A 54,883-nucleotide genomic window follows, 5' to 3' on the forward strand; every position below is an offset into this window, starting at 1 on the left:
ACCCGGGTCGGGCCGCGAGGTCCAGATGCCCAAACGCCAACGCACCCGCGCCGCGGACAGGGCTGCCCGCATCAAGGCCGAGCGTGAACACAACGCCGCCCAACGACTCATCGAGCAACAACCCCAACAGCCGCACCCGCCACCCGATTACGGCAACGACCCCCCACCCTTCTGAGACGGCGTGCTGGTTTTCAAGAGGCAGGGTGCAGCGGCGGCCCACGAGATAGGCCGCAGGACTTAGCCTTCCGAGGCGGCTTCCAGTTCGGTGAGGGCCTCGCCGGTGAACACGGCCAGCCGTTGCAACCGCGGCAGGCGGTCGCGGCAGCCGACGAACCCGAGGTTCACCGTGTCGGCGTAGCTCTGCAGCGTGATGTTCAACGCCATTCCGTGAATCGGAATCGACACCGGGTAGGTGGCTTCCAGCCGGGAACCGTTGTAGTACAAGCGCTCCCGCGGTCCGGGGACATTGGACACGCAAAGATTGAACGTGTACGGCCACGGCGGTCTCACCCCGGTCAGCGCACCGGCGATCTGTCCGCCGGCCGGGGCCAGCAGCGCTGCGCTGTAGGCGATGATCGCGGCCGGCGACATCGACTGCAGCTGCGTCTTGGCCGCCCGCGTGGCCGTCGTGATCGTCGACAGCCGCTCGACCGGGTCCTCGATGTCGGTGCCCATGGGGGCGAGCATCGCGCCCACCGCGTTGCCGCCGCCTTCATCGCCCTTGGGCCGCACGTTCACGGGTAGAAACGCGATCAGCGACCTGTCCGGCAGCTCGTCGAGCTCGGACAGGAACTTGCGCAGCCCGCCGCCGATGATGGTGAGAGCGACGTCGTTGATCGTCGCCCCGTAAAGAGCGCTCAGTTTCTTGAGCCGGTCGAAGTCGTACTGCTGGGTGGCGAACCTCCGGTTGCGGCTGATCCTCGCGTTGAGGATGCTGTGCGGCGCCGACGCCGACCCCGAGATGTGCCGGTAGTCGCCGTCACGCCGCAACTGCGTGTTCACCAGCGCCGACGCCAGATCGACCGCCGAGCTCACTCCGTTCGTCACCGTCGAACCGACCCCGGAGAGCGTTCGCAGCGCGGCCGTCAACGGATTCGGGGAACCGGCTCCGTCGCCGCCCTGCCTGCTCCTCGACGGGGTGGGCACATTGAAGAACATCCGGGCGTCCCGCGTCTGCGGGTCGGTGGACAGGCTGCGTTCCAGCATCCGCATCGCGGTGTAACCGTCGACGAGCGCGTGGTGGATCTTCATGTACAGCGCGAACCGGCCACCTTCCAGGCCCTCGATGACATGCAGCTCCCACGGCGGTCTGGTCAGGTCGAGATGGTTGCTGTGCAGCCGGGACACCAGGATGCCGAGCTCGCGTTCGTCACCCGGGCTGGCCAGCGCCGAGCGCCGCACGTGGTAGTCGAAGTCGAAGTCCTCGTCGACGACCCAGCTGTGCAGCGGGCTGAACTGAAGTCGCGGATTGGCCAGCTTGCGGTTCCACGGCGGCATTACGTCCAGCCGGCGGGCGTCGTGGATCACCTGGCGCAGGTAGTCGCGCGGCGCATCGGCGGGTGGAGTAAACGGCAGGAGACCGCCGACGTGCATCTTCGAACTCGAGGTTTCGCCGTAGATGAACAGCAAGTCCTCTAGTCCGAGGCGGACCCTCTTGGCGCTCATGGCAGGCACGCTACGCGGGGCATTCACGTTCCACAGAAAGTTCGGAACGAGGAGCTGAACTCCTTTTCGCCGGGCTCGGCGTAGCGCTGCAAGCCGGGACGCTCGTCGAACGGTGCGCTGATGGCCAAGAGCAGCCCGTGCAACGGTTGCAGGTCGCCGCCGGTGGCCGCCGTCAAGGCCTCCTCGACCAGATGGTTGCGAGGGATGTACACCGGATTGACTCGGTCCATCGCCTCGGGATCCGGCCCCAACGCCCGCCAGCGCGCCAGCCATTCGTCGAACGCGGCGAGATCGACGAACTCCCCGCGCACCGGCTCGGCGTCTCCGCGGGCCGCCGTCGCCAACCGGCGGTAGAACGATGTGTGGTCCACCTGGCTCTGCTGCATCTGAGTCAGCAGATCCCGCGCCAGCGCCGGTACCGCTTCGGCTGAGGCCTCGGGCAGCCCGAGCTTGGCCCGCATGCCGTCGGTCCACGCTGTCTCGTAAAGCTCCTGGAATCCGCCCAGCGACGCCTCGGCCTTCGCGATCGCCGTGCCGGTGTCGTCGTCGAGCAGCGGCAGCAGCGCCTCGGCGAACCGCGCGAGGTTCCACAGAGCGATCGACGGCTGGTTGCCGTACGCGTAGCGACCCCAGCTGTCGATGGAGCTGTGCACCGTCGCCGGGTCGAACGCCTCCATGAACGCGCACGGTCCGTAATCGATGGTCTCGCCCGAGATCGTCATGTTGTCGGTGTTCATCACGCCGTGAATGAATCCGACCAGCATCCACTGCGCCACCAGCCGCGCCTGCACCGCGCTGACCGCTTCCAGCAGGGCGAGGTAGGGCTGTTGCGCGTCGGCCGCCGCGGGGTGGTGCCGCGCGATGGCGTGGTCGGCGACACGGCGCAGCAGATCCGCATGGTCCGGCTGCGTGGAGACCGCCGCCGCGTACTGGAACGTGCCGACCCTCAGGTGGCTCGCGGCGACCCGTGCCAGGACCGCGCCCGGCAGCGCGGTCTCGCGGTACACCGGCCGGCCGGTCGCGACCACCGCCAGCGCGCGTGTCGTCGGGATGCCCAGCGCGTGCATCGCCTCGCTGACGATGTACTCGCGCAGCATCGGCCCGACCGCGGCCAACCCGTCACCGCCCCGCGCGAACGGTGTCCGGCCCGAACCCTTCAGGTGCAGGTCGCGCAGCTGCCCGGCGGTGTCGACGAGCTCGCCGACCAGCAGCGCGCGCCCGTCACCCAGCCGCGGTTGGTATCCGCCGAACTGGTGACCGGCGTAGGCCTGGGCGGCCGGTGTCGCGTCCTCCGGGACGCGGGTGCCCACCAACAGGCCGAGTCCGTCGGGTCCGCGCAGCCACTCCGGATCGAGGCCGAGGTCGACGGCCAGGGGCTCGTTGAACGCCAGTAGCTGCGGTTGGGGGGCTTCCTCGGCCTTCCACTGCACCGCCAGCTCCGGAAGCTCGCCGACGAATCGGTTCTGCAGCGCGATACTCACCTCATCCAGCCTACGGAGAGGGCTCGATCACGGCGATCGCGTCGACGCCGTCCTTGATCGAGAACCGGCGGGAGCTGTCCTCCAAGGCCAGCGTGCCGACCGGATTGGCCGGCACGCCGCTGGGCGGCAGGATCAGCGCGCGTTGGCCGGGGGCGACCTCGGCGGACTGCAGCGCCGAGGTCGGCGGCGTGGTCTGCGCGATATGGTCCCCGGTCACCTGCCACACCAGCGGCGGCGTGGTCTGCGGCTGACCGCACTGCCAGGTGGTCAGGCTGAGTTTCGGTTCCCCCTTCGCCGGCCACCACAGCTTGTTGACCCGGGAGCCGGCGTCGGCGGCGGGACCGGCCACGTCTAACGTCACCTGCTCGCCGTCGGCGTCGGACGTGACGATCGCCGCGGTGCCGCAGGTGCTGTCGGTGGTGCGGTACAGCGCATACGCCAGCGTCGCCCCGTCCGGGCTCAGACGGGCCACCGTGACCGGGCTGTTCGCGTCGGCCTGCCCCAGCGGCGCAGGCGCACCCGGACCGCGGACTGCGTACAACGTGTCCGGACCTCCGAAGCGGGACGGCGGCGACTCCACCCGCGCGACGATCGCGGTGCCGCCCCGGGCCACCAGCAGCCGCGGCTCACCCGGCCGTACCCTGGCCACCGGGGGCAGATCGACAATCTGTTGCAGTTCCGGCTGGGACGCCGGGTCGGCGAGATCCAGCCGCATCAACCTGTTCGGCTGCTCCCACCACACGATCACGCTCGCACCCGCGGTGCCCAGCGACGGACCGACCGTGACGTCGCGCGTGGTCGCCTTGCCCGTCGCCACCTCCAGCGTGACCACCTGTCCGTCGGTGGTGCGGGAGAACACGAACCTGTCGTCCTCGGTGGCGATCAGGTCGTTGGACGGGGCGAACGCGCCGGGCGCCGTCGCCGCCACCGTCGTGCCGTCGACGATCCCGAGCTCGTCGCCGGCCCGGTAGGCCAGCAGCGGACCCGTCCGATCCGGCGCCGGACTGGTCGTCGTCGGCTCGAACGGGGAGCGGGAGCTGGTGGGGGTCGTCGCCGTCGTGGTGCCCGGTGCGGGCTCCATGCCGGTGCATGCGGTCAGCACCGCCAGGAGGGTCAGCGCTGCGACGAGGATGGATGGGGTGCGGGGGTTTCTCTGCAGCATGTTCATAAGCGGTCTACACCCATGAAAGCTCACTGGGGCCGCCGGTGCCGCCCCAGGTATGGTGATTTTTTCCGGTCGGCCGGGGGAACGCGAGGCCACGACGATGACGTCGGTGGGCCGCCGGGGGAAGAAACAGTCGTAGATGTGGAGCAACGCTGTGAGCTTGAACACCATCGCTTTAGAGCTCGTGCCGCCCAATGTGGACCGGGGTCGCGAGCAGGCCATGGAGGACGCCGAAAAGGTGTTGCGCTGCTCGGCCGAAGCCGGACTGGCCGGCCGGATCCGGCACGTCATGATCCCCGGGATGATCGAGGAGGACGGCGACCGTCCCATCGAGATGAAGCCGAAGCTCGACGTCCTCGACTTCTGGAACATGATCCGACCCGAGCTGCCCGGCATCAAGGGGCTGTGCACCCAGGTCACCGCGTTCATGGACGAGTCCGCGCTGCAGAAGCGGCTGAGGTTGCTCGGGGAGAGCGGTTTCGAAGGCATCGCGTTCGTGGGAGTGCCCCGCACCCTCAACGACGGTGAGGGCACCGGCGTGGCCCCGACCGACGCGCTGTCGATCTTCGACGAGGTGGTCGACAACCGCGGGGTCATCCTTATCCCGACACGCGAGGGTGAGCACGGCCGGTTCAACTTCAAGTGCGACCGGGGCGCCACCTACGGCATGACCCAGCTGCTCTACTCGGATGCGATCGTCGGATTCCTCAAGGAGTTCGCCGAATCCACCGACCACCGGCCCGAGATCCTGCTGTCGTTCGGTTTCGTACCGAAAGTGGAGAGCCGGGTCGGCCTGATCAACTGGTTGATCCAGGACCCGGGCAACGCGGCCGTGGAGAAGGAGCAGGAGTTCGTCCGGACGCTGTCCGAGACCGACCCCGACGGACGGCGCAAGATGATGGTCGAGTTGTACAAGCGCGTCATCGACGGTGTGGCCGAGCTCGGGTTCCCGCTCAGCGTGCATTACGAGGCGACCTACGGGGTGAACACCGCCGCGTTCGAGACGTTGGCCGAGATGCTGGCCTACTGGGCGCCGGACACCGCTTCGCGCTGAGTTTTCCGCGCTGGTCGCGCGCACCCGCGCGCCGGGATGACGACCGCACGCCTATCGTTGCCGGAGTGCCCGATCCGTCCCCACTCGACGTGCGTGCGCTGCGTGCCCGCCTCGACGGTCTGACGATCAGCGACGCCGCGCGGCTGGAGCGGCGGCTGCGGCAGCTGCGCGAGCCCTCGGCCGAACAACTGCAGCGCCTCGCCGAGAAATTCACCGCCGGGGAGGCCCTGGTCGCCTCGCGGCTCGCCGCGGTACCGCAGATCACCTACCCGGATCTGCCCGTCAGCGAGCGTCGCGACGAGATCGCCGCGGCGATCGCGGCCAACCAGGTGGTGATCGTCGCCGGCGAGACCGGCTCCGGCAAGACCACCCAGCTGCCCAAGATCTGCCTCGAGCTCGGCCGCGGGATCCGCGGCACCATCGGCCACACCCAGCCGCGCCGGCTCGCCGCGCGCACGGTCGCGGCCCGCATCGCCGAGGAACTCGACACCCCGCTCGGGGACGCGGTCGGCTACACGGTGCGGTTCACCGACCAAGCCTCGGACCGGACCCTGGTCAAACTGATGACCGACGGGATCCTGCTCGCCGAGGTGCAACGGGACCGCAGGCTGCTGCGCTACGACACGCTGATCATCGACGAAGCACACGAGCGCAGCCTCAACATCGACTTCCTGCTCGGCTACCTTCGACAGTTGCTGCCCCGGCGGCCGGACCTGAAGGTGATCGTGACCTCTGCGACGATCGAGCCGCAGCGCTTCGCGCAGTTCTTCGGCAATGCGCCGATCGTGGAGGTCTCGGGACGCACCTATCCCGTCGAGATCCGTTACCGGCCACTGGAAGTCCCGGTCACTGCGGACGATTCCGAGGATCCCGACGATCCCGACCACGAGGTGGTGCGCACCGAGCTGCGCGACCCGACCGAGGCGATCATCGACGCCGTCGCCGAGCTGGAGGCCGAGCCGCCCGGTGACGTGCTGGTGTTCCTGTCCGGTGAACGTGAGATCCGAGACACCGCAGAGGCTCTGCCGGCCGTGACCGACCCGGGCCACACGGAGGTGCTGCCGCTGTACGCAAGGCTACCAACGGCCGAGCAGCAGAAGGTGTTTGCACCCGGCCGGACCGCGCGGCGAATCGTGTTGGCCACCAATGTCGCCGAGACATCGTTGACGGTGCCAGGCATCCGCTACGTGGTCGATCCCGGAACCGCGCGGATCTCGCGGTACAGCCGTCGGACCAAGGTGCAGCGGCTGCCCATCGAGCCGATCTCGCAGGCGTCGGCGGCCCAGCGCGCCGGGCGCTCCGGTCGCACCGCGCCGGGGGTCTGCATCCGGCTGTACAGCGAGGAGGACTTCGAATCCCGGCCCCGCTACACCGATCCGGAGATCCTGCGCACCAATCTGGCCGCGGTGATCCTGCAGATGGCGGCGCTCGGCTTCGGCGACGTCGAGGGCTTCGGGTTTCTCGACCCGCCCGACGCGCGCAGTATCCGCGACGGCGTCGCACTGCTGCAGGAACTCGGCGCGTTCGATCAGCAGGCCCACCTCACCGACATCGGACGCCGGCTGGCCCAGATCCCGGTCGACCCGCGTCTGGGCCGGATGATCCTGCAGGCCGACGCCGAGGGCTGTGTGCGCGAGATGCTGGTGCTGGCCGCGGCGCTGTCGATCCCGGACCCGCGGGAGCGGCCCGTCGACAAGGAGGAGGCGGCCCGGCAGAAACATGCCCGTTTCGCCGATCAGCATTCGGATTTCATCTCGTACCTGAATCTGTGGCGCTACCTGAGCGATCAGCGAAAAGAACGCTCCGGCAGCTCCTTTCGCCGGATGTGCCGCGACGAGTTCCTGCACTACCTGCGGATCCGGGAATGGCAGGACCTGGTCGGTCAGCTGCGCGGGATCTGCCGTGACATCGGCATCCGGGAGGGTGACGCCAGCGACGAGCCTGCCGACCCCGCGCGGGTGCACGCCGCGCTGACCGCAGGCCTGCTCTCGCACATCGGGATGCGTGACACCGACGGGCGCACCTACCAGGGTGCCCGCAACGCCCGGTTCGTGCTCGCCCCCGGTTCGGTGCTCAGCAAGCGCCCGCCGCGCTGGGTCGTGGTCGCCGACCTGGTCGAGACGAGCAGGTTGTTCGGCAGGACCGCGGCGCGTATCGAGCCGGAAGCGGTCGAGCGGGTGGCCGGACATCTGGTGCAGCGCAGCTACAGTGAGCCGCACTGGGACGCCGAGCGGGGTGCGGTGATGGCCTACGAGCGGGTCACCCTCTACGGCCTGCCGCTGGTGGCGCGCCGCCGGGTCGGCTATGCGCAGGTCGATCCCGAGGTTGCGCGCGAACTGTTCATCCGGCACGCGCTGGTCGAGGGTGACTGGCAGACCAAGCACCACTTCTTCCGCGACAACGCCAGGCTGCGTGAGGAGCTCGCCGCGCTGGAGGACCGTGCCCGCCGCCGCGACCTGCTGGCCGGCGACGACGAGATCTTCGCGTTCTACGACGCCCGCGTGCCCGCCGACGTGGTGTCGGCGCGGCACTTCGACGGGTGGTGGCGCAAGCAGCGGCACCGCACGCCGGATCTGCTCACCATGACCCGGGATGACCTGCTGCGCAACGAGGCCGGCGCCGAGCAGCCCGACGCCTGGCAGGCCGGGGACCTGTCGCTTCCGTTGACCTACCGGTACGAGCCGGGTGCAGCCGACGACGGCGTCACCGTGCATGTCCCGGTCGACGTGCTCGCGCGGCTCGGCGGCGATGACTTCGCCTGGCAGGTACCCGCGCTGCGCGAGGAATTGCTCACAGCTCTGATCAAATCGCTGCCCAAGGACCTGCGCCGCAACTTCGTCCCCGCGCCGGACACCGCCAAGGCGCTGCTCGCGTCGATCGGTCCCGACAGCGGGCCGCTGCTCGATGCGGTGCAGCGCGAATTGCGGCGCCGCACCGGCATTCTCGTGCCGATCGACGCGTTCGACCTGGAAAAGGTGCCGCCGCATCTGCGGGTCACGTTCGCCGTCGAGGACGCCCAGGGCGCCGTGGTGTCCCGCGGCAAGGACCTCGCGGAACTGCGCCGCGAGCTCGCCGCCCCCACCCGCCAGGCCGTCGCGGCCACCGTCGCCGCCGGGCTGGAGCGCACCGGGCTGCGGGACTGGCCGCAGGATCTCGCCGAACTGCCGCGGGTCGTCGAGAACCTAGGTGCTTCAGGGCATCTGGTGCGTGGTTACCCCGCGCTGGTGGATACCGGCGCCGCGGTGGACATCCGGGTCTTCGCCACGAAGGCCGAACAGGATGCCGCGATGCCGCACGGCAGCCGGCGGCTCTTGCTGCTCGCCGGCCCGTCGGTGGCCAAGAACGTCGAGCGCGGCCTGGACACCCGCACCCGGCTGATGCTGGGCGCCAACCCGGACGGCTCCCTGTCGGCGCTGATCGACGACTGTGCCGCAGCGGCCGCGCAGATCATCGTGCCCGTACCGGTGTGGACCAGAGAAGAATTCGCCGCTGCACGAAAACGGCTGACCGCCAACCTCGCGCAAACCACCGCCGATGTGGTGCGGCGGGTGGAGCGGGTGCTCTCGGCGCTGCGCGAGGTCGAGGTCGTGCTGCCGTCGAAGCCGACGCCGATGCAGGCCGACGCCGTCGCCGACATCCGCGCGCAGCTGGCCGCTCTGGTGCCACCGGGATTCGTCGCGGCGACCGGCGCCGCGCGACTCGGGGACCTGGCCCGCTACCTGACCGCCATCGGTCGCCGGCTGGAGCGCCTGCCATCCGCTCCCGCCGCGGACCGGGAGCGGATGGGTCGCGTCGCTGCGGTGCAGGCTGAGTACGACGCACTGCGGCAGGCGTTGTCGCCCGCGCGCGCGGCGGCGGCCGATGTGCGCGACATCGCCCGCATGATCGAGGAGCTGCGGGTGAGCCTGTGGGCGCAGCAGCTCGGCACCGCCCGGCCGGTCAGTGAACAGCGCATCTACCGGGCCATCGATGCGGCCAGCGTTGCCGGTTCCAGCTAGCCCAGCGAGGCGATCCGGGCGACCGTGAGGGCAGCGGTGAGCTGCAGCAGATCGGCGGGCCGGGCCAGACTCAGCCCGGTCAGTTCCTCCAGCCTGCGGACTCGCTGGGCGACGGTGTTCGGGTGCAGATGCAGCGCCTGCGCTGCCGCACGTCTGTCCAGGCCGTGTGTGAGAAGCACGCGGGCGGTGCGCAACAACTCCGTGGACCGGGCGCGGTCGTAGTCCGCCGCGCGACCGAGCACCGCGGTCGCGAACTCGCGCAGCCGGCCTGGGTCGTCGAGTTGCAGCAACAGGTGGTCGATGGTCGGTTCGTCGAGGTCGATCACCGCCGGGGCGCCGCGCTCCCCGGCAAGATCGAGGGCGCCGCGGACGGTGCGGAAGCAGCCGGGCAGTTCCCGCGCGGCGACCTGACGTGACACCGCGGCGGTCGGAGTCTCGGGAATCCGTGCCGAGCGCAGGAATTCGAGCAGCCTGCCGGCGGTCTGGACCGGAACCTCCGCGCCGGCGGGCCAGACCAAGACGAGGTCGCCGCGATGCAGAGCCACCAACGGGCGCGGTGTCACACCGGTGACGAAACGGTCTGCCGCCGCCAGAGTGCGTTCATCGGCCGGGCGCAGTGCGATCAGGCTCTGGGCACCGGACAGATCCCAGCCCAGGCGCCGGGCGCGGTCGAGCAACGCCGGTATGCCGGCCTCGTCGGCGCCGAGCAGGTCGGCGACCAACGACCCTCGGATCCGCTGCTCGACCTCGGCTGCGGTGCGTGCCCGCAACAGCTCGAGCGCGGTGACGACCGTGGCGTGCTCGACGGCGCGCATGTCGAGCCCGGACAGCTCAAAATCAGCCGCGGCCACGTGGATTCGCGCCACCGTGTCGCCGTCGAGGTTCACCTCGGCGACGACGTGGTCATCACCGCGTGGATCGAGCGCCGACCCGTTCACGTCGGCGAGTGGCTCGTCGTAGAGGTCCTCGATCAGCACGCCGCGGTCGAGGAGCTCCGACAACGCGGTGGCCACGCCGGACACGCCTTCGCCGCGCAGAGCGGTGGCTGTCAGCAGCGTGTGGATCTCCTCGGCGCGACGGAGTTCACGAATCGTCGCCTGTTCCTTCGCGCGCAGCTGTGCCGTGCCCAGCGCGATCGCGACCTGCGTGGCGAGTGTGGTCACCAGGGTGACTTCGGCGCGGTCGAAGCGATGGGGTGCGGCGCGGTAGCCGTTGAGGGCACCGACCACGGTCCCGGACCGCCGCAGCGGTACCGAGATCAGCGCGCGGTAGCCCTGCTCCTGGGCGACGCCACCCCAGGTGAAATCCGGCACCAGCTCGATGTCCTCGAGAGTGACCACCTCTCCGCTGCGGTAGGCGAGGCTGGTCGGCGCCTCGTGGTCGCCCCGGGCATCCACCAGAATCGGACGATTCGCGTTGACCTGGGCGATGTAGTCGGCGGAGAGGCCATACGAGCCTTCGATCGTGAGCGCCCGACCGCCGTCATCAGGGAGGAAGACCGCGCAGAAGTCGTAACCGAGCAGCGTGCACGCGGTGCGGGCCACGCGGCCGAGCACCTCGGCGACGGGCTCGTCGCCACCCACGGCTTCGCCGATCTCCGCGAGCGCGCTCAGCCAGTGCTCGAAGGGATCCGACCCATCTTGTGTGCGCGTGGACATGTTCATGAGCATAAGTGTGTGCTCTCAGACATTGCTGGGTGTAATCCCGAACCCGCATCGTAGGGGTCGTGATCGCCATCACAGAACCAGGAGGTCGACGGATGGATCTTTCGCTTCGCATCGGTGCGAGACGGGGCCGACGAATGGGCGGAGTCGCCCTCGGCATCCTCCTCGCTGCCCTGCTCACCGTCACCACGGCCTGCTCGGCGGGCCTGGGCGGGCCCGCGTCGTCCCGGTCCGCCCGCGACGGAGTCATCCGGTTCACCTTCGCGCCCGATCCGATCTGGGACTACATGCACGACACCGGCATCGTCGACGAGTGGCAGCGCGACACCGGCTACACGATCGAGACGAGCGCCACCTGGGACGAATTCGGCCTCTTCGCCGGTGGCCACGCCGACATCATCTCCACCGCGTCCTTCGAGGTGCCCGGCCTGGAGGAGCAGACGCAGCGCGAGACCGTGATCATCGGCAAGTACAACGCCGAGCGCAGCCGCATCCTGGTCCGTGCCGACGATCCGGCACAGTCCCTCGCCGACCTGAAGGGCAGACGCCTCGGGGTGTTCACCACCGTGTCCGGCACGCTGGTGTGGAGTGCCTTGGTCAAGCGTATGCACGACCTGACCGTCGTCGACGGCGACTTCGACGTGGTGGTCGCCGACATCCAGAACCTGTCGAACCTGCTGGCGCGTGGTGAGATCGACGCCTGCATCTGCTATCCGGACCTCTCGGCGCGCGAACTGCGGGACGGGTCGGTGCGGCCGCTGTATGACGGCAAGTCCTCAGCCGACCTGTTCGCCGAACTCGTCGCTCCGGGCCACGACGGCCCGATGGGGAACGTCTTCGTCGCCCGCAAGGACTGGGTCGACGACCACCCCGCAGAGGTGTCGGCCTTCCTCGACCTGTGGGACCGCGGCCTGTCCGAATGGCAACAACACCGCGACGAGATGATCGAGCGCTATCCCCAGCATTTCGCAGTCGCCACTGCTGAGGACGTCGAATTCATGAAAGCTTATGTGGCCGAGCATGACTGGGTCACCGAAGAGGTGCGATTCGATCCGCAGTGGGCGCAGGACGAGAGCTCCATCTTCGACCTGATGCGCGCCACCGATGTCATCGGAGACGAGGTCACCGACCCGCAGTTCCTGCCGACCGAAGGAGTCCAGAAGTGACCCAGACCGTCGCCCCGCCGGACACCCGGCCCGAACCGGCGCCGCCTGGCCGGCCCCGACCGCCGCGTCCTGCCCTTGCCCACCGGCGCTGGCTCGTCTCCGGTCTGGCGCTCCTGCTGGCCCTTGGCACATGGGCGGCGCTGGCCGCCTGGGTCGACGACCCGATCCTGCCGCGCCCGTCCGTGGTCGGCGAACAAGTCGTCGCGATCGTCGTCTCGGGCGAGGCGGTCACCAACTTCGCGACCAGCATCGCCAAGATCGCCGCCGGATTCGCGATCGCGATGGCCGGTGGGCTCGTCATCGGATTCCTCATGGGCCGTTCACGATTCATGACCTCGTACTTCTCGCTTCCGCTCTTCGTGCTCGGCAACATGCCCGGGCTGACATACGCGGTATTCGGGCTGCTGATCTTCGGGGTCGGCGCCGGCGGCCCGATCGTGGTGTCGGCGCTGGTGGCGCTTCCGTTCATCGCGATGAACGTCGCAGAGGGGGTGCGCTCGGTGGACGGCAACCTGCTCTCGATGTGCCGGGCCTTCGAGCGCAGCCGGTCCGACGTGCTGCGACACCTGTATCTGCCCGCGCTGACGACGTTCGTGTTCGCCGGTGTGCGGTACGGCTTCGCGATGGCGTGGAAGGTCGAGGCGCTCACCGAGGTGTTCGGCGCCAGCTCCGGCGTCGGGTTCATGATCCGCAAGGCCTACCAGGAGTTCCAGGTCGCCGACATGCTCGCCTGGACCGGGCTGTTCATCGTCGCGATGGTGCTGATCGAACGGGGCCTGGCCCACCTGGAAAACCGGTTCTTCGCCTGGCGGAAGGAAATCGCATGACCACCCAGACCCAGACCTGGCAGCGTCAGCTGCGCGGGCAGGCCGGCTCTGTCACGGCCGTCGTCGCCGCGGTGCTCAGCATCCTGGCGGCCTGGCAGCTCGCCGTCGCCGTCGGCAACCGGGTGCCGTCGATCGGCGACAGCGTTGCCCGGCTCGGCAGCGAAGCGGCAGCCGGTGAGCTGTGGCACAACCTGGCGCTGAGCATGAACCGGTTCGCACTGGGCCTCGCGCTCGCACTCGTCGTGGGCGCCGCCCTCGGCGTGATGATGGGGCTGTCTCGCGTGGCCGATCTGGCGCTGTCCGACCTGACCGCCGCGGCACTGGCGATCCCCGCCGTCATCTGGGCGTTGCTGACCACGATGTGGTTCGGTTTCGGCTGGCTGACCCCGGTGGTCACGGTGTTCCTGTCCGGGCTGCCGTTCGTCGTCGTCAACATCGCCAAGGCCACCCGGGCGGTGCCCGCCGACCTGGTGCTGATGGCCCGCTCGTTCGGGGTGCCGCATCGCCGCGTCCTGCGCGAGATCGTCGTTCCCGCCGTCGCCGGATCAACCATCGCCGCAGTGCGATTCGCGATCATGAGCGCCTGGAACGGGCTCCTGCTGGCCGAGTGGTTCGGTGCCACCTCGGGCGTCGGCTGGCGGGCCCGCTACTGGTACGACGCCAACCAGCTCGACGGCTTCCTCGCCTGGGTGCTGGTGTTCATCCTGCTGCTGGTCGTCGCCGACCTGCTGATCCTGGGCCCCATCGAGCGCTTCGCCACCCGCTGGCGCACCGTCTAGAAAGCGAGAAATCATGGCTTCCATCGAAATTCAGGGTCTCGTCAAGGAGTTCACGGACCGCCGCGGTGCGGTCACGCGCGTCATCGACGGCGTCGACCTCACCATCTCGGGCGAGACCTTCGTCTCTGTCGTCGGCCCCTCCGGCAGCGGCAAGACCACGCTGCTCAACATCGTGTCCGGCATCGAGACCCACACTGCCGGACAGGTCCGGCTCCGTGCCGGATCCCGAGATGCCCGGGTGGGCTACGTGTTCCAGGATCCGCGCCTGCTGCCGTGGCGCACGGTGATGGCCAACCTGGCCTTCGTCCAGCATGAGCGGGCCGGCTGGCAGGAGCGAGCCCGCCACTACCTCGACCTCGTCGGGCTCGGACACTGCGCCGACCGCTTCCCGGCCCAGCTGTCCGGTGGGCAGCAGCAGCGCATCGGTATCGCCCGCGCGTTCGCCGTCGAACCCGACGTGCTGCTGATGGACGAACCGTTCAGCCACCTCGACGCGATGACCTCGCGCACGCTGCGCGAGCACCTGGAGCGCATCTGGCTGGAGTCGCGGCGCACCGTCATGTTCGTCACCCACGACGTGACCGAGGCCGTGCAGCTGTCCGACCGCATCGTCGTGCTCGAACCCGGTGGCCGCATCCACGAGATCATCGATGTCGATCTGCCGCGGCCGCGTCGCGCGTCCGATCCGGCCGTGGCCGTGCTGCAGGCCGAGATCCTGGCTCGCTTCGAAGCTCTCGAGTCCAAGGTCGCCGCGGTATGAGCGTCCGGTCCGGCCCTATCGACGTCCACGCCCACTGGCTGCCGCGGGACCTGTTCGGCCTTGCTCCCGGCTCTCCGGTGCCCCCGCTCGGAGACCGCGGCGGGCAGCTGCACCTGGGCGAGCTGCCGCTGTCGATCGAAACCGACGCGATGAGCGACATCGGGCGCGTCCTCGCCGACACGGACGCCGCGGGTCTGGGTGCTCGTGTGTTGTCCGCGCCGCCGTTCGCGTTTCCGGTCGTCGACCACGCCGAGGTCGACGCGTTCGTCGGCGCCTACAACCAGGAGCTGGAGAGGGTGTGCCGCGACAGCGGCGGACGCCTGCTCGGCCTCGGCCTGGTGTCACTGCACCAGCCCGAGTCGGCGCGTAAACAGATTGCGGCGCTGGCTTCCTCGGGCATCACACCGGGCATCGCGGTGCCTCCACTGCTGGGCGCCACCTCGTTCGACGCGGCCCCGATGCGGGACATCCTCGTGGCGGCCGCCGAGTACGGGCTGGCCGTGCTGGTACACCCGATGCAGCTCGCGCGGCAGGAATGGTCCTCCTACTACCTGGCCAACCTCGTCGGAAACCCGGTCGAGACCGCCACCGCCGCTGCGGCCCTGACCCTCGGCGGAGTGCTCGACGAGATCGACGGTCTGCGCGTCTGCCTGGTGCACGGCGGCGGCTGTGCACCTGCCCTGGTCGGACGCTGGCAGCACGGGTGGCAGCAGCGGGCCGACGTCCGGTCGGCAGGCTCACGGGCTCCCCGCGACGCGTTCACCGACCTGTGGTTCGACACGCTGACCCACGACGTGCCCTCCCTCGGACTGCTTGCTGCACAAGCTGATCCGTCACACCTGATGTGCGGCAGCGACTATCCGTTCGACATGGGCACCGACAGGCCCCTGGCGCTACCGCACGCGGCGGGCATCGACGACGCCGCGTTGGAATCCAACGCCCGGGCCTTCCTCGGGCTGACCACAGGAGAACGACATGATTGATTGGAGCGGCCACCGGGCGATCGTCGTCGGTGGTTCCATCGGCGGTCTGACCACCGCGCTGCTGCTGCGGCGCCTCGGCTTCGACGTCGCGGTCTTCGAACGCACCCCCAGCAACCTCGACGGCCGCGGCGGTGGGATCGTGCTGCAACCGGACACGCTGCGCTGGTTCGTCGAGTGCAGCCAGCAGCATCCCGAGACCGTGAGTACATCAACGCATTTCGTGCAGTATCTGGGTGCAGACAACTCGGTGATCCATCGCGAGGCGGCACCGTGGAGCTATACCTCCTGGGGCACCTTCTACCGCGCGCTGCTGGCGGACTTCGGCCCCGACGCCTACAACCTGGGCGAGTACGCCGCCGGCTTCGACCAGGACGCCGACGGCGTGGACGTGAGATTCACCTCCGGACGGCGGGAGCGCGCCGAACTCGTGGTGTTCGCCGACGGCATCACCTCGCCGAGCCGGCGCCGCATCTCGCCGGAGTCCCGGCTGGAGTACTCGGGCTACGTGGGCTGGCGCGGCACCGTGCCCGAAGGTCAGGTGTCCCCCGAAACGTTCGAGTTGCTCAAGGATTCGATCAGCTACAGCCTGGGGCCCCAGACCCACATCAATGTCTATCCGATACCGTCTCCCAACGGCGGGCTCCGCCCAGGCGAGCGGCTGTTGAACTACGTGTGGTACCGCAACGTCGCGCAAGGGTACGAGCTCGACGAGTTGATGACCGACAAGCGTGGCTTCATCGCGGGTGTCTCGCTGCACCCGGGACAGGTGCAAGACCGCTTCGTCGACGAGATGCGCTCGGTGGCAGCCGAAGTGCTGGCTCCGGCGGCAGCCGAGGTGGTGGTACGCACCGAGCAGCCCTACCTGCAGGCGGTGTACGACGTCGGCGCCCGTCAGATGGCGTTGGGGCGAGTCGCACTCGTCGGCGACGCCGCCAGCGCGGCCCGGCCGCATGCCGCGGCCGGCACCGCGAAGGCGGCCGCGAACGCATGGGCGTTGCACGACGCCCTGGCCGACAGTGCCGATATCGCCGAGGCTCTCGCCAAGTGGGAACCCGGCCAACTCGAGCTCGCGCAGCGGTTGCTGCGCCGGGTCAAGGAAATGGGCACGCGGTCCCAGGTCACCGGCACCTGGGTACCCGGCCACCCCGACAACCGGTTCGGCCTGTACGGGCCGGGCCACTAGACCGAAAGGCACACGATGACAAGCACACACGACCATCTGACCGACGCCCCGCTGGCGGGCACCCTGATCGGCACCGATTTCGAGGGCTGGACCGAGGAACTGCGCGCCGAGTTCGAGACCCACTCGCACGACGGGCATGTCGGCTCCCGGCTGCTCAGCGAGAACGAGCGGGTACGGGTGTGGGAGATCCGGCTGGCTCCGGGGCAGCGCTGGCACGCCCACCGCCACGTGCTGGACTACTTCTGGACCGCGGTCAACGCCGGCCGCAGCAGGCAACACACGTCGGACGGCACGACGCGCGACGTGTCCTACAACGCCGGCGAGACACGGCATTTCATGTTCGCCGAAGGCGAGTACCTGCTGCACGACATCGAGAACGTCGGGGATGACGAGCTGGTGTTCACGACCGTGGAGCACCTCGACTCGGCGAACGCGCCGCTGGATCTCTAGGGACTGATCGCCGGACTGCTCGGATCGATCAGGATCTTCGCGTGCGCCTCCGGGTCGGCCAGCGCGTTGAACGCCGCGGCCACGCCGCCGAGTCCGACCGTCCCGGTCACCAGCGGCGTCGCATCGAGCTTGCCGTCGGCGAGCATGTGCAGGGTGTCCCGGAATTCGATGGGCGTGTAACCGAACACGAACCGCAGGTCGATCTCCTTGCCGATCGCCATCGCGGGGCGCAGCTTGTCGTCACCCATGCAGACGCCGACCACCACCACCCGCGAGGCCAGCGGCGCGGCGCCGATCACCCCGTCGATCATGCCGGGCACCCCGACGCACTCGAAGATCACCGGCCGCTTCGGCGCTGTCCCGCCCAGCCGGTCGGCGACGCGGTACACGTGCGCCCAGCCGGGGATCCTGCGCAGCTTCTCCATCGAGCCGACACCGAGTTCGTAGAGCGCGGGCAGTTCGGTCAGGCCGCGCTGTTTGGCCGGCACCGCGTCGTACGGGGACTCCTCGGCCGGGTCGACGACGACGTCGGCGCCGCACCGGGTAGCCAGCGCGCGTCGGCCCGGGGAGAAGTCACTGGCGACGATGGTGTGCACGCCGCGCGCCTTCAGGTGGCAGATCACCGCCAGCCCCACCGGTCCGCAGCCCAGCACGATCGCGACGTCCTTGGCGGTGACGTCACTGCGGCGCACCGCGTGGTAGGCCACCGCCATCGGCTCGGTAAGGGCGGCGACCGCGGAGTCGAGGCCGTTGGGCACCACGAACGTCAGCGCCGCCTCGGCGAGCACCTGCTCCGCGTAGCCGCCGGGAGCCTTCGGCGACAGACCGGTCAGATGCACGCCGCCGTCGGCGCGCACCAGCGGAAACGACACCACCGTCGTACCCGGGGAGAATTCCTTGCCCGCCTTGCGGCCCCGCTCGGCGACCACCCCGCAGAACTCGTGGCCCATCACCACCGGGGTGTCGCTGCGCGCGAAGTCGCGATAGCCGCCCTCGGCCATCACCTCGGTGAGTTCGTCGGCGTGATCCTTGGCGTGCAGGTCCGATCCGCAGATCCCGCACCGCAGCACGTCGAGCACCAGCTGGCCCTCGGCGGGCTGTGGGGAGGGCAGGTCGACGACCTCCAAAGTCCCGTGCACACAGCTGACCGCTTTCATTCCGCCATCGTCGCACGGTAGAACGGCGATATGACTCCCTCTTCGCAAAGGACCGCGTCGCAGTTGTGGGCCGGGATGATCCTGGTCGTGGTGGCCGGCACCGTCTCGCCCGTCGCGCACGCCGAGCCGGCCGTGCCGGTGGTCGAGCCGGTCGTGCTGGAGGAGATGCCGCACGACGCGCAGGCTTTCACCCAGGGATTCGAGATCAGCGGGCCGGTCCTCTACGAGGGCACCGGGCTGGCCGGGGAGTCGCAGCTGCGCACCCTCGACCCCGACACCGGTGAGGTGACCCGCGCGGTCGACATCCCGGGCGACTACTTCGGGGAGGGCATCACCGTGGTCGGGGACCGGATCTGGCAGCTGACCTACCGCGACGGCGTGGCCGTCGAATGGGACAAGGCCGACCTGACCCCGGTGCGGGAGGTCCCGTTGTCCGGGGAGGGATGGGGGCTCTGTTACGACGGCGAGCGGTTGATCCGCAGCGACGGAAGCAACCGGCTGACGTTCCACGATGCCGCCGGCTTCGCCGAGACCGGCGGTGTCGACGTCACCCGCGACGGCCGTGCCCTCAACGGGCTCAACGAGCTGGAGTGCGTCGACGGCCGGGTGTGGGCCAACCTGTGGCCGTCGGACAACATCGTGCGGATCGACCCGGAGAGCGGCGCGGTGGACCTCGTCGTCAACGCCGCCGGGCTGCGCGCCCGCGGCATCCCGCCCAGCGCCCAGGTACTCAACGGCATCGCCCACGTCGCCGGTGACGAATTCCTGCTGACCGGCAAAGACTGGCCGACGACGTTCCGGGTCCGGTTAGGGTGACCGCTGTGGGCAAGGCGCGCTCGTTGACGATCGTCGCGGTGGCCTATGTCCTGGCTGTCGGTGTCGGGGCGGCGTGGCTGGTGTGGGGCCCGGCCACCGGCCGTCTGTGGCTCGACACGCTGATCGCCGACGTCCTGGCCACCCTGGTGGTGTTCGGATTCAGCCGCGCCTACCGCAATTCCAGCTTCTACGACGCCTACTGGAGCGTCATCCCGCCGCTGCTGCTGGTCTACTGGTGGAGCCAGGGCGACGGCGACGCCCTGCGGTGCTGGCTGGTCGCGGTGCTCGTGCTGGTGTGGGCGGTGCGCTTGACCGGCAACTGGATATACGCGTTTCCCGGGCTGCACCACGAGGATTGGCGCTACCCGATGTTCCGGTCGCGGGCCGGCCGGTGGGAGTTTCTCGCCGACCTCGGCGCGATTCACCTGATCCCGACGCTTCAGGTGTTCCTCGGGATGGTGCCGGTCTACGTCGCGGTCACCACACCCGGTCGCGGGCTGGTGTGGCTCAGCGTGGTCGCATTCGTCGTCGGGATGGCGGCGGTGGCAGTCGAGTTCGTCGCCGACGTGCAGATGCACCGATTCGTCCGCGACCGGCGCCCGGGTGAGGTGATGGACCGCGGGTTGTGGGGCTGGTCGCGGCATCCCAACTACTTCGGCGAGTTCGGATTCTGGTTCGCTCTGGCGCTTTTCGGGCTCGCTGCGGCGCCGGGGGCCTGGTGGCTGTTCGTGGGTGCGGCGGCGATGCTGGCCATGTTCCTCGGCGCCAGCATCCCGATGATGGAGACCCGAAGCCTCGAGCGTAGGCCCGGTTACCAGGCCGTCATCGACCGGGTGTCGCGGTTCGTGCCCCGCCCGCCGGCGAAGGTGAGTGCGTGAAGCGGGTCGTCATCGCCGGGCTGGGCGACACCGGCGTCCTCACCGCGATCAAGCTGGCCCGCCACGCCCAGGTGGTCGGTATCTCCGCCAAACCGGGGCTGGTGAGCGGCCAGGAGCTGGGCTGGCGGCTGGCCCGGCCCGACGACTGGGCCCGGTACAACTGGATCCCGTTCGGCCGCTTCCGCGGCCTCGACGGCGTGCGCACGGCGCACGGCACCCTGACCGGTGTGGATCTCGAATCCCGCTGTGTGCTGGTCGAACTCGCCGACGGATCGGCGACCCAGGTGCCCTACGACGCGCTCGTCATCGCCACCGGCGTGACCAACGGGTTCTGGCGCAGGCCGACCCTGCAGGACGCGGCGCAGGTCGGCGCCGACCTGCGCGACCCGCACGACCGCCTCGCCGCCGCAGGGTCGGTGATCGTCGTCGGCGGCGGCGCCGCGGCCGTCAGCAGCGCCGCCCAGATCGCCACCGCGTGGCCGGGCAAGCCCGTCGACCTGTACTACCCGGGCGAGCGGGCACTCGTCGGTCATCACCCCCGTACGTGGAACTCGGTGCGGCGCAGGCTGATCGACGCCGGAGTGCGGCTGCACCCTGGCCATCGTGCGGTGCTGGACCCCACGTTCGCCGCCGCTGAACTGACCAGCGGGACCGTGCGGTGGAGCACCGGCCAGCCACCCGCGTCCGCCGATGCCGTGCTGTGGGCGATCGGCCGCGTCACGCCCAACACCGGGTGGCTGCCCGCTGAGCTGCTCGACGAGCGCGGGTTCGTGCGCGTGACCCCGACGCTCCAGGTGCCCGGCCACCCCGAGGTGTTCGCCATCGGTGACGTGGCCGCGACTGATCCGCTGCGCAGCTCGGCCCGCAACCGCGCCGACGGACTGCTCGCCCGCAATGTGCGCGCCTCGTTCACCGGCAGGGCGTTGCGGGACTACCGCGCGCCCACCCGGCGATGGGGTTCGGTGTTGGGCATCCAGCCCGACGGTCTCGAGGTGTTCACGCCCAACGGCAGGGCGTTCCGGTTTCCGGCGTGGTCGTTCGAGCGGGTGCTGATGCCCTGGATCGTGCGGTGGGGGATCTACCGCGGAATCAGATCCGCGGCATCTCGGCGTTGATCCGGTCCAGCAGCTGGGGATAGCGTTTGGCCTCGCGGTGAGGCCCTGGCTTGCCGCTGCTGACCACCGCCACCGACAGCGCCCGCTGCGGGTCGGCCCACACCGCGATGTCGGTGAGCCCGGTGTGTCCGAACGCGCCTGCGGCGTCCCGGCCGAATGGACCGAATCGCTTGGAGCCCAACATGTAGCCAGTGCCCCACCGCATCGGCGCCAGGCCGGTGGCCAGATCCGGCCGTAACCGGCGCGCCTCTCGGGTGGCCGCATACAGCGTCTCCGGCGAGAGGATCCGTACTCCGTCGAGTTCTGCACCGCGGCAGAGGATTTCGGCAAATCGGGACAGTTCGTTGGCGTTGGACACGGTGTTCGACGACGGGATGACGCCGGTCAGGAACTCACGCGTGTTGGAGAACGGGATGATCTGCTGCGGGGTGCCGCCCACCGCCGCCTTGAACGCCTTGGCGATCGGGGCAGGCAGCGGCCTGCCGGTCACGTGGCTGGGTGCGACCAGCGGAACGTCTTGTGGGGCAACGCCGTAGTTGGTCCATCTGAAGCCCAGCGGGTCGAGGATCTGCTCGGCCAGGATGTCGCGGATACTGCGGCCGGTGGCCGCGGAGATGATCTCGCGCATCAGCGGTCCCCACGTCACGCCGTGGTAGATGTGGACCAGCCCCGGCCGATACACCGGCTTCATCCGGCTCAGCATCTCCCGCGCGTACTCGCTGTCGTCCATGCGCTTGAGGTCGGGCTTCGGCCCCGTCGCGAACGGGATGCCGGCGCTGTGGGTGAGCACGTGCCGGATCGTGGTGCGGTCCTTGCCGTGGCTCGTGTACGTCGGCAGATAGTCACACACCCGGTCCTCCAGCGAGAACGCCCCGCGCTCGACGAGCATGTGCGTCACCGTCGTGGTGATCGCCTTGGCCGCCGAGTAGACACAGAACGGGGTGTCGGTGCGGACCGGGACGTCCTCCCAGGCGTAGCCGATGGCACGGTCGAGGATCACCCGGCCCTCGCGGCGCAGGCACACCTGGATTGCCGGCTGCATCCCGGCGCGGTACCAGTGCACCGCCGCCTGCCAGATCCGCTCGACGGCGTCCTCCAGGCCGGCGTTGTCCTCGGCTCCGATCGAGGTGACCGCGCGATCGCTCAGCGCGGGCCTCCGGAGAACATGCCGCTGCCGATCGCCTGCGTGAGCTGACCCAGCAGCTCGCCGGGGCCGGGCTGCGGAGGCATCGGGGCGTTGGTGAGCTGCCAGGCCTGGCAGTCGCTGGTGGTGAAGGTCGTGTCGGTCGGCAGGATCTGCACGAACGACGGCTTCTTGGTCAGCCGGTTGTCGAGCATCTCCTCGCCGGCAGCACGCTTCCAGTAACAGGCGCCACCGTCGACCGGTCCGGCCGACTGATACACGCCCGGCACGATCTCGGTGCCGACGGTGTACGTGCCGTCAGCGTCGATCGTTGTCTTCGGTGCCTCGGCGGGTTGGGTGTCGGCGGGTTGTGCACCGGCCGTCGGTGCGGCCGCGCCCCAGCCGGCGATCACCGCCGCGGCCATCACGGCTACCTTCGTCAGCCTCATAGGAAGTCAGTCTAAGCGTTGCGGCGGCGGGGGAGAACCCGCCGCCGCAACGTCCGCAACGTTGTGGTGTAGATCAGCCGGCCATGAACGTGTCGTAGGCCGACTGCAGATCCGCCGGCAGCACGCCCACGTTGCAGTTGCGCTGCGTGTCGCCGATCGGGGCGAGGATGCCGCGCAGGTCGTAGTACTCCGCCGGGTTGGCGGTGAAATAGCCCCGCAGGTTGGCCTCGGCCTCGGGCCGCGGCTGGTTCATCGCCGCGGTCACGGCCTGGTTCGCGCCCGGGTGGGTGTCGAGGTACTGCCGCGCCTGCGCGGTGACCGAGCTGACGGTCCCGGTGAGCGAGCTCGCGGTGCACTGGGCCGGCTGCGCCCCCGCCATCGGTGCCGCCACGGTTGCTGCGGCCACGCCGCCGAGCAGACATGCGGCCGAGACGCCGGCCACGGCGCGCCGACGGGCGCGCACGGTAAAACCATTGAGATTCATGATTGGTTGGTCCTTCGCATTGTGAATCGGTTGCTGCTTCCCCCGGCTGAGATCCAAGGTAGCCGAATCCTGAAGTGGTCAAACGTAACTCGTCGGCGCCGACGACCGCCTGGGCCGAGCGTTACAGGGTGCGGGCGTGACGTTGACCTCAATTCCGGGGTGTAACCGGCCCGACGATCCCCGCTGCGGTTTCCAAACCATGAAACTTCTCAGAATTCGCCGGGTTTGCTTAAGTGATCGTGATCTGGGTCGTCACCGAATCGTTACCGAGCAAAAGCCGCGGGCAGGCGAGATAAGTTGGTGATCGTGAAACTGGACCTGCTGACACCCGGCATCGAGGTCGGGCTCGTCACCACCGACCCGGGCCCGATGGTCGCCTTCTACGAGGGATTCCTCGAACTTGAGCCCCAAGGCGACATCGAGTTCGACGGGGGCTCACAGCGGCGCTACTCACTCGGGGGCAGCGTGCTCAAACTCGTCACCTACACGACGGCGCCCGCTGCTCCCGCCGCACCCGGCGGCGGCCGCGCGCAGGCGGGTCTGCGGTACTTCACGATCGGGGTGAACGGTCTACGCGCCGTCGCCGACGCGTTCGCCGCATCCGAATACGAAGTGGTGGAGCCGCTCACCGAGTATGCGCCGGTGCCCGGCATGGGCTGGATGTTCGTCGCCGACCCCGACGGCAACCACATCGAGTTGTTCGGGACGCTCTGACATGGGTTACCCCTACCCGTCCGGCACCCCCGCGCAGGCCCCGACGTGCTACCGGCATCCCGACCGTCAGACCTACGTCCGCTGCACCCGCTGCAACCGATTCATCTGCCCGGAATGCATGCACAGCGCCGCTGTCGGCCATCAGTGCGCCGACTGCGTCGGCGAGGGCGCCCGGTCCGTCCGACCGGTCACCAACGCCGTCGGTGCCCGCGCGCCGCGGTCGACGACGCCGCTGGTCACCTACGTGCTGATCGGCGTCAACCTGCTGATGTTCGCACTGCAGATGGCGTCTCCGGAGCTCGAACGCGCCCTCGGGCTGTGGCCGCCCGCCGCCGCCGACGGTGAGCTGTACCGGCTGCTGACCTCGGCGTTCCTGCACTTCAGCCTCACCCACATCGCGTTCAACATGCTGGCGCTGTATTTCGTCGGCCCGCCGCTGGAGTTCGCGCTCGGGCGGCTGCGGTTCGTCGCGCTCTATCTGCTCAGCGCGCTGGGCGGCTCGGTGCTGGTGTACCTGCTCACGTTCAACGCGCTCACCGCCGGCGCGTCCGGGGCGGTTTTCGGATTGTTCGGTGCGACGTTCGTGGTGGGCCGCAAGCTGAACATGGACGTGCGGTCGGTCGTCGCGATCATCGTGCTGAACCTCGCGTTCACGTTTCTGATCCCGCTGTTCACCTCGCAGAACATCAGCTGGCAGGGCCATGTCGGCGGGCTGGTGACCGGTGCGGTGGTGGCCGCGGCCTTCGTCTACGCCCCGCGCGGGCAGCGCAACCTGGTGCAGGGCGCTGCGGCCGCCGGGTTGCTGGTGCTGTTCGTCGCGCTGGTCGTGTGGCGCACTGCCGAGTTGCAGAGCATGCTCGGACTGAGCTGAATGGGTATGGGGGGGAGATGCTCGGCCTACCGGACCGCATCCGCGCATGTCTGTTCGATCTCGACGGCGTGCTCACCGACACCGCCAGCGTGCACCGCCGCGCCTGGAAGGCGATGTTCGACGAGTACCTGCGCAGCCGTGCCGAACACGGCGTGCCCTACGTGCCCTTCGATGCGGGTGCGGACTACGAGCGCTACGTCGACGGCAAACCGCGCCTGGACGGGGTCCGCTCGTTCTTGGAAAGCCGCGGCATCGTCTCCGACGCCCAGACCGTGTCGCACTTGGGCGACCGAAAGAACCGGATGTTCAACCAGAGCCTGCACAGCGACGGGGTCACCGTGTTCGACGGGTCGCGGCGGTATCTGCAGGCGGCCACCGACGCCGGGTTGCGGCGCGCGGTGGTGTCGTCGAGCGCCAACACTCGCGACGTACTCGAGCTCACCGGACTGGACGTCTACATCGAGGAGCGTGTCGACGGCGTGACGCTGCGTGAGGAGAACCTGCCCGGCAAACCGGCCCCTGACTCGTTCCTGCGAGCCGCGGAACTGCTCGGCGTGTCCCCGGCGGACGCGGCCGTCTTCGAGGATGCGCTGTCCGGGGTGGCCGCCGGGCGCGCCGGTGATTTCGGCCTGGTGGTCGGCGTCGACCGGACCGGACAGGCCGAGGCCCTGCGGCGCAACGGCGCCGACATCGTCGTCACCGACCTCGGGGAGCTGCTCTGAGCATGATGATCACCGACGACGCGTTTCCGGTGGAACCCTGGCAGGTCCGGGAGACCCAGCTGAGGGTGGATCTGCTTGCGCAGACCGAATCGCTGTTCGCGTTGTCCAACGGGCACATCGGGCTGCGCGGCAATCTCGACGAGGGGGAGCCTCACGCGCTGCCCGGCACCTACCTGAACGGGTTCTACGAGACCAGGCCGCTGCCGTACGCGGAGGCGGGGTTCGGCTATCCGGAGGACGGCCAGTCCATCGTCGACGTCACCAACGGCAAGCTGATCCGGCTGCTGGTCGACGACGAACCGTTCGACGTCCGGTACGGCGACGTGCACGCCCACGAACGGACTTTGGATCTTCGGGCCGGCACCCTGACCCGCACGGCGGACTGGACCACACCGTCCGGCAAGCGGGTCAAGGTGCACTCGACCCGGCTGGTCTCGCTGTCCCAGCGCAGCCTGGCCGCTATCGAGTACATCGTCGAAGCCGTCGACGATGTGTTGCTGACCGTGCAGTCGGAGCTGGTCGCCAACGAGGACCTGCCTTCGCCGTCGGGCGATCCCAGGGTCGCCGCGGTGCTGACGAAGCCGCTGGAGGCGGTGCAGCACGAGATCAGCGAGCGCGGGGCACTGCTGATCCACCGGACCCGCTCGAGCGGGTTGACGATGGCCGCGGCGATGGACCACGTCATCGAGGGCGAAGGCCGGGTGGACGTCAGCGGTGACTCCGGCGACGACTGGGCGCGCACCACGGTGGTGACCGAACTGCGCGCCGGTCAGCGTTTGCGCCTGGTGAAGTACCTGGCCTACGGATGGTCCAGCCTGCGCTCGTGCCCGGCGCTGCGCGACCAGGTCGCCGCGGCGATCGCGGGCGCCCGGTACACCGGCTGGTCGGGTCTTCTGCAGTCACAGCGCGAATACCTGGCCGAGTTCTGGGACAGCGCGGACGTCGAGGTCGACGGTGACGCCGACAGCCAGCAGGCCGTGCGCTTCGGGCTGTTCCACGTGCTGCAGGCCAGCGCCCGCGCCGAGCGGCGCGCGATCGCGGGCAAGGGACTGACCGGAACCGGCTACGACGGCCACGCCTTCTGGGACACCGAGGGGTTCGTGCTGCCGGTGCTGACCTACACCGCCCCGCGCGCCGCCGCCGACGCGCTGCGGTGGCGGGCGTCGACGCTGGAGCTGGCGCGGGAGCGCGCCAAGGAACTGGACCTGAGCGGCGCGAGTTTCCCGTGGCGCACCATCCACGGCGAGGAATGCTCGGCGTACTGGCCGGCGGGTACCGCCGGTTTCCACGTCAACGCCGACATCGCGATGGCTTTCGACCGCTACCGGGTGGTGACCGGCGACGAGTCGCTCGAATCCGATTGCGGCCTGGTCGTTCTCGTCGAAACCGCCCGGCTGTGGGCCTCGCTCGGCCACCACGACCGATACGGTCGGTGGCGCATCGACGGGGTCACCGGGCCCGACGAATACACCGCGGTGGTGCGGGACAATGTGTTCACCAACCTGATGGCCGCCGCGAACCTGCGCGTCGCGGCCGACGCCTGCACCCGGCACCCCGACGGTGCGCGCGACCTCGGTGTCGACAACGAGGAGACGGCCGCCTGGCGTGACGCCGCCGACGCGGTGCACATCCCCTACGACGAGGAGCTCGGCGTGCACCCGCAGTGCGAGGGGTTCACCACGCTGCGGGAGTGGGACTTCCAGTCCAACACGAAATACCCGCTCCTGTTGCATGAACCGTACGTCCGGCTCTATCCGGCCCAGGTGATCAAGCAGGCCGATCTGGTGCTGGCCATGCAGTGGCAGAGCCATGCGTTCACCCCCGAGCAGAAGGCCCGCAACGTCGACTATTACGAGCGGCGCACCACCAGGGACTCGTCGCTGTCGGCATGCACTCAGGCGGTGATGTGCGCCGAGGTCGGGCATCTGGAACTGGCCCACGACTATGCGTACGAGGCGGCACTGATCGATCTGCGTGACCTGCACAACAACACCGGCGACGGGCTGCACCTGGCGTCGCTGGCCGGCAGCTGGACCGCGCTCGTCGTCGGGTTCGGCGGGCTGCGCGACGACGAGGGCGTACTGGCACTCGACCCGCACCTGCCCGGCGGCATCTCCCGGCTGTGTTTCCGGTTGCGCTGGCGCGGTTTTCGCGTGACCGTGGCAGCCGACCACGAGTCGGTCACCTACACGCTGCGGGACGGTCCGCGGGGGGCGCTGACCATCCGGCATGCCGGTGAGCCGTTGGAACTGACCACCCGGGAACCGACCAGGGTGGCGGTGCGGCCGCTGGTCCCGTTGCTGCCGCCGCCGTCGCAGCCGCCCGGGCGGGAGCCGCTGCACCGGCGGGCACGGATCGCCGATCGATAGGCCCCATCATGGGTTTCGCGGTGGAGGAGGCGCTCGACGAGCTGTACTGCGCTGCGCCCGGCGAGTTCACCCGAGTACGCACCCGGCTCGCCGCCGCGGCGAAGAAGAGCGGTGACGCCGATGCGGCACGGCGCATCGGCGACAGCCGGAAGCCGACGACGGCCGCGTGGGTGGTCAACACGCTGGTGATCGGCGGGACGGCCAGATCCGCTCTGACGCGGCCGCCGCGGTGCGGGCCGCGAAGCGCTAAGTTGCCAACAGCGCCGCGTCGAACGTGATGCGGTAAGCGAAATGCTGAGCGCCACGCTTAAATTCGGGAGTTCGACATGGAGACCGACATCCGCCGGGTGGTGACCGGCGCGTCCATCGGTAATGCCGTCGAGTGGTTCGACTTCGCCATCTACGGCTTCCTGGCGACGTTCATCGCCGCGCACTTCTTCCCCGCCGGCAACGACACCGCCGCGCTGCTCAACACCTTCGCGATCTTCGCCGCGGCGTTCTTCATGCGTCCGCTCGGCGGATTCTTCTTCGGGCCGCTCGGCGACCGCATCGGCCGCCAGAAGGTGCTGGCGGTGGTGATCCTGCTGATGTCGGCGGCCACGCTGTGCATCGGTGTGCTGCCGACCTACGACACCATCGGGGTGGCGGCACCGCTGCTGCTCCTGTTCTTCCGCTGCCTACAGGGCTTCTCGGCGGGCGGCGAGTACGGCGGCGGCGCGGTGTACCTGGCGGAGTTCGCCGGCGACGCCCGCCGCGGCCTGACCGTCACGTTCATGGCCTGGTCCGGGGTCCTCGGCTTCCTGATGGGCTCGGTCACCGTGACCGCACTGCAGGCGCTCCTGTCCGCCGAGGCCATGGAGAGCTACGGCTGGCGCATCCCGTTCCTGATCGCCGGGCCGCTGGGACTGGTCGGTCTCTACATCCGGCTGCGCCTGGGCGACACACCGCAGTTCGCCGAACTGAACAAGGCGGACAACACCGCCGAGTCGCCGCTGCGGGAAGCCGTCACCACGTCGTGGCGGCAGATCCTGCAGGTGATCGGCCTGTTCATCGTCTTCAACATCGGCTACTACATCGTGTTCACGTTCCTGCCAACGTATTTCATCAAGACGCTGGGGTTCTCCAAGACCGCGTCGTTCGTGTCGATCACGCTGGCCTGCGTGGTGGCGCTGGTGCTGATCCTCCCGCTGGCGGCGCTGTCAGACCGGGTCGGGCGGCGGCCGCTGCTCATCGGCGGCGCGGTCGCCTTCCTGGTGCTCGGCTACCCGCTGTTCCTGCTGCTCACGTCGGGCTCGCTGGTCGCGGCGATCTCGGCGCACTGTCTGCTGGCCGCGATCGAGTCGGTCTACATCTCCTGCGCGGTGTCGGCCGGGGTGGAGCTGTTCGCCACCCGGATCCGGTTCAGCGGGTTCTCGGTGGGCTACAACGTGTGCGTCGCCGTGTTCGGCGGCACCACCCCGTACGTCGTGACGTGGCTGACCGCGGCCACGGGAAACCCGATCGCGCCGGCGTTCTACCTGATGATCGCGGCCGCGCTGTCGCTGCTCACGGTGCTCACGCTGCGGGAATCGGCGGGCCGAGCATTGGCGCAGGTGCAGGACGACCCCGCTAGGGTGGGCTCAGGCATCCACGAAGGGGAGACGCGCAGATGAAGCTTCAGGTGTTGCCCTACGTCACCGTCGAGATCGACGACCGGCTACGGCGCCGCGTGCGCACCGCCGGCGAGAGATTCCGGGTCACCGTCCGGGCTTACCTGCGCAGCGCTGCCGACGACGTGGACGCCGCCGGGGACCGGGTCAGCGGACTCTGCGACCGTGCCGTGCACCGGGTGGACTCGGTGGTCGCCCGCGTCAACGACCGGATCGCGCCGACGCAGTCGGAGCCGGCCGGGTCTGGCCGGCCGGCCCCACACCTGCGGGTGGTCGACGGGCGGGCGTCCTAGGTTCGCACCCGGCCGGACCGGCCGCCGACGAAGAATGAGCCGACCAGCACCACCAGGCCGACGACCGCGACCGGGATCGCCCACGAGCGCCGCGACGACAGCGCCGACTCACACGAGGCGGCGTAGTCGGTATGCGGGACGATCTCGTTGAGCACCGGCAGGTTGGCCAGATTGCCGCTGTCGGCGTCGCGGGCCTCCGACAGATCGGCGGCGATGCCGTTGCCGCATCCGATGCTGCCCTCGGGTCCGGGGATCGACACCGGCACCAGGAGCGCGATGACACCTGCCAGCAGCACCGCCACTCCAGCGATCATGATCAACCGTCGCACATTCATGCCCGCACTGATGCCCCAGTTCCCCGGCGCCGAAACAAGATCGATCATTTGTCGAGAGGGGACCGGGCTGGGCGGGGGACCGGTAAAGGTGCTTTCCTTGTCGGGTGATCGGGCATGGCCTTACCGTGCTGCTGGCCTTTCTGGCCGCGGTGTTCCTTGCTGTCGGCATCGTGGTGCGCCAGCGGGCGACCCTGGACGTGCCCGCCGAGGACGGGGTCAGTGCCGTGATGTTCCGGACTTTGCTGCGCCGGCCGCTGTGGTGGGCGGGCACCGCGGCCGCCGTCGCCGGCTTCGTCTTCCAGGCGCTGGCGCTGGCCAACGGGTCGCTGCTGCTGGTCCAGCCCATCCTGGTCTCGGCGCTGCTGTTCGCGCTTCCGCTCAGCGCCCGGCTGGCGCACCGGCGGGTCACCCGGGCCGAGTGGGCCTGGGCGGTGCTGCTCACCGCGGCGCTCGCGGTGTTCGTGGTGCTCGCCAAGGCCAGCCCCGGCGACTATGAGGCGTCGCTGTCGACTTCGGCGCTGGTGGCGGTGGTGTGCACGATCGCGGTGCTGGCGTGTGTGATCGTCGCGACCCGCGTCATCGGATGGATCCGCGCGGTGCTGCTCGCCGTTGCGGTCGGGGTGCTGTTCGGGGTGGTCGCGGTGCTGACGAAATTGGTCATGCACGTGCTGACACACGAGGGTCTGACGGCGGTGCTGACCACCCCGGTGCTCTATCTGCTGGGCCTGCTCGGTGTGGTGGCGACATTGCTGCAGCAGTCCTCCTTCCACGCGGGCTCGCTGCAGACCTCGGTGCCGACCATGCTGGTGCTCGAACCGATGGTCGCGGTGATCCTCGGGGCGGTGGTCCTCGGCGAGCAATTGAACGCCGACCGTTGGGACGCGATCGCGATCGCGGTGGCGACGGTGGCGATGGTGGCGGGCACGATCGCGCTGGGCCGCGACGAGGGCGCCTACGAGGAGATGCTGGAAGCGGACAAGGCGGAAAACGCTCAGGCGGCTTCGGGCAGCGGATAGCCGCGGTCCCGGGCGACGTCGGCCAGCGCGGCGCGCAGCCTGGCGCGCCCGCGGTGCAGCCGGGACATCACGGTGCCGAGCGGGGCGTGGGTCAACTCGGCGATCTCCCGAAACTTGCGGCCCTCCACGTCGGCGTAATACACCGCGGTGCGGTACTTCTCCGGCAGCGCGCGCATGGCCGCGGCGATCACAGGGTCGGGCGTGTGGGCCAGCACGACCTCCTCGGTGGATTCCGGGGCGTTGCCGCGCCTGCCGTGCCGCAGCAGCTGACCGTCGGTGAACTCGTCGGTGAACTGGAGCCCTGGCCTGCGCTGTTGTCTGCGGTAGGCGCTGATGTGGGTGTTGAGCAGAATCCGGTACAGCCAGCCGGCGAGATTGGCTCCGTCGCCGAGGGGGTCGAGGGTGTCGAGGGTGCGGAAACTGCCGAACGCCGCATAGGCCTTGGCCGCCGTTTCCTGGAGCAGGTCTTCGGCGTCGGCGTGGTCTCGAGTCAGGGTGAACGCGTGCCGGTACAGACCGGCGATCAGCGGTATCGCCTCACGTTCGAAACGGTCGGTGAGCGGGTCGTCCTCTGGGGTGTCGGGCATGCTTCGACTCTCCCGATGCGGCGCCCCCGCGTCTGCCCGGCTGGCCTCCAAAACGGGTGCGGAGAACCGCACCGCACGCTACCGGTTAACCCCCATACCAGGACGCCCAGCGTCGGATCTCGACGCTGATCACCGGTCCGTCGAGCTCGACGCGCCGGTATTGGGGGTACTTGGCGCGCAGCAGCGCGTAGCCGGTGGCCATCTCCACGCCGCTGTGGTGAATGGTCGCGACGCCGTCCGCGCGCACCCACCACAGCCGGGACCAGTCTTCGTCGTAGTGCTGGACCAGCAGGCTGACCGCCGGGTTGTTCTCGATGTTGACCAGCCGGCGCAGCCGCTGCGTCGACTTCGGCTTCGCGTCGATCGCGGTGTACAGGATGTCCTGGCGGTGCTCGGGCATCGCGAACACCACCGGCACCAGGTGGGGCACCGCGTCGAGGCCCGCGGTCGCCAGCATCGCCACCGGCGCGCCGGCAAATGCGGCAGTAACGTCACGGTCGTCGGATTCCGCCATCGTCCCAGGGTAGGGTGCGCAGAGCTGGTCCGATTCGTTCACTGCGGAGTCGCGGGGCGGTAACCGCTGAGCCACTGCGCAGCCTCCTGCTCATCGGAAGGTTCGGCAATGAACACCGCACGCAACACCTCCCGGCCGTTGGCCCGGTTCCTCGCCGTCGCCGCGTCGGTGCTGCTGGCCGGCGGCGCTGTGGCCTGTGCGCCACCGGAGAAGGACAGCTCGAACGCCCAGACCGAGTCGGGGGTGAACGCCGCCGAGGCCACCTCGGCAGCGGATTTCGGCGGCATGGAGGGCCTCGTCGAGGCCGCCAAGGCCGAGGGCGAGCTCAATGTGATTGCGCTGCCTCCGGATTGGGCCAACTACGGCGCGATCATCACGGCGTTCTCCGACAAGTACGGCATCAAGGTGAACTCGGCGCAGCCCGACGCGTCCAGTCAGGACGAGATCAACGCCGCCAATCAGCAGAAGGGCCGCAGCACCGCGCCCGACGTCTTCGACCTCGGCCAGTCGGTGGCTCTGGCCAACACCGCGATGTTCGCGCCGTACAAGGTCGAGAAGTTCGACGACATCCCCGCGGCGTTCAAGGACGCCGACGGCACCTGGGTCAACGACTACGGCGGCTATATGTCGATCGGTTTCGACTCCTCCACGGTGCCGCCGGTGACCAGCGTCAACGACCTGCTCAAGCCCGAGTACCGGGGCAAGGTGGCGCTCAACGGCGACCCGACGCAGGCCGGCGCGGCGTTCTCCGGTGTGCTGATGGTGGCGCTGTCGCAGGGCGGTTCGGCCGACGACATCGCTCCCGGGGTCGAGTTCTTCCGCAAGCTCAAGCAGGCCGGTAATTTCCTGCCCGTCGACCCGACACCGGCCACCATCGAATCCGGCCAAACCCCGGTGGTGATCGACTGGAACTACACCAACTCCGCCGAGACCAAGAAGCTGCCGTCGTGGACGGTGCTGGTGCCGCCGGACAACGTTGTGGCCGGGTACTACTACCAGGCGATCAACAAGGACGCGCCGCACCCGGCGGCCGCGCGCCTGTGGCAGGAGTTCCTGTACAGCGACGAGGGACAGAACCTGTTCGCCCAGGGTGGCGTTCGCCCGGTGCGGGCCGACAACATGCTCGCCGACGGCACGCTGGACGCGGCGGTGGCCGCGGCGCTGCCGGTGGTGAGCGGACCGGTGACCGTGCCGACGCCCGAGCAGACCGAGGCGGCCTCGAAGTACCTGGCGGAGAACTGGGCCGCCGCGGTCGGCTGAGCGTACGCCCGTGGGTCTTGCACGCCGACTGCGTGATTCGCTGCCGCTGCTGCCGTTCCTGACCGTGGTGGTGATCTTCCTGATCATCCCGACGGTCACGGTGGTGGTGGGGGCGGTGTACGCCGATGGGGTGTTCAGCCTGGACCGCATCGCCGCGCTGTTCACCGGCACCGCGCTGTCGGCGCTGCGGGACAGCGTGCTGCTGTCGGGCGCCACCGCACTGCTCGGCGCGTTCGGGGGCGCGGCGCTGGCGTGGCTGATCGTCAGCAGTCCGCCGACCTCGATGGTGCGTCGGACCGTGCTGTCCCTGTGCAGCGTGCTGGCCCAGTTCGGCGGTGTGGCACTGGCGTTCGCGTTCCTGGCCACCGTGGGGCTGAACGGGGTGCTCACGCTGTGGGTGCAGCAGGTGTTCGGGTTCAACCTGGCCGGCTCGGGCTGGCTCTACAGTCTGAGCGGATTGATCCTGGTGTACACCTACTTCCAGATCCCGCTGATGGTCATCGTGTTCGTCCCGGCGCTGGAGGGGCTGCGGGAGCAGTGGCGCGAAGCCGCTGTCAGCCTCGGCGCGTCGACGTGGGCGTACTGGCGTGAGGTGGCGCTACCGCTGCTGACGCCGGCCTTCCTGGGCTCGGCTCTGTTGTTGTTCGCCAACGCTTTTGCCGCCTACGCCACCGCCGCGGCGCTGGTCAGCCAGGGCAGTCCGATCCTGCCACTGCTGATCCGTGCGTCGCTGGTCAGCGAGGTGGTGCTCGGGCAGGCCGGGTTCGCCTACGCCCTGGCGCTGGAGATGATCGTCGTGGTTGCCGTGGTGATGGCCGCCTACAACCTGTTGGTGCGCCGTAGTTCCCGGTGGTTGTCATGAGGACCCGGTCTTGAAAGCCGCTGTGCGTGGGGCACTGTGGGTGATGTTCGGGTTGTTCTTTCTGTTTCCGCTGTACGCGATGGCCGATTTCTCCACCCGCAACCTGCTTTCCGACGGGCGGACCTGGCAGGCGTGGGCCAATCTGATCGCCGACGAGACGCTGTACCAGGCGATCGTGGTGTCGCTGCTGCTGGCGGTGCTCACTGTGGCCGCGATGCTGATGCTGCTGGTGCCGACGATGATCTGGGTTCGGCTGCGTGCGCCATGGGCCAGGGGCCTGGTCGAGTTTCTGTGCCTGCTGCCGTTGACGATTCCGGCGCTGGTGATCGTCGTCGGCCTGCGCAACGTGTATCTGTGGGTGACGTACTTCCTCGGCGAGTCCGCGCTGACGCTGACGTTCGTCTACGTGATCATCGTGCTTCCGTTCGCGTACCGGGCCATCGACGCGGCGCTGTCGGCGATCGATCTCCGCACGCTCTCGGAGGCCGCCAGATCGCTGGGGGCGGGCTGGTTGTCGACCATAGTGCGCGTGGTGGTGCCCAACATCTGGTCGGGAATCCTGTCGGCCGCCTTCATCTCGATCGCGGTGGTGCTGGGCGAGTACACAATCGCGTCGTTGTCGGGCTACCAGACACTGCAGGTGCAGATCGTGCTGATCGGCAAGAGCGACGGCCCCACCTCGGTGGCGGCGTCGCTGGCGACGTTGCTGTTCGGTTTCGCGCTGCTGCTGATCCTGTCGCTGGTGACCAGAGGCCGACGCAACGTGGGAGTGACCGTATGAGTGGAGTCGCCGTCCAGCTCGACGAGCTGACCCGGGTGTACGGGCAGACCCGTGCGCTCGACGGCCTGACGTTGCACATCGAGCCCGGCGAGCTGGTCGCACTGCTGGGCCCGTCCGGGTGCGGGAAGACCACCGCGTTGCGGATTCTCGCCGGACTCGACGAGGCGACGTCGGGCACCGTGTCGGTCGGCGGCGTCGATGTCAGCCGGGTGCCGGCGAACAAGCGCGATATGGGCATGGTGTTCCAGGCTTACAGCCTGTTCCCTCACCTGACGGTGCTCGACAATGTCGCGTTCGGACTGAAGATGCGTGGAAAAGGTAAGCGGGACAGGTTGTCCCGTGCGGCCGACATGCTTGACCTGGTGGGTCTGGGGGAGCTGGGAGGGCGTTACGCCAAGGAACTGTCGGGCGGGCAGCAGCAGCGCGTCGCGTTGGCCCGGGCGCTGGCGATCCAGCCGCGGGTGCTGCTGCTTGACGAACCGCTGTCGGCGCTGGACGCCAAGGTCCGCACCCAGTTGCGGGACGAGATCCGCAGGGTTCAGCTCGAAGTCCGCACGACGACGTTGTTCGTGACCCACGACCAGGAGGAGGCGCTCGCGGTCGCCGACCGGGTCGGCGTGATGAACCAGGGCCGGCTCGAGCAGCTGGCCGCCCCCGCCGAGCTGTACGCGAACCCGGCCACACCGTTCGTCGCCGATTTCGTCGGGCTGAACAACAAGGTGCCCGCCACGGTGTCCGGTGGCACCGCCCAGGTGTTCGGGGTGTCGGTGGCCGCGCTGCCCGGTTCCGTCGACGGCGAGGGGGTGGCGATGGTGCGTCCCGAGTCGGTGACCGTCACCGTCGACCCCGCCGGCGCGGCGACCGTCACCTCGGTGTCGTTCCTCGGCGCGATCTCGCGGGTGCATCTTGCGCTGCCGGGCGGGGCCACGGTCAGCGCTCAGATGGCCAGCTCGGCGGCGCGGGCGTTCGCCCCGGGCGACCCGGTGGCCGTGGGCCTGGAGGAGAGCTCGGAACGCGGCGGCGTGCTGGTCACCCGTCCTTGACGGGTTCGGGTCGGCGCCGAAGTCTCACCCGCACCAGGTATCCACGTTTGGCAGCGAAAGTTCGAGTGCAGGCCTGCACAACGTGGATTTCTGTGGCGGATGGTGCCTGCGTTCACCCTTGAGCGGGTCAGACGTCCTTGACGGGATCGATGCCGAGATCGCGGTAGGTGACCAGCGCGTGGAACGGCACGTTGCGCCTGGCGAAGCGCGCCGCCGCGACGTCGCCGCGGTCGACCATCGGGATCACCCCGGTGACCACCACGCCGAGCGGGGCGATGCGTTCCAGCGCGAGCTCGGTCGAGCCGCCGGTGCTGATCACATCGTCGACGAGCAGCACCCGCATGCCTGGCTGCAGCCGGGTGCCCTCGACCCACTGCTCCCTGCCGCGTGTCTTCTGTTCCTTGCGCACCGAGAACCACGCCTTGCCGGTGACCATCGCGACGCCGTGCGCCAGCGGGTCCGCGCCCATGGTCAGGCCGCCGACGGCGTCGAACTCGATGCCGTTGGCCGCGGCGAGGTCGGCGACCGCCCGGGACACGATCGCCAGTCGCTCACCGGTGTCGACGGCGTACTTACCGTCGATGTAGTCGTGGCTGAGCTGACCGCTGGCGAGCTTGAACGGTTCCTCGCGCCGTTCGTGGCCGCGGGTGCGGATCAGCTCGAACGCGGCCTGCCAGCTCTGCGGGCGGTCGTCTCCGGTCGGCATGTGTCAGTCTCCTCGGGCCCGTCGTGTCAACTCGACAGCGGCGGAACGCAATTGGTCGATGGAATCGATCGGCCCGGCATAGCCGACGCGGGTGTAGGCCATGCCGCGCGGCGTATCCAGCCGCAGATCGAGGCCGTAGCGGTCGGCGGCGGTGCACGTCGCCGCCACCGCGTCCGGGTATCCGCCCAGGGTCCGTGCCATCGCGACGAGCGAGTCGGGGTGGTCGGCGTTGAGGTGGGCGATCGCGCCGGCGGCGTGCGGGGCGATCGGGTCGGGCCGGGCCGCCGTGTACTCCGCACCGGTGGTGGAGTCCATCCGGCCGTAACCGCCGACCCAGCGCACCCGGGCCACCCGCAGCACCCACAGCGTGAAGTCGCTGTAGTCGATGTAGTACCTGGCGGCGTCGACGGCGCTCAGATGGGCTTGCCGCGCGGCGTCGCGTTCGGCTCCCTCCGGGGCCTCGACGCGTCCGGCCAGGGTGATCCGGGCGCTGGCCAGCGGATCGGCATCGGTGGTGGGGGCGGTGATCGCGAGGCTCGCCCGCGGGTCGGCGGCCAGGTTGCGGCCGTGTTCGGCAAGGTTGGACACGCAGAGCACCGGGGCGCCGTCGAGCAGGCCGTAGGTGACGAACGACGCCCACGGGTCGCCCTCGCGGGTCAGCGTCGCCAGCGTGCCGGTGTTGGTTGACGCCGCGATGGTGCGGGCCTCCTCGGCCGCCGACGGGCGCGCGGGATTGGCAGGTTCGGTCAGCGGGGGCGCGACGGTGGGCGCATCACCCGGGTCACCGTGGTCACGTGTGGGGCCGGTGGACGTCACGACGGCACCCTATCCTGCCCGCACCGTCCAGGGGCACACGTCATCGGGCCTACCCGCTTGTGCCGATGTGAGAGAATTGCAGGCGAATTCGTCCTTCGTGAACACAACGAAATCCTCCGGAGATGGAGGCGCCATGGCCGGGCCCGCACTGCGAACCTTCACGGTCGCCGGCGTGCTGACCGCCACCGCTGTCTTCGGCGGCGTGATCGCGGTGCCGGTCGCCGCGCAGCCGTCCGACTCCGACGGCTCCAGCCAGAGCGCCGACGGTCCCGACAGCGGGTCCGACCCCACCGACGGCGGCACCGGGGGCGATACCGGAAGCGATGACGACGGCGGGAGTTCGAGCGAACCGGAGGCGCCCGCCGAACCGACCCAGGGCTTGCCCGACGACGAACCCGAACAGATCGAGCCGACCCGGATCGTCGAATCCGATCCGGGCGCAGGCACCGGCGGTTCCCGGCAGTCGGAGTCGGTGGTCGAGAGCCCGCGGCCGGCTCCGTCGTTCCGGCAGCCGGCGCCCGAGCGCAACGCGATCAAGCTGCCGTTCGTCAGGCTGCCCGCCGCCGGGGAGATCCCGATGGGCAGCTGGCCCACGCCGTCGACGTTCTACACGACGGTGGAGATCCCGGTGCCGACGCTGACCGAGTTCCTGCGTGCGCTACAGGTCGTTCCGGCCCCTGCGCCGCCGCCCGGGCCGGCGTTCCGCACCCAGGAGGAGGCGCCCGTCGCCGACGCGACCACCGGAACCACCACCGGTGGTGGCGGCGGCGGGGCGGGCGGCGCGTACCCGGAGGCGGTCGTGTTCCGGGCGCCGTTGGTGACCGTGCCGCGGGCCGGCACCCTGGCCGGGAAGCCGCTGCGGCCGGCACCGCAGGCGCCGGGCGCGACCGCCGCCCCCAACGTCACCGCTCCCGGCGTCGCCGGGGTGCGGACCCCGACGATCCGGGGCTCGGTGCCGCCCACACCCGGGGCGACGGTGGCACCGCCGGCCGTCCCGGCCGGCGGACAGGCTCCCCGGCTGGGCGCCAACCCGCGCGGCGTGACCAACCCGACCGTCGCTCAGATCGCGGCAGTCGCACTGCCCGGGGTGGCCGGCTTGATGTTCCTGACGTTCAGCGGCGGCGTGATCGGCTACCGACAGGCCAACAGCACCCGGTTCGTGCGAACCGCAGGAGCGGAGCGCTTCCTGCCTTAGCCCGGCTCGCGCGGTGATTCCTTTCGCGCCGTGCTGGGTAGGTTTCACACCATGACGCTGGCATTCGGCGATTGGATCGTTGACCGCCGCTGGTACGCCGGCCGCAGCCGCGAACTCGCGTCGGTCGTGCCCGCCACGGTGACCCCACTCGAAGATGACCTGGAGCATGTGCTGCTCGACGTGACCTACAGCGACGGCACCGGCGAGCGCTACCAGTTGCTGGTGCGGTGGGTGGACGGCCCGGCCGCGCCGGGGTTCCTCGACCCGGCGGCGGTGATCGGCACGGTGTCGGGTGCCGGCGGACAGCGCACGGCCTATGACGCGCTGTTCGACCCGGAAGCCGCCCGCCGTCTGCTGCGACTGATCGACACCTCCGCGACCGTCGCAGACCTGCGGTTCACCCGCGAGACCGATGCGGTGCTGCCGGTGCACGCGCCGCCCAAGGTGTCGAGCGCCGAGCAGAGCAACACCAGCGTGATCTTCGGAAAAGAGGCCATGCTGAAGGTGTTCCGGCGGGTCACCCCCGGGATCAACCCCGACATCGAACTCAACCGGGTGCTGGCCCGCGCCGGTAATCCGCACGTCGCGACGCTGCTCGGCTCGTACGAGACGTCGTGGGCCGGGCCGGGGACCGAACCGTCGGCGTTGGGCATGGTGGCCGCGTTCGCCGCGAACAGCGCCGAGGGCTGGGACATGGCCACGGCCAGCACCCGTGAGTTGTTCGCCGACGAGGTCGGCAGTGACTTCGCCGACGAGTCCTACCGGCTGGGCGAGGCGGTGGCCTCGGTGCACGCCACGCTGGCCGAGACACTGGGCACCTTCACCGTGCCGTTTCCCGTCGATTCCGTGCTGGCACGGTTGGCGTCGGCGGCGCGGGCCGCCCCGGAGCTGGCCGACCACGTGCCGGCGATCGAGGAGCGCTACCGTGCGTTGTCAGGGCAGCAGGTGCCCGTGCAGCGAGTGCACGGCGACCTCCATCTCGGCCAGGTGTTGCGCACGCCGGAGAGCTGGCTGCTGATCGACTTCGAGGGCGAGCCCGGTCAGCCGCTCGACGAGCGCAGGCGGCCGGATTCGGCGCTGCGCGACGTCGCCGGAATGCTGCGGTCGTTCGAGTACGCGGCCTCGCAGCGGTTGGTGGAGCTGGAGCCCGGCGCGGACGCCGACGGCCGACTGGCCGGCATCGCGCGCAACTGGGTGGACCGCAACAGCGCGGCGTTCTGCGCCGGGTATGCCGCCGTCGCCGGCATCGATCCGCGTGACCACGGGGCGGTGCTCGCGGCCTACGAACTGGACAAGGCGGTCTACGAAGCGGCATACGAGGCCCGCTTCCGGCCGTCGTGGCTGCCGATCCCGATGCGGTCCATCGCGCGCATCCTGAGCTGAGCGCCAGGCTGGCAGCCGTGGTCACCGGGTAGGGCGCCGCCGCTCTACGGCTCCTACACCCGGCCCGCCCGGCCGGTGGGCATGCGGGACAACCCGCTGCCCGCGCGGTGGCCACGGCTGCAACAGCACGATCAAGTTAACACAGCGCCAGGCAAATCCGGGTTGACTCGGCCGAGCTAAGCGTGGTGGCGCGCAACGGCTTTCATCTGAAGTTCGGCTCGGCCCGCAACACCAGCACCGTCCTGGCCGGAACCGGCAAGGTGGCACCGGCCTGGTGGGAGGTGCCCGGCTCCGGGGCGACGGCGGCAACCGAGGACACCACCGGCTCCCAGGACGCGGCAAACTCGTTGGGCGGTAACGTGAAATCGATAGGCTCGTGGTGGGCGTTGAAGAACAGCAGGAACGAGTCGTCGACAACGCGCTGGCCCCTGGCGTCCATGTCGGGGATTCCGTGCCCGTTCAGATACACCGCGACCGATTTCGCGAAGCCGGAACCCCAGTCTTCACCTGTCATCTCGGTGCCGTCGGGCGTGAACCAGGCGATGTCGGGCAGGCCTTCCTGGCCGCGCCGACCTACCGGCTTGCCGCTGAAGAAGCGCCGACGCCGGAAGACCGGGTGTTCGGCCCGCAGTTGCGACACCGCTCGGGTGAACTCCAGCAGGTCGGTGTCGACGTTGCTCCAGTCGATCCAGGTGATCTCGTTGTCCTGGCAGTAGCCGTTGTTGTTGCCGCCCTGGGTGCGGCCGAGTTCGTCACCGTGACAGATCATCGGGACACCCTGAGACAACAGCAGCGTGGTCAGGAAATTGCGCTGCTGCTGTGAGCGCAGCGCCAGGATCTCCGGATCGTCGGTGGGACCCTCGACCCCGCAGTTCCACGACCGGTTGTGGCTCTCGCCGTCGTTGTTGTCCTCGCCGTTGGCCTCGTTGTGTTTCTCGTTGTACGAGACGAGGTCGCGCAGGGTGAAGCCGTCGTGGGCGACGACGAAGTTGATCGACGCGACCGGCCGGCGCGCGGTGCGTTCGTACAGGTCGGCTGAGCCGGTGAGACGGTAGGCGAACTCGTCGAGGGTGGCCGGCTCGCCGCGCCAGAAGTCGCGGACGGTGTCGCGGTATTTGCCGTTCCACTCGGTCCACTGCGGCGGGAAGTTGCCGACCTGGTAACCACCGGGGCCGACGTCCCACGGTTCGGCGATCAACTTGACCTGGCTGACGGTCGGGTCCTGCTGAACGAGTTCGAAGAAGGTGGCCAGCCGGTCCACTTCGTAGAACTCGCGCGCCAAGGTGGAGGCCAAGTCGAAGCGGAAGCCGTCGACATGCATCTCGGTGACCCAGTACCGCAGCGAATCCATCAGCAGCTGCAGCGTGTGCGGGTGGCTGACATTGAGGCTGTTGCCGGTCCCGGTGTAGTCCATGTAGTAGCGCTTGTCGTCGTCGACGAGGTGGTAGTACGCGGCGTTGTCGATGCCGCGCATGGACAACGTCGGGCCCATGTGGTTGCCCTCGGCGGTGTGGTTGTAGACGACGTCGAGGATGACCTCGATGTTGGCCTCATGCAGGGCGCGGACCATCGCCTTGAACTCCTGCACCTGCCCGCCGGGATTCGGGTTCGAGCTGTACTTGGCGTCGGGGGCGAAGAAACCGATGGTGTTGTAGCCCCAATAGTTCGACAAACCCTTCTCGATCAGCGTCGAATCGTTGGCGAAGTGGTGCACCGGCATCAACTCGATGGCATTGACGCCCAGAGACGTCAGGTGTTCGATGATCGCCGGGTGCGCGACGGCGGCGTAAGTGCCGCGGATCTGGTCGGGGATGTCCGGGTGGGTCTGGGTGAGGCCCTTGACGTGCGCCTCGTAGATGACGGTGTCGGCGTACTCGTGGCGAGGCGGACGGTCCACTCCCCAGTCGAAGTACGGGTTGATGACGACCGACTTGGGCATGCTTGCCGCCGAGTCGTCGTCGTTGCGGCTGTCCGGATCACCGAAGTCGTAGCCGAACAGAGACTGATTCCAATCGAAGGTCCCGTCGATGGCCTTCGAGTACGGGTCGAGAAGCAGCTTGTTCGGGTTGCACCGCAGCCCATTGGCGGGGTCGTGCGGCCCGTAGACGCGGTAGCCGTAGCGCTGTCCCGGCTCGATGTTGGGGATGAACCCATGCCATACGAAACCGTCGACTTCGGGCAGCGTCACGCAGGCGGTCTGTTCGCCGTCGGCGTCGAACAGGCACAACTCGACCTTCTCGGCGGCCTCGCTGAACAACGCGAAGTTGGTGCCGGAGCCGTCATAGGTGGCACCGAGCGGGTAGGCCTTGCCCGGCCACAGCTCGAGCGGGATCGTGGTTCCCGGCGAGCCGGCGATTTGTGTCAAGTGGGCTCTCCTGAATTTGTGCGAGGTTCGGCGTTGGCGACGATAGGGGATGCCCACGCCACGGGCAGTGCAACCGTCGGCTGCCTCACACGGCCGCGACGCCGGCCGCGCGCAGTGCGTGGACGGCCTCGTCGGTGCTGTCGGGGGACACCCCGGCCGTCAGGTCCAGCAACACCCGCGTGGTGAAGCCGGCGGCGGCCGCGTCGGCGGCGGTGGCTTTCACGCAGTAGTCGGTGGCGATCCCGACCACGTCGACGGCGTCCACGTCGTGCGCCCGCAACCACTCGGCCAGCGTGGTGCCCTCGGCATCTGTGCCTTCGAACCCGCTGTAGGCGGCCGAGTGATGCCCCTTCTCGAACACCGCCTCGATCGGCGTGGTGTCCAGATCGGGATGAAACTCGGCGCCGGTGGTGTGCGCGACGCAGTGCACCGGCCACGTATCGACGTAGTCGGGGGTGTCGGAGAAGTGAGCGCCGGGATCGATGTGGAAGTCCTTGGTGGCGACCACGTGGTCATACCCCGGCCTCGCGGCGAGCAGGTCGGTGATGCCGCGTGCCACCGCCGCACCGCCGGTGACCGCCAGGGAGCCGCCCTCGCAGAAGTCGTTCTGCACGTCGACGATGATCAGTGCTCTACCTGATGGGCTGTCCGAGGTCACCTGTCCACGGTATCGTCGGCGGAATCGGCCCGCAGATGTGCGGTCAAAAGCAGGTGGTCGAACGTCGACCGGGGCGGCAGGACCTCCTCGTACACCAGCGCCCCGTAGTCGGAGAGCAATTGCTCGGCGAGCAGCCGGAGCTTGATATTCGTCTCCTGGGACCGCCAGCGCAGCAGTTCGAACGCGGCTTCAGAATCGACCCGGTAGATGAGCATCAGCATGCCCTTGACCTGTTCGATCACCGCGCGGTTCTCGGTGATCTCGGCCAGCGCCTCGGTCAGCATGGCCTTGGCCTGCGCGTCGGTCGGCGTCATGTCGACGTAGAACCCGTGCGTGCCGATCAGACGGCCGCCCCCGTCGAGGAGCTGGTCGCCGATCACCACGACCTCGTGGACGTCGCCGCGGGTGTCGATGATGCGGTGACGGGTGGAGAACGTCTGGTGCGTGCGGCGCACCTCGTCCAGCGTTGCCGCGACCTGCTGGCGGTCTTCGGGGTGCTTGTGCGACAGCACGAGTTCGGTCGTCGGCGTCACGGTCCCCGGCTCGTACCCGTGCAGGATCTGGACCTGCTCGGACCACTCCCAGCGCTCGTCGGCGAAGTAGAACCGGAACCAACCGACCCGCTGGGGCGCCCCGCTGACGAGCGCCTGTTCCAGAGAGTCCTCACTCGCCACGACCGAACCCTAACGTGAGAAGCTGCCTGCTCATCCGCCGAACAGCAGATACAGGCCGGTGAACGTGTAGCCCACCATCACCAGCATCATGGCGAGCTGACCGGTGAGCTGGTGCCGGGCGGGAAGCACCGCCAAAGCCTTGTCGTGGGCGGCGATCACCCCGGCGATGTGGCCGGCCACCACGAAGCCGACCTTCAGCGTGGCCAGCAGTGCCGGATGCATGGAGAGCACATACGCCACCTCGGCGTCGGTCTGGCCGAACAACCGGTACACCGTCTGCTGTCCCCGCTCCACCAGATAGGTCAGGTAGTGGGCGAAGACGTAGCCGATGACGATCGGGATCAGCGAATGTGCCAGCAGCCCCGGCAGTTCCCGGCGGGTGCGGGCGTCGACGCCTCCGGTGCAGCGGGCCGCGGCGGTGAAGGTCAGCGCGACGATGCCGACGAACAACGCCAGCCCGGCGGTGCGCACCCCGGTCGCGGCCAGGTCCGAGCCGGTCATGTCGTCGACGAACCCGCGGAACATCGGGGTCGCCGAGAAGCTGTCGTACGCGGTGGATCCGAGCAGCACCGACAGCACGGCGACGACGCCGGGCCGCACCGGCAGCGTCAGCAGGTGGTCGAACGGATTGCCGATCGCGATGCGCCCGTCGGGATTCCGGCGCAGCGGTGACAGGCGCGACGCGACCACGCTGTACACCTCGAAGGGGTCGGCGTTGGCGCACCAGCGGGTGCCGCAGCAGAAGGCGCCGATGATCGTGACCGCGAGGTACACCGCAAGCCACAGCCGGATCGCGCCGAGCGAACCCGGGTCGGGGCTGGCCAATTCGAGCCACACGAAGGCGAAAAGGCCGGCCGCGGCAGGCCAGTACCCGAGCGCGGCGGGATACGTCGCGCCCAGCGATCGGCGCCCGGTGACCAGGTGCAGCGCGCGCACCGGCGACAGCACCCGCCAGACGGGGCCGAACAACACCGACAGCGCCACCAGCCCGACCCACAGCAGCACGTAGAACACGCCGGGCAGCGCGTTGTCGGCGGTCTGCGGGCCGAGATAGGTTGCGGCGCCGACCCATCCGGTGAGAAGCAGGGCCACGGCGGCAAGCAGCCGGCGTGTCACCGGCGCGTCGACCGCGCGGGTGAGCCACGGCGGCAACGGCCGTCCCGGTTTCGTTGCGGAGAACCGGGGTTTGCGCCACGCCAAGGCCACCACGGCGAAGGTGAACGTCAGTGCCCACGCGGCGCCGATGAGGGCATAGGTGAACGGGATCGGCAGGTCGGCCGAACCGCCCAGGCCGTGGGCCAGCAGTTGTGCGCTCACTGCGGCAGGCTCACCGCACCTGGATCGTCGCGATCGTCTTGTGCAGAGTGTGCAGTTCGACGTCCACGCGTCCGGGCACCTCAGCGGTGAACTGGAAGCTCTGGGCCGGGCCGATGCCGACGTCGAAGCTGTGCTCGGGTGTCGAGTGCACGTGCAGTTCGTCGGTGGCGTCGCTACTGACCCGGATGACGATCGGTTCATTGACCTTCGCCTGCAGCTGGGCGTTGGTCGGGTTCACCTCGCCGCCCGCGATCGTGACGTCGATGACGAGCTGCTCGGGCGGCGCCTGCGCGTCCGATGCCATCGGCGGTTCCGTCGCTGCGGAGCCGGAACTGGTTGCGCCGCTGTCGGAGTCGCTGGTTCCGGTGCACCCGGCGAGCAGCAGCGCCGCCACGCCGAGAGCAAGGACTCGATGTGGTGTCCGATGTGGTGTTGTCACGGTTCCTTGGTGTTGTCGGGTTTGCGCCGGTTCCTGGCGGCGATGTAGACGACCACACCGGCTACGACGATCGCCGGTGCGAACGCCGGCACGGCCAGCCAGATCGGGTGGTCGGCCAGCAGCACGACCTCGGGACTGCCGGTCATGACTGCGCGCTGGGTTGGAACTCCGCCTCGCTGCCACTGGGTTCACTGTTGTTGATTCGTCCAGCGCCCCAGGCGATTCCGGCGACCATGGCCAGGGTGCAGAACAGGACCACCAGGCAGCCGATCAACCACAGCGAGGCCGGGATGTCCGGGCTGCGTTCGCGCTGAAGGATGGTGATCTCCGAGACGAACGGGCGGGTGAACTGCGCCTCGGCGGGCACCTCTTCGGCGCCGATACCGGGATCGCCGGCCAGATAGATCGGCACCGCGGTCAGGGTGCGGCCGTCGTGCACCCGCAGCAGCGTCTTCCAGGTGCCCGACACCGGCATGGGCTGGGTGGAGACGTAGTGGCCGGGGCCGACCTTCTCCAACGGGTCGATGAACTGCCCGCGCTCGTTGGCCAGGCCACCCTGCCACCCGAGCACTGCGACCCAGTTCGGGTCGTCGCTGACGACGTCGGGCGGGTTGAATCGCACGTCGGCGGTGACGAAGCGGCCCTCGCCGGGCCCCTGGGCTTCGGTGAGCGTGACCTGCGCTGTCGCGTCCTGCGGTGTGGTGTAGCGCAGCCCGTTGGCAGCCGCGGCGCCGATGACCAGCACGGTCAACACGACCAGGCTGACGCCGATCGCGCGCCGCGGCAGGCGGCGCCCGGTGAGCACCATGCCGGCCATCGCACCGCATGCCCCGGTGAGGACGGCGACCGGGACGGCCATCCCGAGCGCTTCGGGCCAGATGCTCGTCGGCCAGGTCAGCGGGTAGACCGCGTTGATCCACAGCGACTCGAGCCACAGCCCGACCGTGGCGATGCCGAGCCCGCTGACCGCACCGAACACGATCGGGCGCTTGTACAGCGGAGTGAGGGCGACCAGTTCGACCACGACCGCCGCGCCCAGGTAGAGCGGGAACCAGTTGACCGGCGCATCGAGCACCGGCGCGACGAGGAAGGCGACGATGCCGCGCAGGCCGATCGCGATCACCGCGGCGATCAGCGCGGCGCCCTTCCCGAGGAAAATCCGGGCCATCACCAGCGCCAGGCCCGCGGCGGCGGCGATCAGCATCGGCTGGAACACCTGCCGGAACTGCGGGACACCGAAGTCGAACTCGATCTGGTACACCGAGGCGCCGATCAGCACACCGGCGAAGGCGAGGTACAGAACGAATCTCAGGCCGATGCCGTCGCGCGGCCGATCCGGGCCGACCGCCCGCCTGCCCTCGTACTCGAGGTAGGCCGCGGCCAGCGTGGAGAACCCGGCGCCGCCGATCATCATCAGGTGGGTCGGTCCCCACAGCGTGACGTCCTGGCCGAAGATGCGGTGCCAGATGTCGTCGAGCGGGAAGCCGAGCAGCGCATAGAGGCCGCAGCCGGCCATGACGATGCCACCGACCGGCGCGTACCAGTGGTCGGTGATCCGCACGGCGGCCGGTCCGGGCTTGTCGTACGGCAACACCATCGCGGTGCAGCCGGCCACGAAGATGCCGAACAGACCGATCAGGATGAAGTAGTGGGCGGGGTTGGCCAGCGCGCCGTCGTCGCGGCCGTTGCCGATGTGCAGGCTGACGTCCCAGATGAAGCCGAACAGCGCGCAGATGATCGACGCGGTGAACAGTGCGACCGGCAGCGCCACCCACGGCGGACGTTTGAACAGCCTCCCCGACCAGTCGGCCAGGGAGGCCAGCCAGGTGATCTTGTGACTGCGGTGCAGCCAGCCGATCCACAACAGCACCGCCGAGACGACTGCACCGGCCACCGTCAACAGGACGATCTCGTGGAGGGCGGTACCACCGCCTTCGTCGCCTCCCGACGTCTGGGCCAGAACGGTTATCGCTTGTGAAGGAAACTCCATCGTGATCCCATCCCGCGTACCGGACACCTATATGACTGGTCGGTAATGTTGCCAGAACTGCGTCACGTGAAACCAGGAGTACCGGGTTTGACGTGCCCGTTATTTCCGCGGTGGTCGAAGCACCTTCATCGCCATCTGCATCACCGGTGCGGGGATGCGGTCTTTCATCGAGAGCGCCGACGCGCCCATCTGCGTCCGCACTGGGGTGCCGCGGCCGAATATGCGGTTGATCGGGCCGCCCGTGGGTTCCAGGTCGACGTGCAGCGGCGGTTTGCCGTCCGCGGCGCCGAGCGCATTGGAGATCACGATGCGCTGGATCTCGCTGGTGCCCTCAAAGATGGTGTAGAGCTTGGCGTCCCGGTACCACTTCTCCACGGGGTGATCCTTGATGTAGCCCCACCCGCCCATGGTCTGGATCGCCCGCTCGGTGGCGCGGACTGCGAGCTCACTGGCCGCCAGCTTGGACATCGAGCCCTCGCCGCGTTCGAACGGCACCCCCGTCGCGGCCATCCAGGACGCGCGCCAGGTGAGCAGCCGCGCAGCGTCCAGCTCGGTCGCCAGATCGGCCAGCGGGAACGCGATGCCCTGGTTGTCGATGATCGGCGCGCCGAACGCCTCCCGCCGGTTGGCGTACTCGGTCATGTACTCCAGTGCGGCACGGGCGATTCCGAGCGCCTGCGCGGCCACCATCGGACGGGTCTGCTCAAAGGTACCCAGGGTGGCCGAGCCGGAATGGCGGGCGCCCTCGACCGCCTCGCGCGCGCGGGCAAGTTTGTGGTCCAGCTTCTCCTGACCGCCGAGCAGGTGATCGGCCGGCACCCGGACCCCGGTGAACTTGAGTTCCGCGGTGTGCGAGGCGCGGCACCCCAGCTTGTCGAGTTTGCGCACCATCTCCAGACCCGGAGTGCCCCCGGGGACGATGAAGAGCGCCTGCCCCTTGTGTCCGAGTTCCTGGTCGACGACGGCATTGACGACGTGGACGTTGGCGATGCCGCCGTTGCCGATCCACATCTTGTGGCCGTCGATGATCCAGTCGGCGTCGGCGCCCGGGCCGGCCCGCCGGGCGGTGGTGCGAAGGTTGCGCACGTCGCTGCCGCCCTCGGGTTCGGAGATCGCCAGCGCGGCGAGCTTCAGATCGCCAGGAGTGCCGAAACACTCTGGCGCCCACTGCAGCATCTGTTCGGGGGAGGCGGCCTGCCCGATGGCCGACAGCGCCAGCGCGGGCATCACCACCGCGAGGCCGATGCCGGCGCAGCCCCAGAACAGCTCCTCCATGAACATCGGCAGTGACAGACCGGTCGGGTCGCCGATCAGGTCTCGATAGAACAACGGGCTGTAGAAGCCGCGGGCCGCCGCTTCCTCAAGGACCGGCCACGGGAACTCCTGGCGCTGGTCGTACTCGGCGGCGACGGGACGGACCACCTGTTCGGCGAATTCATGGGTGCGGCGGGCGAGGTCATGCTGGGCGGCGGTCGGAGTGATGTCGAAGGCCACAGCTTTCCCCCCTTGATCGGCTTATCGTGGCGAGTACCCAACGTCGGCGAAAAATCCACCGCGGGGGAAGCGATGAAGATCGGACCGCTGCGCCTTCGGCAACGTGATGCGATCACGTGCGGGCCGACGGTGGCGGTGGTCGCCGGTGCGATGGTGGACCCGGCTTATCGGCTGTCGCTGACTGCGCCCGACGCCGTGGTGTGGTTTGCCGCCGAACAGGGTCGGGTGCACGCGTCGGTGAACCGGGTGTGGCCCAGGGCGTTGGGCACCACGCCGGTGGGGATGGCGCATGCCGTCACCTCGCACTGTCTGGGGCGCGGGGTGAGCTACCGGTGGCGCCCGTGGTGGGGGCGGCGGGACCGGTTGGCCGATGTGCTGGCGGCGGTGCGATCGGGGTGGCCGGTGGCGGTGCTGGTCGGCCGGATCGTGCCCCGGCACTGGGTGCTGATCGTCGACGTGGTCGACGACGTGCTGCAGTGCTACGAACCGTCGTCCGGAGACGTCCGCGGCGTCAAGGTCGATGCAGTGCGCCGGGCACGACTGACCGGGATGGGCTATCCGCGCCCGTTCGCGTTCGTGCTGCCGAAATAGGCGTTCGTGACACCGAATCCGACGTTCGTGCTGCCGGCTAGTCCGGGCTCTCCCGCATGGACGCGTCGTCGGCAACTCCAAGCGATTCGGGCACCGGCCAGCACGGTGGGGACTTCAGACTGGCCAGCGCCAGGCTGCTGATTGCCATCAACACGATGGTCAGGAGCAGGAAATTGGTGTAGCCGCCGAAATGATCCGATGTGGCTCCCGCGGCCAACGGCCCGAACGCGGTGCCCAGCGACAGCCCGGCCACCAGCCCGCCGAACAGCCCGCCGAAGTTCTTCAGCCCGAAGTAGCGCGACGCGAGATAGGCGATGACGTCGACCTCGGCACCGAGCGTCAGGCCGAACAGCGCCGCGGCCACCGTCTGGCTGACCGGGCTGCTGCCGTCGATCAGCAGCGCCGCGCAACCCAGGATCGGCACCAAGTAGGCGCAGGCCCCGACCACGCGTCCGGGGAAGCGGTCCAGCAGCACGCCGACCCCCAGGCGCCCGGCGATCGAGAACACCCCGACCAGCGCCGCCGTGCCCGCTGCAGCAAGCGGTTCGGCACCGGCGTCGCGCAGGATCGGAACGAGGTGGACCACGATGCCCAGCGTGGTGAACGCGAACAGCCCCGCGGCGAGCAGAAGTTTGTAGAAGGTGGCAGAACGCAGCCCCTCCCGCAGCGTGAGGCCCGGCAGGTCGGCCGGGCCGCAGGGCGCGGCGGCAGGGGGTACCGCGGTCCGGACCCGCGCGGGGTTGTCGTCCCGCGCGCCGCCGCCCCGCGCCACCTTGGCATCCTGCACGCCACGGAAGAAAAGCCAGACGACGACCAGCACGAGACCGCCCCACACCGCACCGAGGCCGAAAAACGCTCCGCGCCAGCCCCATTCGTCGATGAAGGTGGTCGCCAGCGGAGGGAAGACCGCCGCGGCCAGCGATCCGCCGGACAGCGTGACCGCGAAGGCCAGACCGCGGGAGGCCTCGAAGCGGCTGGCGACCGCCGAGGTCCACACCGTGGTCTGGACCCAGAACGCGGCGAACGCCAGCAGCGCCCACAACAGCAGCCAGTTCGTCATCGACCCGGTGGCGGTGCCCAGCAGTGCGAACGCGCCGCCCATCAGCGCGACGCCAACCAGGCCGACCCGGCGCGGACCGAGACGGTCGACGGCCAGACCGATGGGCATGGCGGCGACCGCGGCTGCCATCCCCACGATCGTCAGACCCGCCGAGGCCTCGGCCCGGCTCCACCCGAACGTCTCCTGCAGCGGCTGCATGAACGCACCGAGCGAATAGACATGGATGACGCCGATCGAGTAGCCCAGGCCGGCCGCCACCGGCAGCGGGCCGTAACGGCGCCACTCGGTGAGCGCCCGGCGCTCCGTCTCAGCCATGCCGGCCCCTTGTCAGTCACGCGCTGCCGTGTTGTGCGCTGTGCGAGTGCTCAGGATTCTAGGGCGACGGCTGGTGCGGTTGCCGGCTTACGTCGGGATCGGACCCGCCTCGGCGATGCGACGCTGCGCGTCGCCGACCGAGATGCGCAGCCGGCGGGCCAGCACCTCGGCCCACGGCGCTCCGGCGAACTCGACCGGCGGGGGCCCGGAGACCATCTGCGCGAGCAGTTGCCGCTGTTTGACGGCCAGCGTCTTCTCCAGCGCGTCCAGCCTGACCAGCAGGGCCCGCTGATCGACCGGCCGTAACGCGGTGAACGGTAGGGCGGAGACCGCCCGGTGCGCGCGATCGACGGCGTCCAGCGCCGCGATCCATTCCTTCTTCGAACTCATGTTCGACAGCCTAGATCCGGGGTCCGACACGCGCCGATACGCTGGGGAGATGACGAGAAAGCTCGCCACCGCCGATGTGGTCACGTTGCCCGAGTTGCTCGATTTCATCGGACCCCGGCACCGGATGATCCTGACCACCTTCCGCGCCGACGGCTCCCTGCAGAGCTCTCCGGTCTCGGGCGGGGTGGACTCCGAGGGGCGGATCGTGATCGCGAGCTACCCGCAGCGCGCCAAGGCGGCCAACATCACAAGGCGTGCGCACGCGAGCGTGGTGGTGCTCTCCGACGAGTTCAACGGCCCCTATGTGCAGGTGGACGGGCCCGCCGAGGTCGTCGACATGCCCGAGGCGCTGGAGCCGTTGGTCGAGTACTTCCGCGCCATCGCCGGAGAGCATCCGGACTGGGACGAGTACCGCCAGGCGATGCTCGACCAGCGCAAGTGCCTCATCCGGGTCACGCCCGAGCGCTGGGGCCCGGTGGCGACCGGGGGATTCCCGCCTCGTTGACAGGGCCGGGCCACGGGGAGGCCGGACAGGACGGCCGAGCGTGACTGTGGTAGTCAGAGCTAGCGGACGGATTGCGTCAGCTAGCACGTCAAACTATAGTCTGGACACATGTCCAGGAGGGTTCGGGTTTCTTGCGCCAGACGATTCGCCCACGTCGGGGCCGCTCTCCGGGATCTGTGAGCTGACCATGCGTATCGCACTGCTGTCGTATCGGAGCAAGACCCACTGTGGCGGCCAGGGTGTCTATGTCCGCCATCTGAGCCGCGGTCTCGTCGAACTCGGCCACGACGTCGAGGTGTTCTCCGGTCAGCCCTACCCCGAGGGGCTGGACCCGCGCGTCCGGCTGACGAAGGTGCCAAGCCTCGACCTCTACCGCGAACCGGACCCGTTCCGCATCCCGCGGCCCAGTGAGATCAAGACCAGCATCGATCTGCAGGAGCTGCTGACGACCTGGACTGCCGGCTTCCCGGAGCCCAAGACGTTCAGCATGCGCGTCGCGCGCCTGCTGGCCGAGCGCCGCGACGACTTCGACGTTGTGCACGACAACCAGTGTCTGGGCACCGGTCTGCTCGACATCGCGGCCTCCGGCCTGCCCGTGGTGGCCACCGTGCACCACCCGATCACCCGCGACAAGGTGGTCGACGTCGCGGCGGCCGCGTGGTGGCGCAAGCCGCTGGTGCGCCGTTGGTACGGCTTCGCGGAGATGCAGAAGCAGGTCGCGCGCCGGATCCCGGAACTGTTGACCGTGTCGTCGACCTCGGCCGCCGACATCGCCGAGGACTTCGCTGTCGATCCGGATCAGCTGCATGTGGTCCCGCTCGGCGTGGACACCCAGTTGTTCCAGCCCGGCCGGCAGCGGGTTCGCAACCGGGTGATCGCGATCGCCAGTGCCGACGTGCCGCTCAAGGGCGTCAGCCACCTGCTGCACGCGGTGGCCAAACTGCGCATCGAGCGCGATCTGGAGCTGCAGCTGGTCGCCAAGCTCGAGCCCAACGGCCCCACCGAGAAGCTGATCGCCGAGCTCGGCATCTCCGACATCGTGCACATCTCCAGCGGGCTGAGCGACTCCGAACTGGCCGGTCTGCTGGCCTCCGCCGAAGTCGCCTGCATCCCTTCGCTGTACGAAGGGTTCTCGTTGCCGGCGGTGGAGGCGATGGCCAGTGGCACCCCGATCGTGGCCAGCCGCGCCGGGGCCCTGCCCGAGGTGGTGGGCACCGATGGGGAGTGCGCGCGGCTGGTGACACCCGCCGACGTCGACGAACTCACCTCCGTGCTCGGCGACCTGCTCGACTCGCCTCTGGAACTCCGGCGCCTCGGCGACAACGGCCGCCGGCGTGCGCTCGAGGTGTTCAGCTGGGAATCCGTTGCCGCACAGACTGTCGCGGTGTACGACCGAGCCTGTGAGAGGGTCACGACATGCTGACCGTGGACTTCGACCGGCTCGGCGTCGGCGCCGGAACCAAGGTGATCGACGTCGGCTGCGGCGCCGGCCGCCACACGTTCGAGGCGTTCCGGCGCGGAGCCGACGTGATCGGGTTCGACCAGAACGCCTCGGACCTCAACGACGTCGACCAGATCCTGCAGGCGATGAAGGACGAGGGCGAGGCGCCGGCCACCGCCAGGGGGGAGGCCGTCAAGGGCGACGCCCTCGACCTGCCCTACCCGGACGGCACATTCGACTGCGTCATCGCCTCGGAGATCCTCGAGCACGTCCCCGAGGATGACCGTGCCATCGCCGAGCTGGTGCGTGTGCTCAAACCGGGAGGCGCACTGGCGATCACCGTGCCGCGTTGGCTGCCCGAGCGGATCTGCTGGGCGTTGTCGGACGAGTATCACGCCAACGAGGGCGGCCACATCCGCATCTACCGGGCCGACGAGCTCCGCGACAAGGTGCTCGCTCACGGCCTGGAGCTCACTTTCACCCATCACGCCCATGCGCTGCATTCGCCGTACTGGTGGCTCAAATGCGCTGTGGGAACCGAGAAGAACGATCACCCGGCGGTGACCGCGTATCACAAGCTGCTGGTGTGGGATATGATGGGCCGGCCGTGGCTCACCCGGGCGGCCGAGGCGGCGCTCAACCCGCTGATCGGCAAGAGTGTCGCTCTCTACTTCAGAAAGCCCCCTGCTGCCGATGCATGACGTCCCCGGTGTGCCGGGCGTCTTCACGCCGGCCCAATGTCGGCAGACCGCTGAGTCGATCGCTGCGACGCAGGAGTCCAGTGGTGCGATCCCGTGGTCGGTCGGCGGGCACACCGATCCGTGGGACCACATCGAGAACGCCATGGCGCTCACCGTGGCGGGCCTGCTGGAACCCGCCCGCGCGGCGTTCGAATGGTCCCGCACCGCCCAGCGTCCGGATGGCAGCTGGCCGATCCAGCTCCGCAACGGGGTGGTCGAGGACGCCAACAGCGACAGCAACTTCTGCGCGTACATCGCCACCGGCGTGTGGCACCACGTGCTGGTCACCGGCGACCGCGCGTTCGCCGAGACCATGTGGCCGGTGGTGGCCAGGGCCATCGACTTCGTCCTCGAATTGCAGTTCGGCACCGGTGAGATCGCTTGGGCGCGAGGACCTTCCGGTGACGCTGACGAGGCGCTGCTGACCGGGTGCGCGAGCATCTACCACAGCATCCGCTGCGCGTTGGCCCTTGCCGACTACGTCGACGACTCGCAGCCCGAGTGGGAGGTCGCGGTCGGCCGTCTCGGTCATGCGATCGCCGAGCACCCGGACCGGTTCGTCACCAAGGACCGCTGGTCGATGGAGTGGTA

Annotated in this window: 54 protein-coding genes (1 of these 54 cut by a window edge); 31 read left to right on the plus strand and 23 right to left on the minus strand. The window is 69.2% G+C overall.

Going from position 1 to position 54,883, the window contains the following annotated elements; translation table 11 throughout:
• Positions 1 to 237 precede the first annotated feature (237 nt).
• From ACXMYJ_RS06385 to ACXMYJ_RS06395, 3 genes are read right to left on the minus strand one after another with little or no spacing between them, the layout of a single operon-like run.
• Positions 238 to 1,665 carry a WS/DGAT/MGAT family O-acyltransferase gene (locus tag ACXMYJ_RS06385; protein WP_260755925.1) on the minus strand — a complete coding sequence of 476 codons (1,428 nt, stop codon included), beginning with the start codon at positions 1,663 to 1,665 and terminating at the stop codon, positions 238 to 240.
• 23 nt (positions 1,666 to 1,688) lie between these two features.
• Positions 1,689 to 3,146 (minus strand): protein adenylyltransferase SelO, encoded by a 1,458-nt coding sequence (locus ACXMYJ_RS06390; RefSeq protein ID WP_460354813.1) that lies wholly within the window; start codon positions 3,144 to 3,146, stop codon positions 1,689 to 1,691.
• A gap of 10 nt (positions 3,147 to 3,156) precedes the next feature.
• Positions 3,157 to 4,308, minus strand: a complete 1,152-nt coding sequence (locus tag ACXMYJ_RS06395; RefSeq protein WP_260755923.1) for a hypothetical protein — start codon at positions 4,306 to 4,308, stop codon at positions 3,157 to 3,159.
• A gap of 157 nt (positions 4,309 to 4,465) precedes the next feature.
• Between ACXMYJ_RS06395 and ACXMYJ_RS06400 the strand changes: the two genes are divergently transcribed.
• Positions 4,466 to 5,365, plus strand: coding sequence for a mycobacterial-type methylenetetrahydrofolate reductase (locus ACXMYJ_RS06400; protein WP_313901354.1), 900 nt, complete (start codon positions 4,466 to 4,468; stop codon positions 5,363 to 5,365).
• Between the two features lie 65 nt (positions 5,366 to 5,430).
• The gene (gene hrpA, locus ACXMYJ_RS06405; protein WP_460354818.1) at positions 5,431 to 9,363 is read left to right on the plus strand and encodes an ATP-dependent RNA helicase HrpA; all 3,933 of its coding nucleotides are present in this window, start codon (positions 5,431 to 5,433) and stop codon (positions 9,361 to 9,363) included.
• Here hrpA and ACXMYJ_RS06410 read toward each other — a convergent pair.
• The gene (locus ACXMYJ_RS06410; RefSeq protein ID WP_260755920.1) at positions 9,360 to 11,021 is read right to left on the minus strand and encodes a helix-turn-helix domain-containing protein; all 1,662 of its coding nucleotides are present in this window, start codon (positions 11,019 to 11,021) and stop codon (positions 9,360 to 9,362) included. The genes hrpA and ACXMYJ_RS06410 overlap by 4 nt on opposite strands.
• 143 nt (positions 11,022 to 11,164) lie before the next feature.
• Here ACXMYJ_RS06410 and ACXMYJ_RS06415 point away from each other — a divergent pair, with 143 nt between their 5' ends.
• Genes ACXMYJ_RS06415 through ACXMYJ_RS06445 form a run of 7 tightly spaced genes read left to right on the plus strand, consistent with a single transcriptional unit; the run spans position 11,165 to position 17,175 of the window.
• Positions 11,165 to 12,193 (plus strand): ABC transporter substrate-binding protein, encoded by a 1,029-nt coding sequence (locus tag ACXMYJ_RS06415; RefSeq protein ID WP_260755919.1) that lies wholly within the window; start codon positions 11,165 to 11,167, stop codon positions 12,191 to 12,193.
• Positions 12,190 to 13,020 (plus strand): ABC transporter permease, encoded by an 831-nt coding sequence (locus ACXMYJ_RS06420; protein ID WP_260755918.1) that lies wholly within the window; start codon positions 12,190 to 12,192, stop codon positions 13,018 to 13,020. Before ACXMYJ_RS06415 ends, ACXMYJ_RS06420 begins: the two co-directional genes overlap by 4 nt.
• Positions 13,017 to 13,799, plus strand: coding sequence for an ABC transporter permease (locus ACXMYJ_RS06425; protein WP_260755917.1), 783 nt, complete (start codon positions 13,017 to 13,019; stop codon positions 13,797 to 13,799). Before ACXMYJ_RS06420 ends, ACXMYJ_RS06425 begins: the two co-directional genes overlap by 4 nt.
• A gap of 13 nt (positions 13,800 to 13,812) precedes the next feature.
• The gene (locus ACXMYJ_RS06430; protein ID WP_443188456.1) at positions 13,813 to 14,559 is read left to right on the plus strand and encodes an ABC transporter ATP-binding protein; all 747 of its coding nucleotides are present in this window, start codon (positions 13,813 to 13,815) and stop codon (positions 14,557 to 14,559) included.
• A complete protein-coding gene (locus ACXMYJ_RS06435; protein ID WP_460354823.1) occupies positions 14,556 to 15,542 on the plus strand; it encodes an amidohydrolase family protein in 987 nt (328 codons plus the stop codon). The genes ACXMYJ_RS06430 and ACXMYJ_RS06435 overlap by 4 nt, the downstream gene beginning before the upstream one ends.
• A complete protein-coding gene (locus ACXMYJ_RS06440; protein ID WP_460354826.1) occupies positions 15,535 to 16,725 on the plus strand; it encodes an FAD binding domain-containing protein in 1,191 nt (396 codons plus the stop codon). Before ACXMYJ_RS06435 ends, ACXMYJ_RS06440 begins: the two co-directional genes overlap by 8 nt.
• Positions 16,726 to 16,740: 15 nt before the next feature.
• Positions 16,741 to 17,175, plus strand: a complete 435-nt coding sequence (locus tag ACXMYJ_RS06445) for a cupin domain-containing protein (RefSeq protein WP_260755913.1) — start codon at positions 16,741 to 16,743, stop codon at positions 17,173 to 17,175.
• On the opposite strand, the gene ACXMYJ_RS06450 is transcribed toward ACXMYJ_RS06445, so the two are convergent.
• Positions 17,172 to 18,332, minus strand: coding sequence for a zinc-binding dehydrogenase (locus tag ACXMYJ_RS06450; RefSeq protein ID WP_260755912.1), 1,161 nt, complete (start codon positions 18,330 to 18,332; stop codon positions 17,172 to 17,174). The genes ACXMYJ_RS06445 and ACXMYJ_RS06450 overlap by 4 nt on opposite strands.
• A 30-nt stretch (positions 18,333 to 18,362) precedes the next feature.
• On the opposite strand from ACXMYJ_RS06450, the gene ACXMYJ_RS06455 reads away from it, so the two are divergent.
• Genes ACXMYJ_RS06455 through ACXMYJ_RS06465 form a run of 3 tightly spaced genes read left to right on the plus strand, consistent with a single transcriptional unit; the run spans position 18,363 to position 21,141 of the window.
• Positions 18,363 to 19,148, plus strand: coding sequence for a glutaminyl-peptide cyclotransferase (locus ACXMYJ_RS06455; protein ID WP_443188460.1), 786 nt, complete (start codon positions 18,363 to 18,365; stop codon positions 19,146 to 19,148).
• A 5-nt stretch (positions 19,149 to 19,153) separates the two neighbouring features.
• The gene (locus ACXMYJ_RS06460; protein WP_313901353.1) at positions 19,154 to 20,026 is read left to right on the plus strand and encodes a DUF1295 domain-containing protein; all 873 of its coding nucleotides are present in this window, start codon (positions 19,154 to 19,156) and stop codon (positions 20,024 to 20,026) included.
• Positions 20,023 to 21,141: an FAD-dependent oxidoreductase gene (locus ACXMYJ_RS06465; protein WP_460354829.1), complete on the plus strand. Its 1,119-nt coding sequence runs from the start codon at positions 20,023 to 20,025 to the stop codon at positions 21,139 to 21,141. The genes ACXMYJ_RS06460 and ACXMYJ_RS06465 overlap by 4 nt, the downstream gene beginning before the upstream one ends.
• Here ACXMYJ_RS06465 and ACXMYJ_RS06470 read toward each other — a convergent pair.
• The 3 genes from ACXMYJ_RS06470 to ACXMYJ_RS06480 form a co-directional block, all read right to left on the minus strand.
• Positions 21,116 to 22,183: a beta-lactamase family protein gene (locus ACXMYJ_RS06470; protein ID WP_260755908.1), complete on the minus strand. Its 1,068-nt coding sequence runs from the start codon at positions 22,181 to 22,183 to the stop codon at positions 21,116 to 21,118. The genes ACXMYJ_RS06465 and ACXMYJ_RS06470 overlap by 26 nt on opposite strands.
• A gap of 101 nt (positions 22,184 to 22,284) precedes the next feature.
• Entirely contained in the window at positions 22,285 to 22,713 is a 429-nt protein-coding gene (locus ACXMYJ_RS06475) for a hypothetical protein (protein WP_260755907.1), read from the minus strand.
• A gap of 73 nt (positions 22,714 to 22,786) precedes the next feature.
• Positions 22,787 to 23,197, minus strand: coding sequence for a heme-binding protein (locus tag ACXMYJ_RS06480; protein WP_260755906.1), 411 nt, complete (start codon positions 23,195 to 23,197; stop codon positions 22,787 to 22,789).
• 300 nt (positions 23,198 to 23,497) lie between these two features.
• Between ACXMYJ_RS06480 and ACXMYJ_RS06485 the strand changes: the two genes are divergently transcribed.
• Genes ACXMYJ_RS06485 through ACXMYJ_RS06515 form a run of 7 tightly spaced genes read left to right on the plus strand, consistent with a single transcriptional unit; the run spans position 23,498 to position 29,815 of the window.
• Positions 23,498 to 23,911, plus strand: coding sequence for a VOC family protein (locus ACXMYJ_RS06485; RefSeq protein WP_260755905.1), 414 nt, complete (start codon positions 23,498 to 23,500; stop codon positions 23,909 to 23,911).
• A 1-nt stretch (position 23,912) separates the two neighbouring features.
• Entirely contained in the window at positions 23,913 to 24,782 is an 870-nt protein-coding gene (locus tag ACXMYJ_RS06490) for a rhomboid family intramembrane serine protease (protein WP_260755904.1), read from the plus strand.
• Between the two features lie 17 nt (positions 24,783 to 24,799).
• A complete protein-coding gene (locus tag ACXMYJ_RS06495; RefSeq protein ID WP_460354835.1) occupies positions 24,800 to 25,504 on the plus strand; it encodes a beta-phosphoglucomutase family hydrolase in 705 nt (234 codons plus the stop codon).
• A 5-nt stretch (positions 25,505 to 25,509) separates the two neighbouring features.
• On the plus strand, positions 25,510 to 27,873 hold the full coding sequence (locus tag ACXMYJ_RS06500) for a glycoside hydrolase family 65 protein (RefSeq protein WP_260757858.1): 2,364 nt from the start codon (positions 25,510 to 25,512) through the stop codon (positions 27,871 to 27,873).
• An 8-nt stretch (positions 27,874 to 27,881) separates the two neighbouring features.
• On the plus strand, positions 27,882 to 28,151 hold the full coding sequence (locus ACXMYJ_RS06505) for a hypothetical protein (RefSeq protein ID WP_313901352.1): 270 nt from the start codon (positions 27,882 to 27,884) through the stop codon (positions 28,149 to 28,151).
• A gap of 48 nt (positions 28,152 to 28,199) precedes the next feature.
• Positions 28,200 to 29,525: an MFS transporter gene (locus tag ACXMYJ_RS06510; RefSeq protein ID WP_260755902.1), complete on the plus strand. Its 1,326-nt coding sequence runs from the start codon at positions 28,200 to 28,202 to the stop codon at positions 29,523 to 29,525.
• On the plus strand, positions 29,522 to 29,815 hold the full coding sequence (locus ACXMYJ_RS06515; protein ID WP_260755901.1) for a hypothetical protein: 294 nt from the start codon (positions 29,522 to 29,524) through the stop codon (positions 29,813 to 29,815). The genes ACXMYJ_RS06510 and ACXMYJ_RS06515 overlap by 4 nt, the downstream gene beginning before the upstream one ends.
• On the opposite strand, the gene ACXMYJ_RS06520 is transcribed toward ACXMYJ_RS06515, so the two are convergent.
• On the minus strand, positions 29,812 to 30,150 hold the full coding sequence (locus ACXMYJ_RS06520; RefSeq protein WP_260757857.1) for an aminopeptidase: 339 nt from the start codon (positions 30,148 to 30,150) through the stop codon (positions 29,812 to 29,814). The two genes, ACXMYJ_RS06515 and ACXMYJ_RS06520, sit on opposite strands and share 4 nt — an antisense overlap.
• A gap of 104 nt (positions 30,151 to 30,254) precedes the next feature.
• Here ACXMYJ_RS06520 and ACXMYJ_RS06525 point away from each other — a divergent pair, with 104 nt between their 5' ends.
• Positions 30,255 to 31,166: a DMT family transporter gene (locus tag ACXMYJ_RS06525; protein WP_460354840.1), complete on the plus strand. Its 912-nt coding sequence runs from the start codon at positions 30,255 to 30,257 to the stop codon at positions 31,164 to 31,166.
• Here the strand turns inward: ACXMYJ_RS06525 and ACXMYJ_RS06530 are convergent.
• Positions 31,142 to 31,753 (minus strand): sigma-70 family RNA polymerase sigma factor, encoded by a 612-nt coding sequence (locus ACXMYJ_RS06530; protein WP_260755899.1) that lies wholly within the window; start codon positions 31,751 to 31,753, stop codon positions 31,142 to 31,144. The two genes, ACXMYJ_RS06525 and ACXMYJ_RS06530, sit on opposite strands and share 25 nt — an antisense overlap.
• 85 nt (positions 31,754 to 31,838) lie before the next feature.
• Positions 31,839 to 32,267, minus strand: a complete 429-nt coding sequence (locus ACXMYJ_RS06535) for a TIGR03668 family PPOX class F420-dependent oxidoreductase (RefSeq protein WP_260755898.1) — start codon at positions 32,265 to 32,267, stop codon at positions 31,839 to 31,841.
• Between the two features lie 108 nt (positions 32,268 to 32,375).
• Here ACXMYJ_RS06535 and ACXMYJ_RS06540 point away from each other — a divergent pair, with 108 nt between their 5' ends.
• From ACXMYJ_RS06540 to ACXMYJ_RS06555, 4 genes are read left to right on the plus strand one after another with little or no spacing between them, the layout of a single operon-like run.
• Positions 32,376 to 33,527: an ABC transporter substrate-binding protein gene (locus ACXMYJ_RS06540; RefSeq protein ID WP_260755897.1), complete on the plus strand. Its 1,152-nt coding sequence runs from the start codon at positions 32,376 to 32,378 to the stop codon at positions 33,525 to 33,527.
• 10 nt (positions 33,528 to 33,537) lie between these two features.
• Positions 33,538 to 34,389, plus strand: coding sequence for an ABC transporter permease (locus ACXMYJ_RS06545; protein WP_260755896.1), 852 nt, complete (start codon positions 33,538 to 33,540; stop codon positions 34,387 to 34,389).
• Between the two features lie 43 nt (positions 34,390 to 34,432).
• Positions 34,433 to 35,170, plus strand: a complete 738-nt coding sequence (locus ACXMYJ_RS06550; protein ID WP_443189375.1) for an ABC transporter permease — start codon at positions 34,433 to 34,435, stop codon at positions 35,168 to 35,170.
• Entirely contained in the window at positions 35,167 to 36,213 is a 1,047-nt protein-coding gene (locus ACXMYJ_RS06555) for an ABC transporter ATP-binding protein (RefSeq protein ID WP_460354846.1), read from the plus strand. The genes ACXMYJ_RS06550 and ACXMYJ_RS06555 overlap by 4 nt, the downstream gene beginning before the upstream one ends.
• 127 nt (positions 36,214 to 36,340) lie before the next feature.
• Here ACXMYJ_RS06555 and ACXMYJ_RS06560 read toward each other — a convergent pair whose 3' ends face one another.
• Both ACXMYJ_RS06560 and ACXMYJ_RS06565 read right to left on the minus strand, forming a co-directional pair.
• Entirely contained in the window at positions 36,341 to 36,919 is a 579-nt protein-coding gene (locus ACXMYJ_RS06560; RefSeq protein WP_260755894.1) for an orotate phosphoribosyltransferase, read from the minus strand.
• 3 nt (positions 36,920 to 36,922) lie between these two features.
• Entirely contained in the window at positions 36,923 to 37,735 is an 813-nt protein-coding gene (locus ACXMYJ_RS06565; protein ID WP_460354849.1) for a HugZ family pyridoxamine 5'-phosphate oxidase, read from the minus strand.
• Between the two features lie 133 nt (positions 37,736 to 37,868).
• On the opposite strand from ACXMYJ_RS06565, the gene ACXMYJ_RS06570 reads away from it, so the two are divergent.
• Both ACXMYJ_RS06570 and ACXMYJ_RS06575 read left to right on the plus strand, forming a co-directional pair.
• On the plus strand, positions 37,869 to 38,930 hold the full coding sequence (locus ACXMYJ_RS06570) for a hypothetical protein (protein ID WP_460354851.1): 1,062 nt from the start codon (positions 37,869 to 37,871) through the stop codon (positions 38,928 to 38,930).
• Between the two features lie 51 nt (positions 38,931 to 38,981).
• Entirely contained in the window at positions 38,982 to 40,313 is a 1,332-nt protein-coding gene (locus ACXMYJ_RS06575) for a maltokinase N-terminal cap-like domain-containing protein (protein ID WP_460354853.1), read from the plus strand.
• 202 nt (positions 40,314 to 40,515) lie between these two features.
• On the opposite strand, the gene glgX is transcribed toward ACXMYJ_RS06575, so the two are convergent.
• From glgX to ACXMYJ_RS06615, 8 genes are all read right to left on the minus strand, one after another.
• The gene (gene glgX / locus ACXMYJ_RS06580; protein ID WP_260755890.1) at positions 40,516 to 42,678 is read right to left on the minus strand and encodes a glycogen debranching protein GlgX; all 2,163 of its coding nucleotides are present in this window, start codon (positions 42,676 to 42,678) and stop codon (positions 40,516 to 40,518) included.
• 85 nt (positions 42,679 to 42,763) lie between these two features.
• A complete protein-coding gene (locus ACXMYJ_RS06585; RefSeq protein ID WP_260755889.1) occupies positions 42,764 to 43,336 on the minus strand; it encodes an isochorismatase family protein in 573 nt (190 codons plus the stop codon).
• Entirely contained in the window at positions 43,333 to 44,010 is a 678-nt protein-coding gene (locus tag ACXMYJ_RS06590; protein WP_443189374.1) for a PAS and ANTAR domain-containing protein, read from the minus strand. The genes ACXMYJ_RS06585 and ACXMYJ_RS06590 overlap by 4 nt, the downstream gene beginning before the upstream one ends.
• Positions 44,011 to 44,040: 30 nt before the next feature.
• Positions 44,041 to 45,327, minus strand: coding sequence for a hypothetical protein (locus tag ACXMYJ_RS06595; protein ID WP_260755887.1), 1,287 nt, complete (start codon positions 45,325 to 45,327; stop codon positions 44,041 to 44,043).
• Positions 45,328 to 45,337: 10 nt separating this feature from the next.
• On the minus strand, positions 45,338 to 45,766 hold the full coding sequence (locus ACXMYJ_RS06600) for a hypothetical protein (RefSeq protein ID WP_260755886.1): 429 nt from the start codon (positions 45,764 to 45,766) through the stop codon (positions 45,338 to 45,340).
• Positions 45,763 to 45,912: a hypothetical protein gene (locus tag ACXMYJ_RS06605; RefSeq protein WP_260755885.1), complete on the minus strand. Its 150-nt coding sequence runs from the start codon at positions 45,910 to 45,912 to the stop codon at positions 45,763 to 45,765. Before ACXMYJ_RS06605 ends, ACXMYJ_RS06600 begins: the two co-directional genes overlap by 4 nt.
• Entirely contained in the window at positions 45,909 to 47,756 is a 1,848-nt protein-coding gene (locus ACXMYJ_RS06610; protein ID WP_443189372.1) for a hypothetical protein, read from the minus strand. Before ACXMYJ_RS06610 ends, ACXMYJ_RS06605 begins: the two co-directional genes overlap by 4 nt.
• A gap of 99 nt (positions 47,757 to 47,855) precedes the next feature.
• Positions 47,856 to 49,250 carry an acyl-CoA dehydrogenase family protein gene (locus ACXMYJ_RS06615; protein ID WP_443189371.1) on the minus strand — a complete coding sequence of 465 codons (1,395 nt, stop codon included), beginning with the start codon at positions 49,248 to 49,250 and terminating at the stop codon, positions 47,856 to 47,858.
• 72 nt (positions 49,251 to 49,322) lie between these two features.
• On the opposite strand from ACXMYJ_RS06615, the gene ACXMYJ_RS06620 reads away from it, so the two are divergent.
• Positions 49,323 to 49,841 carry a hypothetical protein gene (locus ACXMYJ_RS06620; protein WP_260755882.1) on the plus strand — a complete coding sequence of 173 codons (519 nt, stop codon included), beginning with the start codon at positions 49,323 to 49,325 and terminating at the stop codon, positions 49,839 to 49,841.
• A gap of 37 nt (positions 49,842 to 49,878) precedes the next feature.
• Here ACXMYJ_RS06620 and ACXMYJ_RS06625 read toward each other — a convergent pair whose 3' ends face one another.
• Together ACXMYJ_RS06625 and ACXMYJ_RS06630 are read right to left on the minus strand one after the other, a co-directional pair.
• Entirely contained in the window at positions 49,879 to 51,216 is a 1,338-nt protein-coding gene (locus ACXMYJ_RS06625) for an MFS transporter (RefSeq protein ID WP_260755881.1), read from the minus strand.
• 87 nt (positions 51,217 to 51,303) lie between these two features.
• Positions 51,304 to 51,606: a DUF222 domain-containing protein gene (locus tag ACXMYJ_RS06630; RefSeq protein WP_260755880.1), complete on the minus strand. Its 303-nt coding sequence runs from the start codon at positions 51,604 to 51,606 to the stop codon at positions 51,304 to 51,306.
• A 49-nt stretch (positions 51,607 to 51,655) separates the two neighbouring features.
• Here ACXMYJ_RS06630 and ACXMYJ_RS06635 point away from each other — a divergent pair, with 49 nt between their 5' ends.
• The 4 genes from ACXMYJ_RS06635 to ACXMYJ_RS06650 all read left to right on the plus strand — a co-directional run.
• Positions 51,656 to 52,111, plus strand: a complete 456-nt coding sequence (locus ACXMYJ_RS06635; RefSeq protein WP_460354861.1) for a PPOX class F420-dependent oxidoreductase — start codon at positions 51,656 to 51,658, stop codon at positions 52,109 to 52,111.
• Positions 52,112 to 52,298: 187 nt separating this feature from the next.
• A complete protein-coding gene (locus ACXMYJ_RS06640) occupies positions 52,299 to 53,534 on the plus strand; it encodes a glycosyltransferase family 4 protein (RefSeq protein ID WP_260755878.1) in 1,236 nt (411 codons plus the stop codon).
• Positions 53,528 to 54,253, plus strand: a complete 726-nt coding sequence (locus tag ACXMYJ_RS06645; RefSeq protein WP_260755877.1) for a class I SAM-dependent methyltransferase — start codon at positions 53,528 to 53,530, stop codon at positions 54,251 to 54,253. The genes ACXMYJ_RS06640 and ACXMYJ_RS06645 overlap by 7 nt, the downstream gene beginning before the upstream one ends.
• A protein-coding gene (locus tag ACXMYJ_RS06650) for a prenyltransferase (RefSeq protein ID WP_260755876.1) crosses the window boundary here: on the plus strand, positions 54,246 to 54,883 show its 5' portion. The gene runs 427 nt beyond the window's last position; 638 of the gene's 1,065 nt are visible here — the first part of the coding sequence; the start codon lies at positions 54,246 to 54,248; the stop codon falls past the right edge of the window. The genes ACXMYJ_RS06645 and ACXMYJ_RS06650 overlap by 8 nt, the downstream gene beginning before the upstream one ends.

Source organism: Mycobacterium sp. ZZG, assembly GCF_054786995.1.

What these genes read in the sequence shown, in the direction of transcription:
- ACXMYJ_RS06385 (WP_260755925.1), bottom strand. Translation starts at nt 1,665, where the DNA reads ATGAGCGCCAAGAGGGTCCGCCTCGGACTAGAGGACTTGCTGTTCATC.
- ACXMYJ_RS06395 (WP_260755923.1), bottom strand. Translation starts at nt 4,308, where the DNA reads ATGCTGCAGAGAAACCCCCGCACCCCATCCATCCTCGTCGCAGCGCTG.
- ACXMYJ_RS06410 (WP_260755920.1), bottom strand. Translation starts at nt 11,021, where the DNA reads ATGTCCACGCGCACACAAGATGGGTCGGATCCCTTCGAGCACTGGCTG.
- ACXMYJ_RS06415 (WP_260755919.1), top strand. Translation starts at nt 11,165, where the DNA reads ATGGGCGGAGTCGCCCTCGGCATCCTCCTCGCTGCCCTGCTCACCGTC.
- ACXMYJ_RS06425 (WP_260755917.1), top strand. Translation starts at nt 13,017, where the DNA reads ATGACCACCCAGACCCAGACCTGGCAGCGTCAGCTGCGCGGGCAGGCC.
- ACXMYJ_RS06430 (WP_443188456.1), top strand. Translation starts at nt 13,813, where the DNA reads ATGGCTTCCATCGAAATTCAGGGTCTCGTCAAGGAGTTCACGGACCGC.
- ACXMYJ_RS06435 (WP_460354823.1), top strand. Translation starts at nt 14,556, where the DNA reads ATGAGCGTCCGGTCCGGCCCTATCGACGTCCACGCCCACTGGCTGCCG.
- ACXMYJ_RS06440 (WP_460354826.1), top strand. Translation starts at nt 15,535, where the DNA reads ATGATTGATTGGAGCGGCCACCGGGCGATCGTCGTCGGTGGTTCCATC.
- ACXMYJ_RS06445 (WP_260755913.1), top strand. Translation starts at nt 16,741, where the DNA reads ATGACAAGCACACACGACCATCTGACCGACGCCCCGCTGGCGGGCACC.
- ACXMYJ_RS06450 (WP_260755912.1), bottom strand. Translation starts at nt 18,332, where the DNA reads ATGAAAGCGGTCAGCTGTGTGCACGGGACTTTGGAGGTCGTCGACCTG.
- ACXMYJ_RS06455 (WP_443188460.1), top strand. Translation starts at nt 18,363, where the DNA reads ATGACTCCCTCTTCGCAAAGGACCGCGTCGCAGTTGTGGGCCGGGATG.
- ACXMYJ_RS06470 (WP_260755908.1), bottom strand. Translation starts at nt 22,183, where the DNA reads ATGCAGCCGGCAATCCAGGTGTGCCTGCGCCGCGAGGGCCGGGTGATC.
- ACXMYJ_RS06475 (WP_260755907.1), bottom strand. Translation starts at nt 22,713, where the DNA reads ATGAGGCTGACGAAGGTAGCCGTGATGGCCGCGGCGGTGATCGCCGGC.
- ACXMYJ_RS06480 (WP_260755906.1), bottom strand. Translation starts at nt 23,197, where the DNA reads ATGAATCTCAATGGTTTTACCGTGCGCGCCCGTCGGCGCGCCGTGGCC.
- ACXMYJ_RS06490 (WP_260755904.1), top strand. Translation starts at nt 23,913, where the DNA reads ATGGGTTACCCCTACCCGTCCGGCACCCCCGCGCAGGCCCCGACGTGC.
- ACXMYJ_RS06495 (WP_460354835.1), top strand. Translation starts at nt 24,800, where the DNA reads ATGCTCGGCCTACCGGACCGCATCCGCGCATGTCTGTTCGATCTCGAC.
- ACXMYJ_RS06500 (WP_260757858.1), top strand. Translation starts at nt 25,510, where the DNA reads ATGATCACCGACGACGCGTTTCCGGTGGAACCCTGGCAGGTCCGGGAG.
- ACXMYJ_RS06505 (WP_313901352.1), top strand. Translation starts at nt 27,882, where the DNA reads ATGGGTTTCGCGGTGGAGGAGGCGCTCGACGAGCTGTACTGCGCTGCG.
- ACXMYJ_RS06510 (WP_260755902.1), top strand. Translation starts at nt 28,200, where the DNA reads ATGGAGACCGACATCCGCCGGGTGGTGACCGGCGCGTCCATCGGTAAT.
- ACXMYJ_RS06515 (WP_260755901.1), top strand. Translation starts at nt 29,522, where the DNA reads ATGAAGCTTCAGGTGTTGCCCTACGTCACCGTCGAGATCGACGACCGG.
- ACXMYJ_RS06520 (WP_260757857.1), bottom strand. Translation starts at nt 30,150, where the DNA reads ATGAATGTGCGACGGTTGATCATGATCGCTGGAGTGGCGGTGCTGCTG.
- ACXMYJ_RS06530 (WP_260755899.1), bottom strand. Translation starts at nt 31,753, where the DNA reads ATGCCCGACACCCCAGAGGACGACCCGCTCACCGACCGTTTCGAACGT.
- ACXMYJ_RS06535 (WP_260755898.1), bottom strand. Translation starts at nt 32,267, where the DNA reads ATGGCGGAATCCGACGACCGTGACGTTACTGCCGCATTTGCCGGCGCG.
- ACXMYJ_RS06540 (WP_260755897.1), top strand. Translation starts at nt 32,376, where the DNA reads ATGAACACCGCACGCAACACCTCCCGGCCGTTGGCCCGGTTCCTCGCC.
- ACXMYJ_RS06550 (WP_443189375.1), top strand. Translation starts at nt 34,433, where the DNA reads ATGTTCGGGTTGTTCTTTCTGTTTCCGCTGTACGCGATGGCCGATTTC.
- ACXMYJ_RS06555 (WP_460354846.1), top strand. Translation starts at nt 35,167, where the DNA reads ATGAGTGGAGTCGCCGTCCAGCTCGACGAGCTGACCCGGGTGTACGGG.
- ACXMYJ_RS06560 (WP_260755894.1), bottom strand. Translation starts at nt 36,919, where the DNA reads ATGCCGACCGGAGACGACCGCCCGCAGAGCTGGCAGGCCGCGTTCGAG.
- ACXMYJ_RS06570 (WP_460354851.1), top strand. Translation starts at nt 37,869, where the DNA reads ATGGCCGGGCCCGCACTGCGAACCTTCACGGTCGCCGGCGTGCTGACC.
- ACXMYJ_RS06575 (WP_460354853.1), top strand. Translation starts at nt 38,982, where the DNA reads ATGACGCTGGCATTCGGCGATTGGATCGTTGACCGCCGCTGGTACGCC.
- ACXMYJ_RS06605 (WP_260755885.1), bottom strand. Translation starts at nt 45,912, where the DNA reads ATGACCGGCAGTCCCGAGGTCGTGCTGCTGGCCGACCACCCGATCTGG.
- ACXMYJ_RS06610 (WP_443189372.1), bottom strand. Translation starts at nt 47,756, where the DNA reads ATGGAGTTTCCTTCACAAGCGATAACCGTTCTGGCCCAGACGTCGGGA.
- ACXMYJ_RS06620 (WP_260755882.1), top strand. Translation starts at nt 49,323, where the DNA reads ATGAAGATCGGACCGCTGCGCCTTCGGCAACGTGATGCGATCACGTGC.
- ACXMYJ_RS06625 (WP_260755881.1), bottom strand. Translation starts at nt 51,216, where the DNA reads ATGGCTGAGACGGAGCGCCGGGCGCTCACCGAGTGGCGCCGTTACGGC.
- ACXMYJ_RS06630 (WP_260755880.1), bottom strand. Translation starts at nt 51,606, where the DNA reads ATGAGTTCGAAGAAGGAATGGATCGCGGCGCTGGACGCCGTCGATCGC.
- ACXMYJ_RS06635 (WP_460354861.1), top strand. Translation starts at nt 51,656, where the DNA reads ATGACGAGAAAGCTCGCCACCGCCGATGTGGTCACGTTGCCCGAGTTG.
- ACXMYJ_RS06640 (WP_260755878.1), top strand. Translation starts at nt 52,299, where the DNA reads ATGCGTATCGCACTGCTGTCGTATCGGAGCAAGACCCACTGTGGCGGC.
- ACXMYJ_RS06645 (WP_260755877.1), top strand. Translation starts at nt 53,528, where the DNA reads ATGCTGACCGTGGACTTCGACCGGCTCGGCGTCGGCGCCGGAACCAAG.